Here is a 47392-nt window from a genome sequence, read left to right on the forward strand (position 1 = left end):
AGCTGCTTAGCCATTATCTCAAATTTTAACGAACTATTGTATAATGATTTCAGATGCAAATATACGATATTTATTTGATATTCTTGTCTTTTTCTGTGAAATATTTCACAAGTATTTCCGCTTTATGTGGTCCGAGTACTTCTGTCAGGGTTTCTATACTTGCTTCCTTGACCTTTTTTACGCTTTTAAACTTGCTCAGAAGCGCTTCTTTAGCCTTTGGACCAATGCCTTTGATGTCGTCCAATTCTGAGTGTAAAGCGTGCTTAGAACGCTTATCTCTATGGAAGGAAATGGCATATCGATGTACTTCGTCCTGTATCTGAGTCAAAACCTTGAAAAGCTCACTTTCAGGTGGAAGAGCTATGGTTTTGGGCGGGAAACCGTAGAGCAATTCATTGGTGCGGTGGCGGTCGTCTTTGGCAAGACCTGCAATAGGGATGTCCAAGTGTAATTCGTCTGCTATAACTGCATGAACTACGTCCATCTGACCTTTACCTCCATCCGTAATAATGAGGTCGGGTAAGGGTGTTCCTTCGTCCATCATACGGCTATATCGACGTCTCACGACCTCTTGCATGGAGGCATAATCGTCGGGTCCTACAACCGTTTTTATATTGTATTTCCTGTAGTCTTTTCTGGAAGGTTTCATACCTTTATATACGATGCAGCCAGCCACCGCGTCTGTACCGGAAATGTTGGAGTTATCAAAGCATTCTATCTGATATGGCAACTTCGGAAGCTTTAATTTCGCCTGTAACTCCTTCATCAAACGGGTTTGTTTCTGTTCAGGATTAAGCTTTTCTGCCTGCTTTAGACGGTCGAACTTATACTGCTTGCAGTTCATCTCAGAGAGTTCCAGAAGGTGCTTCTTGTCGCCTCTCTGTGGTACGAAAAATGAAGCATCTTTTAGCTTCCATTCCATCTCGAAAGGAACGATAATCTCTTTTGCGGTGGAATGAAAACGCTCCCTGATTTCTGGAATAGCTGTAATCAAGAGTTCCTCGTCGCTTTCTTCCAGTTTGCGTTTATATTCATAGGTAAAGCTCTGGTTGATAGTTCCATTCTTTACATGAATATAGTTGATAAAGGCATTCTTGTTGGAGTCATCATTCACGATGGTGAAGACATCTACGTCTGTAATTGTGTGGCTCACGACCTCGCTTTTGGCCTCAAATTCATCCAAGAGTTGATACTTTTTCTTGTATTCTTCAGCTATTTCAAACTTCAGAAGTTCTGCGTTTTTCATCATCATATCATATAGATATTTGCTCACTTCTCTTGTATTTCCTTTAAGAATTTCGCGAGCTTGGCGCATATTCTCCTGGTATTCTTCGTAGCTTTGTTTGTTGATACATGGCGCACCGCAATTGTGAATATGGTACTCCAGACATGGCTTATATTTACCGACAGCTACGCCTTCTTTAGTAATAGGAAAGCGGCAAGTTCTTGGCTTGTAAAGCTTCTTGATGACCTCCAGAACGGCGTACATGCTGCCAATATGGGGGTATGGCCCAAAGAAAGTCCCCACCTTTTTATTGATATGGCGAGTCTTGAAAATGCGAGGAAAATACTCGTTTGTCACACATATAGAAGGATATGTTTTGCCGTCTTTCAGCAAAACATTATATCTGGGATTATACTTTTTTATAAGGCTATTTTCAAGCAAAAGTGCATCTTCTTCCGTATTGACAACCGTATATGAAATGTCGAAAATCTTAGAAACGAGTACTTTTGTTTTGTATCTATCTACTTCTTTGTGGAAGTATGAAGATACGCGTCTTTTCAGATTCTTGGCCTTTCCTACGTATATAATCGTATGGTTTTCATCATAATATTGATAGCTGCCAGGCTTCTCAGGCATGCTCAATACAATATTCTTAAGTCTTGTGAGTCTTTCCTCATTTTCCTGCTTGGTCATATTCCAATACCTTTATTTATAGGAGTTTAATTGAGTCCTGTTTCACGTGAAACGAATGAGCGCGTCAAACGTACAGTGAAGTGTTCTATAAAACATACTATTAAATATGATGCCAAACCTATATAATGAAACTATGATAAAGGGCGTTTTTTTGTGTTTCAAAACAGTATTTATGCGTACTGAAACATTAAAAAAGCATTCTTCGCTTCTTTATATAGGCTTGGCATAAGGAGACTATAATTGAAGAAGAGTTGAAACTTCAACGTCTTCATCAAAGATCTTGCGGCCGATGAAATTCTCGTTTACCAACTCGATAATGAAGTTTGCGTAAACCTTTTTAGGATGGAATTTCTTAACCAGATCGCATGCAGCTTTCATGGTTCCGCCAGTGGCAAGTAAGTCGTCATGGAGTAGGACAACATCGTTTTCATTGATCGCATCTTCATGGATTTCGATGGTGTCCATACCATATTCTTTAGCATAGCTTTCCTGTACGGTTTTGCAAGGGAGTTTTCCAGGTTTGCGGCAAAGAACAACACCTGCGCCAAGTCTGATAGCTAATGCGGAAGACATAACGAATCCACGTGATTCTATGCCAACAATCTTGGTTATACCTTTATCTTTATACAATTCATACATCTCATCGCTAATTTCTTTTAGCGAAGCAGGGTTCTTGAAAAGGGTAGTAACATCACGGAAATTAACACCCTTAATTGGCCAATCTGGTATGCAACGCAGATTGTCTAATAATAGCTGATTGTTCATAGTTCTGTACTTCTTAATTATATGTTTTATTCTTTTGATTATATGTTTTTTTTTACGTACTTATTTTAATGCTTTTTCTTTCGGATCATATCATTATTTTTAATGCTCTTTTGCTCTCTTTGCTTGAAGGCGAACTTGAGATATTATCGAAAAGCCATAGCGTTTTATGTCTCTTTTTCGGTGTATCTTTAAGTAGTGTTTCACGTGAGATTAAAGTTTTTCTTTAACCATAAAACACTTGATGAAAGCAATCTTAATTGACTGAAAATCAAAAGCTTTACTTTGTTTGTGTTCCACGTGAAACATTTTAAAAAGATAGAGAGCGTAGAGTTGCGTGAAACTATCTTCCGAGTAAAATGAGCAGGACGTTGATGTCGCTTGGAGACACACCTGGAATTCTACTTGCCTGAGCAAGAGTTTCAGGATTGATATGCTCCAATTTCTGTCGGCCCTCTGTGGATATTTCGTTAAGCTCTGCATAGTTGAATCGGCCTTTGATTTTGATATTCTCCAGTCGGTGCATTTTGTCTGCAATGAGACGTTCTCTTTCGATGTAGCCCTTGTACTTCATTTTGATTTCTGCAGCCTCCGAAATTTCTTTCTGTCGGTTGGCTGGAGATTCCATTACTTCTTTTAATTCAGGAATAATTTCTGAAAGGTTTTGAAGATTGAGATGTGGACGTGCCACGAGATCGATCAGTTTGCATCCTGCGCGAAGTGGAGTGGTGCCCAGTGCTTCCAGTTTTGGATTGATCTTATCCTTTTTGATTGGGTAGCTCTCACAGAAGTTGATGATTCTTTCGATATTCTCTTTCTTCTCTTGCCACCAGTCATAACGGTCTCGTTTTGCAATTCCCAGTTCGTAAGCTCTCTCTGTCAGTCGGGCGTCTGCATCATCCTGTCGGAGGAGAATTCTGTATTCAGCTCTGGAGGTGAACATTCTGTATGGCTCATCCACGCCTTTTGTTGTGAGGTCATCGATAAGAACGCCGATATAACTTTCGTCTCTTTGCATTTCAAATGTCTTGTCTCCCACACAATGGAGCGCAGCATTGATTCCAGCAACAGTACCTTGACCGCCGGCTTCTTCGTATCCTGTCGTTCCATTTACCTGGCCTGCGAAGAAAAGACCTTTTATGATTTTTGATTCCAACGAATGCTTGAGTTGTGTTGGGTCGAAGTAATCGTACTCAATAGCATAACCCGGTCTGTAAATCTTGGCATCTCTTAAAGCTGGAATTTCATGAAGGGCTTTTAACTGTATGTCCATTGGCATACTGGATGAAAAACCGTTCAGGTACATTTCATTGGTATCTTCACCCTCTGGTTCCAAAAATAGCGGATGCTGTTCCTTGTCTGGGAAAGTGACGAGCTTTGTTTCAATGCTCGGACAGTATCTTGGACCAGTACTTTGAATCTGACCATTATATAAAGGAGAATCAGAAAGTCCGCTTTTCAGGATTTCATGCACGTTCTTGTTGGTGTAGCAGGTCCAGCACGGAAGCTGTTTGAGTACCCGATGCTCGCCCATATACGAAAACTGGTGGAAATCATTATCACCAGGTTGTTCTTCCATATCCTCGAAGTGAACGCTTCTCTTGTCGATACGAACAGGAGTTCCTGTTTTCATTCTTGCGGCTGTGATTCCCCATCGGGTGATGCTTTCCGTAAAATGGTGTACTGCAGGTTCTGCACATCTGCCACCTTCTACCATTTTTCTTCCTACATGCATCAGGCCGTTCAGGAAAGTGCCTGCAGTAATGATGATGCTCTTGGCATGGAACTCAGCACCCCAGATGGTACGTACACCTATTGCTTCTCCGTTTTCGACTAAGAGTTCGTCAGCCTGATCTTGCCAAATTTCAAGATTGTCGGTGCGGTCGAGGATGCTTCTCCATTCCCAGATGAACTTTCCTCGGTCGCATTGAGCACGGGGACTCCATACGGCAGGTCCTTTACCTATATTTAACATACGGAACTGGATGGCGGTCTTGTCGGTTACGATTCCCATTTGTCCACCTAAGGCATCAATCTCCCTTACAATCTGTCCTTTTGCAATACCACCGATGGCAGGGTTGCAACTCATCTGTCCAATCTTGTTCATGTCCATTGTTATCAGGCAGGTCTTAGCCCCCATGTTGGCAGAGGCTGCAGCAGCCTCACATCCGGCATGTCCGCCGCCGATAACAAGTACGTCATAATTGAATGTCATAATCTATACTTTTTCTAATTTTCGGCAAAAGTAAGAATTTAAATTGAAATTTTAGCAAAAATACTTTGATAAATCACGAATTTATAGTAATTTTGCAGCAAATTTATGCAATTATACTTAGAAATGAGGATTGTGATTCCCCATGATCTATGTTTTGCAGGTGATAGATAGATGTAGAATAATAATTTAGTTTCAAACAGTTAAATATTTTAAAATCAATCATTTATGTGGTTAATCAATTCATCTATTGGTAGAAAGGTAGTGATGTCAGTAACTGGTATTGCACTTATTCTATTCTTGACATTCCACGGTTGCATGAATGTGGTTGCGCTTTTCTCCGGAGAGGCTTACAACACAATCTGCGAGTTGTTGGGTGCTAACTGGTACGCCGTAGTTGCAACCTTGGGTTTGGCAGCTTTGGCAGTTTGTCACATCGTTTACGCTTTCATCCTGACAGCACAGAACCGTCGTGCTCGTGGTAACCAGCGTTACGAGGTAACAGCAAAGCCAGAGAAGGTAGAGTGGGCAAGTCAGAACATGTTGGTTCTCGGTATCATCATCGTTCTCGGTCTTTTGCTTCACTTGTTCAACTTCTGGTACAACATGATGTTTGCAGAGCTTTTGGGTACAAGCTTCGGTCACAGCCCAGCAGACGGCTTCGCTTTCATTCAGGACACCTTCGCTAACCCTGTGTTCGTAGTTCTCTACATCATCTGGTTGGTAGCTCTTTGGTTCCACCTCACTCACGGTTTCTGGAGTGCTATTCAGACTCTCGGTTGGAACGGTAAGACTTGGTTCTGCCGTTGGAAGACTATTGGTATGATTTACTCTACCATCCTGCTTCTCCTCTTCATCGTTGTCGTTTTGGCATTCGCTTTCGGTTGTGCTCCATCTTTGTGCTGTGCAGCTTAATTCATGTAATCATTTAAGTATTAAAAAAGATTATGGCAAAAACATTAAATTCTAGAATACCTGAAGGACCAGTTGCTGAGAAATGGACCAACTATAAGGCTCACCAGCGTTTGGTTAATCCAAAGAATAAGTTAAAGCTCGACATTATCGTTGTAGGTACAGGTTTGGCAGGTGCTTCTGCAGCTGCTTCTCTCGGCGAGATGGGCTTCAATATCTTGAACTTCTGCATCCAGGACTCTCCACGTCGTGCTCACTCTATTGCAGCACAGGGTGGTATCAATGCAGCTAAGAATTATCAGAATGATGGTGACTCTGTTTACCGTTTGTTCTACGATACAGTAAAGGGTGGTGACTACCGTGCTCGTGAGGCTAACGTTTACCGTTTGGCTGAGGTGAGCAACGACATCATCGACCAGTGTGTAGCTCAGGGTGTTCCTTTCGCTCGTGAGTATGGTGGTATGTTGGCTAACCGTTCTTTCGGTGGTGCTCAGGTATCTCGTACATTCTATGCTAAGGGTCAGACTGGTCAGCAGCTCCTCCTCGGTGCTTACTCTTCTTTGAGCCGCATGGTTGAGGCAGGTAAGGTAAAGCTCTTCACTCGTTACGAGATGGAGGATGTAGTTATCATTGATGGTCACGCTCGTGGTATCATCGCCAAGAATTTGATTACAGGTGAGTTGGAGCGTTTCTCTGCCAACGCCGTAGTTATCGCTACTGGTGGTTATGGTAACGCTTACTTCCTCTCTACAAACGCTATGGGTTGTAACTGTACAGCAGCTATCCAGTGCTACCGCAAGGGTGCTGACTTCGCTAACCCATCTTACGTTCAGATTCACCCAACATGTATCCCTGTTCACGGTACAAACCAGAGTAAGTTGACTTTGATGTCAGAGTCACTCCGTAACGATGGTCGTATCTGGGTTCCTAAGAAGATTGAGGATGCTAAGGCATTGCAGGCAGGTACAAAGAAGGGTTCTGATATTCCTGAGGAAGACCGCGACTACTACTTGGAGCGCCGTTACCCTGCATTCGGTAACCTGGTTCCTCGTGACGTGGCTTCTCGTGCAGCTAAGGAGCGTTGCGACAAGGGCTTCGGTGTAAACAACACAGGTCTTGCCGTATTCCTCGACTTCTCTGAGTCTATCAACCGTCTCGGTATCGACGTTATCCTGCAGCGTTATGGCAACCTCTTCGATATGTATGAGGAGATTACCGACGTTAACCCAGGTGAGTTGGCTAACGAAATCAACGGCGTGAAGTACTATAACCCAATGATGATCTTCCCTGCTATCCACTATACAATGGGTGGTATCTGGGTTGACTACGAGTTGATGACCACTATCCCAGGTCTCTTCGCTATTGGTGAGTGTAACTTCTCTGACCACGGTGCTAACCGTCTTGGTGCTTCTGCTTTGATGCAGGGTTTGGCTGATGGTTACTTCGTATTGCCATACACTATCCAGAATTACTTGGCAGACCAGGCATTGTGGCCAAAGCTCTCTACCGATCTCCCAGAGTTCGCAGAGGCAGAGGCTGGTGTTCAGAAGGAAATCGACCGTTTGATGGGTATTCAGGGCAAGCGCTCTGTAGATTCTATCCACAAGGAGTTGGGGCACATCCTTTGGGAGCACGTAGGTATGGGTCGTACCAAGGAAGGTCTTGAGGAAGGCTTGAAGAAGATGAAGGCTCTCCGTGAGGAATTCAACAAGAACCTCTTCATTCCAGGTAAGAAGGAAGGCTTGAACGTAGAGTTGGATAAGGCTATCCACTTGCGTGACTTCATCTTGATGGGCGAGTTGATCGCTTACGACGCATTGCACCGTAACGAGAGCTGTGGTGGTCACTTCCGTGAGGAGTACCAGACAGAGGAAGGCGAGGCTAAGCGTGATGATGAGAACTTCTTCTACGTAGGTTGCTGGGAGTATCAGGGCAATGATACAACTGCTCCAGTGCTCAACAAGGAACCTCTCGAGTATGAGGCAATTAAGGTACAGACAAGAAATTACAAGAATTAAAAAGCGAACAAGACAATGGCAAGAAATATAAGTTTCACAGTTAAGTATTGGAAGCAGGACGGTCCTAATGCACAGGGTCACTTCGATACACATGAGATGAAGAACATCCCAGATGACACCTCATTCCTTGAGATGCTCGACATCTTGAACGAGGAGCTCATCGAGTCAGGTCAGGAGCCTTTCGTCTTCGACCATGACTGCCGCGAGGGTATCTGCGGTATGTGCTCTCTTTATATTAATGGTACACCACATGGTAAGACAGAGCGTGGTGCTACAACATGTCAGCTCTACATGCGTCGTTTCAACGATGGTGACGTAATCACCGTTGAGCCTTGGCGTTCTGCAGGTTTCCCTATCATCAAGGACTGTATGGTTGACCGTTCAGCATTCGACAAGATCATCCAGGCAGGTGGTTACACCAGCATTCGTACAGGTCAGGCTCAGGATGCTAATGCTATCCTGATTCCTAAGGAGAATGCAGACGAGGCAATGGATTGCGCTACATGTATCGGTTGCGGTGCTTGTGTTGCTGCATGTAAGAATGGTTCTGCTATGCTCTTCGTCAGCTCAAAGGTTAGCCAGTTGGCACTTCTCCCACAGGGTCGTGTAGAGGCTGCTGCCCGTGCTAAGAAGATGATTGCACGTATGGACGAGCTCGGATTCGGTAACTGTACAAACACTCGTGCTTGCGAGGCAGTTTGTCCTAAGAACGAGTCTATCGCTAACATCGCCCGCTTGAACCGTGAGTTCTTGAAGGCAAAGTTGGCTGACTAATATCGTAATCAAGGATTTCTCTGCATCTTTTTCGGAGGCAGGAAGTCTTCTCTATACTTTTATTCTTTGTTTTGAAAGGGTAATTGGCTGAGAACCAAAGATTTAGGTGAGTAAAAGGATGTTTTACCTTTTACTCACCTTTATTTTTGATAGGTTTGGAATATGCTTTTTAAGAGGATAAAAACAGACAGATATTCTCTTAAAAATTTTGTAGAGTCATCAGAATATCGTATTTTTGCGCTTCAAAGCAAAGAATAAGTAACGAAATGACAAATCATTCAACAGAAATAATGAATCAAGCCACTCAAGATTTTATTCGCCAGCATCAGGATGAAGATGTCCGCCAGTTGGCTTTTCTTGGAAGCAAGTATCCGGAAGTAAATATGCCTTTCGCACTCGACCAGATTCGTGGGCGAAAGATGGCGCATGTCAAGTTGCCACGTTGGGCAAGTATTGAGGGCATTATCTATCCTCCTCATATCTCAATGGAGCAATGTTCGTCAGAGCAGACAGCTCTTTATAAGGCAGAATTGGCGGCAAGATTGCTCGGTTTGTCAGTTTCTTCTTCTGAAAACGAAAAAGAGTGCGACAAAGCCTCTAATTCTCATTTTTCCAAAATTTGCGAATTTGCGAGCGAAGGGGCAGTTGATTCAGAATTCGCCAAAAATGAAGATACTTGCAAAAAGCAACAGATATTAACGGAATGTGATGCGAATGTTAATGAGATTAAACAAGAACCGAATGAGGAAGATTTTTCTGAAGAAATCGGGTTTGTAGATCTGACCGGTGGCTTTGGAGTAGACTTCTCTTACATCGCTTCCCGATTGGGCATGAAGTCGATGTATGTGGAGCGTCAGGCTCATCTTTGTGAGGCTGCGAAGGAAAACTTCGAGCGATTGGGTTTGAAGAATGTCAGCGTGAAGAATGGAGACGGAATAGAGGTGCTGCATTCTTTTCACTCTAAGAAGAATGCTGCATCAGATTCTTTAGGCATAACTGAAGAGCAGTCTCAGTCATTACTTAAGACCAACCTTGGTCTTAAGCTGATCTTCATCGATCCTGCCCGTAGAGACGATGCTGGCAATAAGGTTGTATCTTTGAAAGACTGCACGCCTGATGTTACCGTTTTGCAGGAAGAGATGCTTTCGAAGGCAGATTACGTCATTATCAAACTCTCCCCGATGCTCGACTGGCACCGTGCAGTGAGCGAATTGAGCCACGTAAGAGAGGTTCATATTGTTTCTGTGAACAATGAGTGCAAGGAGTTGCTTTTGGTGCTTTCTGCGCGAAATATGGGCATGAATATGGTTTCAGGAACAGATTTAGGGGCAAAATATGACGAAAATCTCCGAATCTTTTGCATCAACGACTCCCAATCCTTTGTTTGTGACGAGACAGAAATGGTTTCTTCTGCCGTGAAAATAGCTTCTCCTGATAGAATAACCTCTCCAGCCCTTGATGAGATGCCGTATCTCTACGAACCGAATGCCTCGCTGATGAAAGCCGGTTGTTTTGGTGTTCTTTCCGAGCGATATGATGCAAAGATGCTTTCCAAGAACAGTCATCTCTTCGTAAGTGAGGATCCTGTCGAGGCTTTTCCAGGCAGGGCGTTCCGCATTGTCGCCGTTTCCTCCTTTAATAAAAAGGAATTGAAACGCCAACTCTCCGGCATTACGAAAGCGAACATCGCCACCCGCAATTTCCCCCTTTCCGTGGCAGAATTGCGCAAGCGCCTGAAACTGAAAGATGGTGGAGAAACCTATATCTTTGCCACCACTTTGAGCGATGAGAGCCATGTGCTGGTGATTTGTGAAAGGGGGATTTAGTAAGTGCTAATCCCTAAAAAACTGCAAAAAAAATAGCAATATTTGGTCGTTTGGCGAAATATTGCTATTTTTGCATGTTTAAAATAACAAACTAGTTTGAATTATCATGTCATTAATAGAAATTAAGAGGGTCGAGAGTAAGAAGGACTTGAAGACGTTCATCGACTTCCATTACGACCTATACGAGGGCAATCCGTATGATGCGCCCAATCTTTTCAGCGACGACATGAACACACTTAGCAAAGATCGCAATGCCGCTTTCGAGTTTTGCGAGGCAGAGTATTTCCTTGCTTATAAAGAGGGCAAGGTAGTGGGACGTGTCGCTGCTATTATCAACCATAAGGCCAATAAGCGTTGGGACCGTAAGTCCGTGCGCTTCGGGTGGATTGATTTCATCGACGACCGTGAGGTTTCCAAGGCTCTCTTCGATGCTGTAGAGAAATATGGCAAGGAGAAGGGAATGGAAGATATTGTAGGTCCGCTTGGTTTTACGGATATGGATCCAGAAGGTATGCTTACCTGGGGCTTTGACCAGCTCGGCACCATGCCTACCATCTACAATTATTCATATTATCCGGAGCACGTAGAGGCTTTGGAGGGTTTTACCGTAGATAATAAGTACGTAGAGTATAAGCTGATAGTGCCAGATACCATCCCGGAGAAATATGCCAAGATAGCGGCGATGATAGAGAAAAGATACAATCTCCATGCCCGTAAGATTACCCGAAAGGATATTTATCAGGGCGGATACGGACAGAAGATTTTCGACCTCATCAATGATACTTACAAGCATCTCTATGGCTATTCTGAACTCTCGCAGAAGCAGATAGACCAGTACATCAAGATGTATCTGGCTTTGCTCGATCTGAACTTTGTGACTGCCATCGAGGATTGGACTACAGAGGATCATAAGATGATAGGAATCGGTATTACGATGCCTTCTCTTACCAAAGCCTTGCAGAAATGCCATAGGGGCAGACTGTTTCCTTTCGGTTGGTGGCATCTGCTGCGTGCCATCAAGTTCCATAAGACCAAGATCGTTGACCTCCTGCTCATCGGTATCCAGCCGGAATACCGTGCCAAGGGTGCCAATGCGCTGCTTTTTGCCGACCTGATTCCTATCTATCAGAAATATGGAATCGAGTGGGGAGAAACACAGGTGGAAATGGAAGACAATGTTGCTGTGCAGGGACAATGGGGCGTCTTAGACCCAATCCTTCACAAGCGCCGCAACTGCTATATTAAGAAAATCAAGTAAATAGCAACTGTTCGTATAAAATAAAATCAGAATTACAAGGAGGAATTTATGCCTGAAGATAAAAACTTGAATGAAAAGGGTGCTGCTGAAGAACTGGCAAATACCCCTCAGGAGCAACCTGTAGAATATACAGATGACAATATCCGCCATTTGAGCGATATGGAGCATGTGCGTACCCGTCCGGGTATGTACATCGGTCGTCTGGGCGATGGTAACTTGCCTGAGGATGGTATTTATGTGCTCTTGAAGGAGGTGGTCGATAACTCCATCGATGAGTTTAAGATGGGGGCTGGAGCACGTCTGGAAATCGATATAGAGGACAATCTGCGTGTCAGCGTCCGCGACTATGGCCGTGGTATTCCGCAGGGAAAGCTCGTTGAGGCTGTCAGCGTGCTGAATACCGGTGGTAAGTACGATAGCAAGGCGTTCAAGAAGAGTGTCGGTCTGAACGGTGTCGGTGTGAAAGCGGTCAATGCCCTCAGTTCCCATTTCGAGGTGAAGTCATTCCGCGACGGCAAGGTGCGCCATCTTATTTTCGAACGTGGTAATCTCCTGAAAGACAAGACTTCCAAGACGGAGGATGAAAATGGTACTTTCATCTTTTTTGAACCAGACAATACGCTCTTCAAGAACTACAGTTTCCATGATGACATCGTGGAGACGATGCTCCGCAACTATACTTATCTGAATACAGGTCTCACCATCATGCACAATGGTCGCCGTATCCTCAGCCGTCATGGTCTGCAGGACCTTTTGAGCGACAATATGACCAATGAGGGTCTCTATGATATTGTCCACATGAAGGGTGAGGATATTGAGATAGCCTTTACCCATACCAATCAGTATGGCGAGGAATACTATTCCTTCGTCAATGGTCAGCATACTACCCAGGGAGGTACTCATCAGAGTGCTTTCAAGGAGCATATTGCCAAGACCATCAAGGAGTTCTACGGCAAGTATGAGTATGGCGACATCCGCAACGGACTGGTGGCGGCTATTGCCATCAATGTAGAGGAACCTGTCTTTGAAAGTCAGACGAAAATCAAGCTCGGAAGTACGACGATGACTCCGAATGGTGGGGAAACCATCAATAAATATGTGGGTGATTTCCTGAAGAAGGAAGTGGACAACTATCTTCATATCCATAAGGATGTGGCTGAAATCCTGGAAAACAAGATCAAGGAGAGCGAGCGTGAGCGCAAGGCGATGGCTGGTGTGACCAAGTTGGCACGTGAGCGCGCCAAGAAGGCCAACCTTCACAACCGTAAACTCCGTGACTGCCGCATCCACTTCAGCGATGCGAAGAACGACCGTAAGGAGGAGAGTTCCATCTTCATTACTGAGGGAGATTCTGCGAGCGGAAGCATCACCAAGAGTCGTGATGTAAATACCCAGGCGGTTTTCTCTCTGCGTGGTAAGCCACTGAATTGCTTCGGACTGACCAAGAAGGTGGTGTATGAGAATGAGGAATTCAACCTCCTGCAGGCTGCGCTTGATATAGAGGATGGTTTGGATTCATTGCGCTACAACAAGGTGATTGTGGCCACGGATGCCGATGTCGATGGAATGCACATCCGCCTGCTCATCATCACGTTTTTCCTACAGTTTTTCCCAGACCTCATCAAGAAGGGCCATGTTTATGTATTGCAGACCCCATTATTCCGTGTGCGCAACAAGCGTACCAAGATCAAGAATAAGCAGGCAGTGGCTGATGCCGATGCCAAGTTGGGACCCAAGGAGAAGAAGGGCGATTTCATTACCCACTATTGTTATAGTGACGAAGAGCGCCAGCAGGCTATCCGTGAACTCGGACCAGACCCGGAAATCACCCGATTCAAGGGTCTCGGCGAGATTTCTCCAGAGGAGTTTGCTCATTTCATAGGTTCTGATATGCGTTTGGAGCAGGTTACGCTGCATAAGAACGACCAGGTTCAGAAGCTTCTGGAATACTATATGGGAAAGAATACCATGGAGCGCCAGAACTTCATCATCGACAATCTGGTGATTGAGGAGGATATTCCAGAGGAAGATTCTGAACCGATGGATTGAGTTAAGTGAAGAGTGAATGAAGTGAAGAGAGAATGAAGTGAAGAGTGAAGAATTCAAGTGCTTTCGTGGGAAACTATTGAAATAGGAAACCATAGAAAATGGGAAACATTGAAATGGGGAACTATAGAAAATAGAACTGTTAACTGTTGACTGTTGACTCTTGAAGGATTTCTCTCTTTCATAAAGCTTAAGATTTAGAAATGAAGAAATATCTGTTTATTGCATTAGCGGCATTCTTGGCAGTAACTTCTGTCAGTGCCCAGTTGCGCGTGAAAATGGGCAAGAATAGCCCGATAGAGAAGTTGGGGAGGGCTGAAATTGCCATTGCCAATCTCTATGTGGATAGTGTGGATGAGAATAAACTGGTAGAGGACGCCATCCGGGGAATGCTCGAAAAGCTGGATCCTCATTCTTCCTATACCACTGCCAAGGAAACCCAGTCAATGCACGAGTCTCTGAATGGCTCTTTTGATGGTATCGGCGTGCAGTTTAATATGGTAGATGATACGCTCCTGGTCATCCAGCCGGTTACCAATGGTCCTTCCGAGAAGGTGGGCATTATCGCCGGCGACCGTATTGTGGCGGTAAATGATACTGCCATTGCGGGCGTCAAGATGAGTAAGGAGGAAATCATGAAACGGCTCCGTGGTCCTAAGGGTACGATTGTAAACCTTACCATTGTGCGTCGCGGCATCAAGGATAAGCTTACCTTCAAGGTGAAACGTGATAAGATTCCTGTTACCACGATGGATGCAGCCTATATGATTCGTCCGGGCATCGGTTATATTCGTCTGGGAAGTTTCGGAATGACGAGTCACAAGGAGGTTTCCGAGGCGATGGATTCCCTGAAGAAGAAGGGCATGAAAGACCTTATCTTCGACCTGGAGGATAATGGGGGAGGTTATCTGCAGACTGCGGCAAAGATAGCTAATGAGTTCCTGGAGAAGGGTGATCTGATTGTCTATACCAATGGTCGCAGGGCTCCCCGTCAGGAGTTCCGTGCTGAGGCCAATGGTCGCTGGCGCAAGGGCAAGATTGTTGTCCTCACTAATGAGTTTACGGCTTCTGCGGCAGAAATCGTTTCCGGTGCTATACAGGATCAGGACCGAGGTGTAGTGGTGGGTCGCCGAACCTTTGGCAAGGGACTGGTGCAGCGTCCGCTTACCTTCGAAGATGGCAGTGAAATCCGTCTCACCATTGCCCATTACTATACGCCAAGCGGCAGATGCATTCAGAAACCTTATAAGAAGGGCGACCGCGAGGATTATGCGATGGATCTTGACAAGCGATACAAGCATGGTGAGTTTACCAATCAGGACAGCATTCATCTGTCCGACTCTCTGAAGTATTATACCCTGCGCAAGCATCGTGTGGTTTATGGCGGCGGTGGCATTATGCCTGATTATTTCGTGCCGCTTGACACGACCAAATACACCAAATTGCATCGTCAGTTGTCGGCTAAGAGCATTGTCATCAATCACAGTCTGAAGTTCATCGATGCTCATCGCAAGGAGTTGAAAGCCCAGTTCAAGGACTTTAATAAGTTTATGAAGACCTATCAGGTTCCTCAGTCGCTTGTGGATGAGATCATCGAGGATGGCAAGAAAGAGAAAATAGAGGCGAAGGACGAGGCTGAATTGGCTCAGACGAAGAAATACTTAGCTATTCAGTTGAAAGCCCTTGTAGCGCGCGATATTTGGGATATGAGTCAATATTTCCAGGTATGGAATGAGACGAACGAGATTGTTCTGCGTGCAGTTCAATTGCTGCAAACCGGAAAATAAATCAAATCAGCTCATGTGAAATTGTTTTAGTTTCACATGAGCTGTTCTTGTTTAAACTCAAGAAAGAAGTATTATGAGCGTTATAAAGAGTGTTTTTATATTTCTTGTTTATGACTTCTTGTCATCAGCAGGAAATGTCTCAATTGTCAAAAGTGGACGAACTTTTGAATAAAGGACAGTTTGAACATGCTGACATGTTACTTAGGAAAGCAGAGAAAGAGTCCCTAAATTCAGAAGCTCTGAGAGCATATTTTTCTTTTTTGTTTTATTTAGTTTTCTGGAATGATTTAATCTCTGAAGAAGCCTCCAGCAAAGAATGATCTGATCTTTATAGAAAACTCCAGTAAAGATTCAGGAGAAGCCTCCAGTAAAGGATGAATTAATCTTTATGGAAGCCTCCAGTAAGGAATCTTTGGAAGAAAGCTCCAGCAGAGGATAATGAATCTCTATGAGAATGGAATGGGAAAGGAATTAGTCCTTCCCATGCATGTGATCCCATTTCAGATAGATTCCTGCGAGAATCGTGCCGGAAATACTGTGCCAGGCACAACTGATGGCGCAAGGCAATACGGCCAAAGGCTGGGCGGCAAAGAAATTGCCGGCAAGCACCGTGGCAAGACCAGCGTTTTGCATTCCCACCTCAATACTGATGGTACGCTTCTTGGCTGTATTGAATCCGGCACATTTGCCTGCCAGCCAACCCAGAAGATAACCCAAGGTATTGTGGCAGAAAACCACCGCAAAAGTCCAGAGGAAAAGCATCAAGCCACGGGCTACGAGATCATCGTGAACCGTAGAAATCACACCGCCTACGATAATGGCCAGACAGGTTACACTGATACCCGGCATGAGGCTCTGGATGGTAGGGAAGTATTCTTTCTTGCCATATACGTAATTGAGGGCGCAGCCGATGGCTACAGGAATAATCGTGACGATGAGGATGTTGATGAACATTCCCACTGCATCTACATGGATAATCTCGCCAGCCGTAATCTTCATCAGCAGCGGAGTCATTACTGGAGCCAGAATGGTAGAGGCGCAGGTCATTCCTACGGAGAAGGCCACGTCGCCATGACAGAGATAACTCATGATGTTGCTCGATACGCCGCCCGGACAACAACCTACCAGCAGAATGCCGAGCGCCAGCGCAGGGTCAAGATGCCATACATGAACCAGCGTGTAGGCCACACCAGGCATGATGATAAATTGGGCACAGGCACCGATGAAAACATCGAGCGGACGCTGAGCCAGAATCTTGAAATCATTGGTGGTCAGGGTGAGACCCATCGTGAGCATGATAATGCCGAGAATGACGGTTTGGGTTGTTCCGCGCACCCAGTCGAAGGTATGTGGGAAGAAGAATGTAAATACAGCTACACCTATTACAAAAATAGATGTATAATTGGCCAGCCAGCGGCTGAGTCCTTGAAATAACTTAAGCATAATTCTATTTCTTTTAAAATCCTATATTTCTCTCTCGTTTATGATCTCTCATTGCTTCCTCTCTTTCAAATTCGGGTGCAAAATTACAGATTTCTTCTAATATGACAAAATATTATTGGAAATAATTGCGATTTATAAGCATTTAATGTGTCTATCCTTTCGTTTTCGCACAAAAGGCTTGCAAGTGAGCAATGAAAAAAGTATTCCTCCTATTCTCACTTTTTGGTTTATTTATTTTGTCTTTCCCCTAAATACTTGTATCTTTGCACCATAATTATCGATAATTACAAAGAATGAACGAAGATTTTGACATAAGAAATGAGTCGGTTACGCCTGCCGAGAAGGAATTCGAGAAGGCACTGCGACCACTGAAGTTCTCTGACTTCAGCGGACAGAGCGGTGTGGTGGACAATCTCGAAATCTTTGTTGAGGCTGCCAAATACCGTGGCGAACCGCTCGATCATACGCTCCTGCACGGTCCTCCAGGACTGGGTAAGACTACTTTGAGCAACATCATCGCCAATGAACTGGGTGTGGGATTCAAGATTACCTCAGGTCCTGTGCTCGACAAGCCGGGCGATTTGGCCGGCATCCTGACTTCCCTGGAGCCGAATGATGTGCTTTTCATCGATGAAATCCACCGTCTCTCGCCAGTTGTAGAGGAGTATCTCTATTCGGCGATGGAGGATTACCGCATCGACATCATGATAGACAAGGGACCTTCGGCAAGAAGCATCCAGATAGATCTGAACCCTTTCACGCTGGTGGGCGCTACTACCAGAAGCGGACTGCTCACAGCCCCTCTCCGTGCCCGTTTCGGCATCAATCTCCATCTGGAGTATTATGATCCGGAGACGCTGCAGAAGATTATCCGGAGAAGTGCAATGCTCCTGAAAGTGCCTATCGAGGATGCGGCTGCGGTGGAAATCTCCCGCCGTTCGCGCGGAACGCCTCGTATTGCCAATTCGCTCTTGCGCCGCGTGAGAGATTTCGCCCAGGTGAAGGGTAACGGAACCATCACTTACGACATTGCGCAAATGGCGCTCAAGGCGCTGAACATCGACCAGTACGGTCTGGACGAGATAGACAACAAGATTCTCACCACCATCATCGACAAGTTCCGTGGCGGACCAGTGGGCGTGGGCACCATAGCCACAGCCATCGGCGAGGATGCGGGCACGGTAGAGGAAGTGTATGAGCCTTTCCTCATCATGGAGGGTTTTATCAAGCGCACTTCGCGTGGTAGAATGGCTACGAAACTTGCCTACGACCATCTGGGCAGAAACCCTTATGCAGGGAATGTGATGCAGGGAGACTTATTTGAGTAATATGAGAATAGGAATATTTACGGGTACATTCGACCCATTTACGATAGGACATCAGAACATTGCGGAGCGTGCTCTGCCGATGTTTGATAAGCTTGTGATTGCCGTGGCGATGAGCAAGCTGAAGCATGCTAACGAGGAGATAGAGAAGCGTGTGGAGGACATCAAGGCTGTTTTCCCGAAGGAATGTGCAGAACTGGTGGATGCTGGTGATGCTTCTAAGGGATTCCGGTTGGAGGTGGTTTCCTACGATGACCTTACCATCGACCTGGCGCATCGTCTGGGAGCCAAGTTCTTAGTGAGAGGCGTAAGAAGCGCCAAGGATTTCGAGTATGAGCGTGAGCAGGCTGACATCAACAAGCAGTTGGGCGGTGTAGAGACCATCCTGCTATTCTCTGATCCTCGCTACAGCAGCATCAGTTCTACGCTCGTCAGGGAGTTGAGATTCTTCGGAAGAGAAGTGGATGAATTCCTGCCTAAGGCGAAAGTGTGACAGGAATGAAGCACCTACTAACTTCATCGTATGAATCGAGAAGTGACGTGCAATCCTTGGAGAAATAAAGAATGAAGGAATAACAAAACAATTAAGAAATAACAGATAAAAATAGGAGGAAAAAGTATGATTACATACAATGTAGATGGCGTGAAAATGCCAAAGATCAAGAAGCGCGACACCAGTGCCTGGATTCGCAAGGTAGCTGCATCTCATGGCCGCAAGGTAGGAGAGATAGGCTATATGTTTGTAGATGACGAGAAGATTCTCGAAGTGAATAATGAGTATCTGGGGCATGATTACTATACCGATGTCATTACCTTCGATTATGATGAGGATGATGTGATTAACGGTGACATCGTGATTTCGCTGGATACCGTCCGCACCAATGCCGAGCAGTTTGGCAAGACCTATGATGATGAGCTTCACCGTGTCATCATCCATGGCATTCTGCACCTCTGTGGCATTAATGACAAGGGCCCTGGAGAGCGTGAAATCATGGAGGAGAATGAGAATAAGGCGCTCGCCCTGCTCGAGGGTGCTTCGATATTGAAGAAGTAAAGCCCTTCTATCATTTGAGGAAGTTAGGTTTCTTCATTTTCCCAGTAGAAGTATAGAAAAAACAACTGTTAACTGTTGACTGTTGACAGTGAACTAATAAAAAAAAAGGGAGATTCCAAAGCTGATGGTTGGAATCTCCCTTTATTTATTTTATGGTTCGGCGGATTTGCAATCTGCCGTAAACAAGTCTATATTTGTATTGCCTTGATTCTCTCCCGGCATTCCTTCAGGATTTCCTTCAGTTCATCCTCCTTGTTGGCCCTAAGCATGGCGATGCGGGTCTGCTTGAAGTCAGGGATTCCCTTGAAGATAGGGGAGGCGGCCAGATGGCGACGGGTGTGGAGAATGCCTCGGTACTCGTCGATGCGCTCGATATTGATGCGGAGCTGCTCTTCCAGAAGGTCGATTTTTTCATCCACGGTCAGTGGGGCGGCACCGGTATTGTCGAGATAATCACGGATTTCCTTGAAAATCCAAGGCCTTCCGAAGGTGGCGCGACCAATCATCACAGCATCTACACCATAGCGGTCGAAGGCAAGCTTAGCTTCTTCCGGGGTCGTAATATCGCCGTTGCCGATGATTGGGATATGAATGTGGGGATTGTTCTTCACCTCTCCGATGAGGCTCCAGTCGGCTTCTCCCGTGTACATCTGGCTACGGGTTCTGCCGTGGATGGTGAGTGCCTGGATTCCGCAGTCCTGCAGCTGCTCAGCCAGGTCGGTAATGATGAGGTTGTCATTATCCCAACCCAGTCGGGTTTTTACGGTTACAGGCACATTGACTGCTTTCACCACTTCTCTTGTAATATCCAGCATCAGAGGAATATTGCGGAGCATACCAGCTCCAGCGCCCTTTCCAGCCACTTTCTTGACAGGGCAACCGAAGTTGATGTCAATCACGTCCGGATGAGCCTGTTCTACTATCTTTGCAGCTTCCACCATATCCTCGGTGGTGCGGCCGTAAATCTGAATACCCACAGGGCGTTCCTCATCGCTTATCGTAAGCTTGCTGACGGTGCTCTTGATGCTTCTCACCAAAGCTTCTGCCGATACGAACTCAGTATAAACCATGGCTGCTCCGAATCGCTTGCAGAGCATGCGAAAGCCAATATCCGTTACGTCTTCCATCGGAGCGAGGAAGAGGGGCTGCGAGCCAAATTCTATATTTCCTATTTTCATCTTATTCTTTTTTGCGGCTGCAAAGTTACATCTTTTTTCTGATATTACCAAAATTCACTTCAGCAGATGATACATTCCTCCTGCCAATGTCCTGATGAGTCCTTTCATCTCCAATGTGAAGAGGAGGGCGGCGAGGCGGCTGATGTCAATGCCGCTCTGCACGGAAATCATGTTGATTTGGAGGTCGTTGTTTCTTGACAGAACATCCACGATGGATTGTTCTTCCGGCGAAAGGTCGGGAAAGAGACTGCGCTCAATGCCCTGCTGCTTGGCTCGCATCAGCTTGGCGTCATCCTGCCAACCCATATCCTTCACGAAGTCGGAGGCACTCGTAATCAGCATGGCACCATTCGAGCGGATGAGGTTGTTGCAGCCCTCGCTGTAAGCATCGCCTATCCTGCCAGGGAAGGCGAAGACATCTCGGTTGTAGGCTTGTGAGATTTCGCACGTGATGAGACCTCCTCCATGGGCGGCACTCTCTACCAGTATGCAGGCATCCGACATTCCTGCCACGATGCGGTTGCGGCGCACGAAGTTGATCTTGTCGGCGTTCGTCTGGGTCAGAAATTCCGTGAGCAGTCCGCCCTGTTCTATCATCCTTAGCGCCGTTTCTTTGTGGCGGTTGGGGTAGAGGTCGTCCAGTCCGTGAGCCAGTACGCCTACCGTCTCATACCCCTTGTCGAGCGCCTGTCGGTGGGCATTGATGTCCACTCCGTAGGCTAAGCCACTCACGATGAGAACCTGTGGACAGAGCTGCTTCAGTTCGGTGATGAATCGGCGGATGAGATCCTCGCCGTAAGGAGTGCAATGGCGGGTTCCCACGATATTGATGACGCGCTGCTGGTTCAGGTTGGCGTTGCCCTTGTAGAAGAGCATGAGCGGCGCATCGTCGCATTCCTTGAGTCGGCTGGGATAGCGTTCGTCGTTCATCGTGAGGGGTTCTATGCCGTAGCGCAGGTCATATTCCAGTTCCACTTCAGCCCTTTTTCTTGCCTCATCGCTATTCTGGATGGCGTTCACGAGTTTATCTGAAGCATCGGGCAGGATGTCACGGAGATTGTTTTTGTGCTCCATGATGAGCGTGGCGGAGCCCACCTTTCTATATAGTTCCAGCATTCCCGCAAGACTGAAGTAGTTGAGCCTTGTGAGGAGAATCGTATTTAAAATTTCTTGTTGATCCACGGTGTTGTTTTTGATTTATTGTTTGTAATTTAATAGTTAGGTTTGCACCTTTGAGAGCTAAGGGTTTTCACTACATGCTGTAGAATTCTTCATTCTTCGTTCTTCACTCTTCACTTTCTCTTCAGGTACTCATATCCTATCCTGCACCTCAGACATTCCTTCTTGTCGCAATATTCCTTTTTCAGTTGGATGAGGGCTTGCGAGTCTCCGGCGTTTTCCACCTCCAATCCGCATTGCTGCCACATTCTCACGATATGGTTGTTTTCAGCCTTCAGTTCCTCCAGGAATTCGAAAGCCCGGTCGCAGTACTTTTCCTCACCTCTGTGCCGTCCGTAGGCAAAGAGGATGGGAATGACGGTGTTGATGATGAGCAGGTTGAGCGAGAAAGGGGATATGTGCTTCTCGTTGCGTATGCTCTCGCTTCCGAAGGTGTAATGCGTCTCCCAGTAGGGTGTAACCGATGTTTTCAACACTCCGATGACCTCCTTCACGGTGGTGGCTTCGAGCAGATGGCTGAGACTTGCCTGGCGCCGGAAATAGAGGTTGGCCAGTTGGGAGATGCGGATGTGGGGGAAGTTCTGCGGGCGCAGTCTCAGAAAGCGCCAGAGCTTGTAGTCTATGGGCGCGAGCGAGAATTTATGTTGCAGATAGAGGTATTCATTCCTGAGTTTGGAGAAATATCCGTCGTTCAGTGCGTCTTTCTGATAGCGTTCGGGGATGGTTGACAGTTCGAGCAGTCCAGCCTGTCCTAAGAAGATGGCTTCTATCTGGAAGAGGTCGTCGCGGTGATGATCTACCGAGTGCAGGGGGATGGAGAGAGCCCATTGCTCGAAGGCTTCCCCGTTGATGCCGAATCCGTAGTTGCGGGCCAGGGTCACGAAGTATGCGTTTTCCCAGTCTCCGTTGCATTTCTTCACTCTCTCGGCAATAGCTTCTGTTTTCTGTGAGAGTCGCTCGGTTTGCAGGGCGCTCATCCAGGAGTGTACGGAGAGGCGGGTGAGGGCAGGGATAATCTGATAGCAGGGTGGATACTGGTCGATGGAGAGCAGTTCCTGATAGTGTCGGAGCACGTTTTCGGGGATGCTGAGCTGCATCTGCGTGAGGGGTTCTCCCTTGGAGTTGCGGGCTTCCAGGTCGATGATTCCGCAAACGTGGAGCACCACGTTGTCGTATCGCTCGTCCTTCTCGTGTCCGTGCAGATACCAGTCGCTCGCCTTGTCGTGTATTTCGATATTGCCCACCCAGAGCATTCCATCTATCTTGATTTTAGCATTGAAGAAATCGGGTCCCGCATTGCGGTTGTGCAGCCCTGGGTCGATGACTTCCACCTGCCGATGGTCGGTAGTATGGAGAGGAGAAAGTGGAAACAGCTTGTGTTTCCATACATAGTGAAGTAATTGCTCCATGATAGTTTTCTTTATTTGGTTTCAAAAGATTTGGTTTCAAAAGATTTGGTTTTTAAAGCCAGCGCTCGAAAGCCTTGTCGTAGTCTTCGCTATTACCCAATCTGCCATTGATGAGGCACACCAGTTCTACGGTAGCCTTGAGGCAGAGTTTCTCATCGTTAGCACGGAAGATGTCCTGATGGAAGATGTATCTTACGCCCTGCTTTTCCAGCCACAGGCGGGAGAGGAATTCATCGTCGCACTGCAGCGGCACCTTGTATTGCAGGTTCATGCGAGCCACTACTGCGTCCACGCCCTTATTGTGCATTTCTGCAAAGCTGAGTCCGCATTCCTTCAAGAAGAGATGGCGCGTATGTTCCATGTAGTGCAGATAGTTGGCATTGTTTACGATTCCCTCTATGTCGCACTCATAGTCGCGCACCTCCATTTTTGTTTCAAATATGTATTTGCTCATATCTTTTATTTTTTTTAAATTCTTTCAGAAGTAGGCTAAAATGTTTAGAATCATACGATTTTGCCCCAAATCACTGCAAAAATAAGCAAAATTTTCTATTTATTACTATAATAATGCGCTTTTTTCTACAAATAAATCGGTTTTTCCAAGATTTTTGATTATTTTTGCCGAAAGGAATAAACAAAAAAACAAGATAACAATGAAAATAGCTTTGATAGGCTACGGCAAGATGGGACACATGATCGAAGAGATCGCCTTGCAGCGTGGCCATGAAATCGTATGTAAGATTGACGTAAATAACCCTGAAGATATCGACAGCCCGGAGTTCTGCTCTGCGGATGTGGCTATCGAGTTTACCAACCCTACTGCCGCTTACGGCAACTATCTCAAGGCTTTCTCCCACAATGTAAAGGTGGTTTCGGGTTCTACCGGATGGATGAAAGACCATAAGGAAGACGTGGAGAAACTTTGCGCCGACGGTAAGCAGACCCTCTTCTGGGCCTCTAATTTCAGTATCGGTGTGGCTATCTTCTCTGCCGTCAACCGTTATCTGGCTAAGATCATGAACGGGTTCCCACAGTACTCTGTATGTATGCAGGAAACCCACCACGTACATAAGCTCGATGCTCCTTCTGGCACTGCCATCACCCTGGCAGAGGAAATCATCGACAATATCGACCGCAAGAAAGACTGGAAGCGCGGCGTGACTTACTGGACTGAGGACGGTCATCACGACGAGGGCGATCAGAACATCACTGATGAGGATTTGGTGATCAACTGCGTGCGCGATGGCGAGGTTCCTGGAATCCATGCCGTGATGTACGATTCTGATGCCGATATGATTACCATTGAGCACAGTGCTCATTCACGCAAGGGCTTCGCGCTCGGAGCTGTGCTTGCAGCTGAGTTCACAGCCAACCATTCCGGTCTGCTCACCACATCAGATCTCTTTAAGTTCTAAATGATAAACAGGTTCAGATTGGTTCTAAGGATGAAATTCTGATGGAATCTTTAAGCAGTTCCTAATAAAAACGTTCTGATCTGATAAGCAGAAAAAAGAGAAAAAAATGATAGATAAAGAGAAACAAAAACTGAATATGAAGGTGCAGTGGACGAAGTTTGCCATTGTGATAGTACTGTACCTTGCATTCCTCATCTGGTTGAAGAGTTGGCTGGGACTGATCGTCGTGCCATTCATCTTTGATGTGTATATTACCAAGAAGATACGCTGGCAGTGGTGGAAGGACTCCGAGGGTCCTGTACGCTTCATCATGAGCTGGGTAGATGCTCTGGTATTCGCCCTCGTGGCAGTGTATTTCATCAACCTGTTCTTCTTCCAGAACTATGTGATTCCGTCTTCATCTCTCGAGAAGAGCCTTCTCACGGGCGATTATCTCTTCGTGAGCAAGGTGAGCTACGGTCCACGTATTCCTCAGACTCCACTCACCATGCCTCTCACCCAGCACACCATGCCGCTGGTCAACGTGAAGAGCTACTGTGAATGGCCTCATTGGGATTATCGCCGCGTGAAGGGATTGGGCGATGTGAAGCTCAACGACATCGTGGTGTTCAATTATCCTGCGGGCGATACCTTGGTGAATGAAGAGCGCTATCAGGCACAGGATTACTACCAGATGGTGTATGGATTCGGCGAGCAGATTTTGGAGCAGAACGGACTTTCCAAGGACGTGAGACAGATGAATCCGCTGCAGCAGCGCCAGTATTTCGAGCAGGTTTACCAGGTGGGCAGAAGCTACATCGTGAGCAATCCGGGCGAATATGGCGACATCATCAGCCGACCTACCGACCGCCGCGAGAACTACGTGAAGCGCTGCGTTGGTTTGCCAGGACAGACCCTGCAGATCAAGAATCGCATCGTATATCTGGACGGCAAGGCCAACAAGGAGCCTGACAATGTGCAATATACCTACAAGATGAAGCTCAAGGGCGAGTTCCCGATGGATTTGGCAGACGAGTTGGGCATTACCAATGAAGACTTGCTGACCTACAACCAGTCGGGCGCTATTCCGCTTACCCGCAAGGCTTATCTCGCTCTGAAGGCCAATAAAAATCTGGTGGAGAGCATCTCCATCAATACCGATGCTACTTATGGCGACCTCTATCCGCTGAATGCCTATACGGGTTGGACGCGCGATAATTACGGTCCGGTATGGATTCCGAAGAAGGGCCAGTCTATCGCCCTCACGCTGAAGAATCTGCCTGTATATGAGCGTTGCATCAAGGTGTATGAGGGCAACGACCTGAAGGTGGACCGCCAGGGCCGCATCTTCATCAACGGCAAGCAGGCGAAGAGTTACACCTTCAAGCTCGACTATTACTGGATGATGGGCGATAACCGCCACAATTCAGCCGACTCCCGCTATTGGGGCTTTGTGCCTGAGGATCATGTGGTGGGCAAACCTATCTTCATCTGGTGGAGCCACAGTCCAGACCATCCGGGCTTCTCGGGTATTCGCTGGAACCGACTCTTCAAGTTTGTCGATAACATCAAGTAAGGTCGATAACAAAAGTAAGATTCAGACGGTTTGAAAATAGCATTCAAATTCCTCCTCTCATTGGTGCTGGCATTGCTCTTAGCATGGGGCATCCGCACCTATGTATTCACTGTCTTTTCTGTGCCCGAAGGTGGGCTTCCTCCCCAGCTGAAGGAGGGTAACAGAGTGATAGTGAACAGGATTGACTGCGATATTTTTCACCGTGGCGAGACAATAGTTTTTGCCGATTCCGTAGAGTGCCTCGTTACTCCGAAGTCGAAATATATGGGTAGGGAGAAGAAAGGCTCTTATGTGCGGGGCTGGATGGAAGCCAATTTCATCGGAGTCATCGAGCAGATGCCTGGCGATACGATTCGCATGGGCAGGGAGCGATACGTCATTCCTACCATCTGCTGCAAGCGCTGCGGCTGCAAGGATTGCCGCTTCTATCTCGTGCGCACGGCGAAGGGAAAAACCATTGTCCACAAGCATCAGATTATCGGAAAAGCATATAAGTTGTTTTAGACAAGTATAGAAAAATAAACTGTTAACTGTTGACTGTTGACAGTTTATTTTTATTTTGAACCAGTTTTCATCAGTTGGTTTATCCCAATCAAGTTGTTCAATTTCATTTTATAGATAAGAGACAGAAATTTCAAGAACCCCAAACTATTAAAAGAAAAAGATTTTGAAAGCAATATTATCTTCCACGTATTTCGGTCCTGTGCAGTGGTATCAGAAGCTGAACCGCTATGAGGAGTGCCTGATAGAGCGCCATGAGAGCTTTATCAAGCAGACTTACCGCAACCGAATGATTATCCCTACCACCAATGGTCCTCTTTCTCTCACCATTCCTACCAATCACGGCACTTCGCTGGCGATGAAGGATATTCGCATTTCCGACCATGCCAACTGGCGCCACGTGCATTGGAATGCGCTTCTCTCGGCTTATGGTGAGAGTCCTTTCTTCGAGTATTATCAGGACGACATCCGCCCTTTCTACGAGAAGAAATACGAATTCCTCTTTGATTTCAATATGGAAATCATGGAGAAGATGATAGAACTGCTCGACATCCGTCCGAAAGTCTCGGTTACAGACCGATACGTTTTAAGTGAAGAACGAAGAATGAAGAGCTTTTTAAGTGAAGAAGGAAGAGTGAAGAGTGAAGAATTCAATAGCCCAGAAGCGCAAGCCCAATTCAACACTCAACACTCAACATTCAACGCTCAAATACGGGATTTCCGTGATGCGATTCGTCCGAAAAAGCCTCTTCCTGATGCAGATTTCATTCCTCAGCGCTATTATCAGGTGTATGAGCAGAAACATGGTTTCTTGCCCAACATGAGCATTCTCGACCTGCTTTTCAATGAGGGCAATGAGGCGATATTCTATTTGTAAGACAAAAATGATACGGCGAAGGCATTTTTCTTTTCGGTCTTCACCAGGTTGAGGTCGGCCTCGTCTGGATTCTTACCCTCTTTCCTTGTCTGGTTGATACGTGACTTTGCTTGCCCCCCGTTTCTTGCCCTTATTTTGGTCATCATTGATGACTGAGGTTAGTCGTCTATTAAGCCTGACTTCCAGTACAAGAGAAACTTTCTTTCGATTGCTGGTGCAAAGGTACAACTTTTGGGAATTGAAAACAAATTATTTCGCTATAGATTTCGGTGGCATTTTCGTAAGTGCTTGATTGATAACGTTTTATCGCGATATTTTGGCAATCGTTTTGTGCATTTTGATTGATTTGGAAGAAAAATGAAGGTTAGCGGCCCTGGATTTTGATGAAGCGGTCATTTGGTCATGGTCATCTTCGGTCAAAATCATTTCGGGGGCGCTCTTTTATCCTATAATATATTATAGACTACTTTGACCAATTCCATTTTCATTTTGACCGAAAATGACCATGACCGATTTTGAACGGATTTGCCATTTCTTAGAAAGCAAATCTATGTTAGATGTGTTTGCTAAAAAGTGTTTGACTCTCAAGTATTTGTGTGTATATCGAAGGGCGAATATCAGCGTGTTTCAGGCGCTGGTATTCGTCCTTTTTATGTTTTTATCCTTTTGCATTTGCTGTGGCAAAAATGCTGGAAAAAGCCCCAATATCGCTAAAAAATGGTTATCAAATGATTGTTTTTAGTACGAAAAGGGCATTTATTGAGTATAAAATAGATACGATATCACCTTAATTATAATATAAATAGACTGAACTTGCGAAACTTGAATTATCACTCTGCAGGATATTCTGGTGGTTTATCAGACCCATGGCATGACTGGCTGGCTTCCATGCAGGTACTATTTACCCCGGTTTCTTGACTTAAATCAAAAAAACAGAGTGTATGGAAACTTTTCTCTTAAATTGTTTGTGTGCGCACACAAAAAGTTATACCTTTGCACCAGAAATAAGATACAAGGTTACAAAAGATTGTTAGGATAAGGAAAAAAAAGATTGTTAGGATAAGCATAGAACGAGCTTGGAAGGCATGAAGAGATTGCTAAGAAGAACATGAAAAGATTGCTGGAAAAGTTAAGATAAAGGCAAAAGATTGCAGATAGGATAACAAATGAAAGTTGACAGGCTCTTCGGAGTCTTCAATATAGAGGTAGGTAAAGATTATTAGGATAACTTGAGGTTGTCTTTCTTCGGGAAGCAATCTCTTAAAAAAAGAAAGGTAAAAATTATGTTAGTTTTAGGTATGGTTTTCGCAGTATTGGTAGCTGTTGCAGCTGAGGTTAGTGCAATCAAGAACGACCTCGCTTAGGCTTAGCCAAGAAGGTTTCCTAAGAGGGAATCATGCGAACGGAACCGTAGTCATGGGTTTCGAAAAAATGGTTAGATTGGGGTGTGAATCCCTGCGTTTAGTTAGAGTTTTAGGGGTGAAAGTCCCTGTGTTTAAAGTTTGAATTGGAGATGAAAATCTCCGCGTTTGAAAGTAGTTTTTGAACGAAGAGGAAGCCAAATGGGCTTCCGCTATGAGGGGCGAAAAGCTCCTTTTTTTGTTTCATGGCGGTTGGGTTTCAGAAAAAACTGTTTGCTGGCCGAACCGGATGAAATCAGTTTTTGAAAAGGCAGTTATTAATTCAATAGGTAATATAAAGGCAATTGCAGGGGGTGTAGTTTTCCCTTCGCAGTTGCCTTTCTCATTTGTAATTTCTCATTTAATTGTCTTTCTCATTTGAAGATCAGGGTGATGAGTCTGTCTTTGTCGAAAAGTTCCCTTGCCACGTCTTGAATCTGTTGGCTGGTAATGGCTTCCACCTGTTCGTAGAGGCAATCAACGTTTTTCTCCCAACCATGGTGGAGGAAGCTCTTACCGAAATCGAGGGCGAAGTTCTCACGGTTGTCGCAGGCAACGCCAATCTGACCCTTAATCTGCTTTTTGGCAGCTTTCAGTTGAGAGTCGGAGAGCGGTTTCTCCATCATCCGGTCCAGTTCTTTGCGCACCAGTCGCAGGCAGCGCTTGATGTCGTGTTCATCGCAACCGAAGTAGATGCTCCAGGTGCCCGTATCTCCGTAGGCCACCATCGTGCTTTCCACGGTATAGACCAGTCCATTGTGCTCTCTCAGTGCGAGATTGAGTTTAGCGTTCATGCCCGGTCCGCCGAGGATATTGTTGAGCAGATAGAGCGGCATTCGTCGGTCGTCGTTCACATCGTAGGCTCTTGTTCCTATCATCACATGCGCCTGATGGGTATTCTTTTGCATCACAATCGTCTGCCCGGCAATCTCTTCCCCCACAGATGGATAATTTTTAGGTCCCACAGATTTCACAGATGACACAGATTTTTCTGTAGTAATAGAATTCTCATCCCCCGCGAATCCCGTGTCTCCCGAGAAATCTGCGTCATCTGCGAAATCTGCGTGACAATCCTCTTCAGCAAGCTTGCCCGAATCATCATCTGCGAGTGCCCTCCTGACAAGCTTCACCAGCTTCTTGAAATCAATATCCCCATAAGCGAAGAATATCGCATTGTCGGGGCGATAGAGTTTGCGGGTGAATCGTAGTGCATCCTCAGTAGTGAAGGAGCGAACCTGCTCGGCAGTGCCCAGAATATTATGTCCTAAGGGCGAACCCTTGAAGAGAATATTCTCAAACTCATCATAGATCAGTTCGGCAGGCGAATCGTTGTAACTCTCAATCTCATCGCAGATCACCTCCACCTCCTTGTCGATTTCCGCTTGCGGATAGACGGAGTGGAACACGATGTCGGAAAGCAGATCCACTGCCCTGGCGATGTGCTCCTTCAGAATGGCAGAATAATATACGGTGCCCTCCTTGTTGGTGTAGGCATTGAGGTCGCCGCCCACGCTCTCCAGACAGTTGAGAATGTGCCACGCCTTGCGCCGCTCAGTGCCCTTGAAGGTGACGTGCTCGCAGAAATGGGCGAGTCCTTCTTCGCCAGGTTCCTCATTGCGGGTGCCGGCGTTTATCTGATAACCGCAATATACTACCTTGCTATCGGAAGGCAGATGGATGATGCGGAGTCCGTTGTCGAGTGTATGTGTATTGTATTTCATTTCTATGCAAAATCAATGTACAAAATCAATGTGCAAAATTCATTGTGCAAATTTCTAATGTGCAAAGTTACATCTAAAATGTAATTTATCCAAAAATATCAGCTATTTATTTTGCATTATCGCCAAAAACATTTATCTTTGCCTGCAATTAATTCTGCCGGGGAAATCCGGACGGGGAATGATTCCAATTCTTCTTCAGATAGGAAACTGTTTCCCGGTCAGGCAAGAATCGTTTCCGGTTGAACAAGAATATAGTTTTTTGACAAGAATATAGTTTTTAACAAGATACAGAAATATACAATGCGCAAGGTTATAGGAATAGGAGAGACCGTTCTGGACATTATCTTCAAGAATGGCAAGCCGATAGAAGCAGTGCCGGGCGGCTCATCGTTTAATGCCGTCATTTCTTTGGGGCGTGCGGGGGTGAATACTTCGTTTATCAGCGAGGCAGGCAACGACCGTATCGGCGAGTATGTCATCGAGTTTTTGAGGGAGAATGGGGTGAATGCCGACAATGTGAGCATCTTCCCTGATTCGAAATCGCCTCTCTCATTAGCTTTCCTCGATGAGAACAACAATGCTGACTACATCTTCTACAAGGATCATCCGCACGACCAGCTGGAGTTTGCTACTCCCGAAATCAATGCAGGCGACATCGTACTCTTCGGTTCGTTCTTCGCCCTGAATCCTGTGGTTCGTCCTCAGGTGGCTGGCTTCCTGGAATACGCCAAGAGTAGTGGAGCCATCCTCTATTACGACGTGAATTTCCGTGCTTCTCATCAGAACGAAATCATGAAGATTACGCCTAATCTGATAGAGAATTTAGAGATGGCGGATTTCGTGCGCGGCAGTCATGAGGACTTCGGAATTCTCTATAAAAAACCGGAGGCTGACAAGGTGTATAATGCCGAAATCAGTTTCTACTGCAAGAAGTTCATCTGCACCCAGGGTGCCGACCCGGTGGAGGTGCGTGCTGAGAACGGATTTGCCAAGAGTTATCCTTCCGAGAAGATGAAGACGGTGAGCACCATCGGAGCTGGCGACAACTTCAATGCCGGTTTCGTATTCGGATTGATCAAGGATGGAATCACCCGCGAAGACATCGATCACGGTTTGACCGAGGCGCAATGGGACAGTTTGCTGAAGAGTGCCCAGGAGTTCTCTGCCGAATGCTGCAAGGACATCTACAACTATGTTTCCAAGGAATTCGGAGAGCGGTGTAAAAAGGTAAAAAAGTAAAAAGGTAAAAAAGTAAAAAAATATTATGACTGAGATTACAAACAAAATTTATTATGTAGGCGTTAACGACCGCAACAAGCATCGTTTTGAGGGCCTCTGGCCTTTGCCTAACGGAGTGAGCTACAACTCTTATATCATTGACGATGAGAAGGTAGCGCTGGTAGATACTGTAGAGGTGGATTTCTTCACCCAGTTCCTCGAGAATATCCACGAGGTGATTGGCGACCGCGAAATCGATTACCTCATCATCAACCACATGGAACCTGACCACAGCGGCTCCATCGCCCTCATCAAGAAATATTACCCTAACATCAAGATTGTGGGCAACAAGAAGACTCTCGGTATGCTGGAAGGCTTCTATGGCGTTACCGACGATGTGGTGGAGGTGAAGAATGGCGAAACCCTCTCGCTCGGCAATCATGAACTGAGCTTCGTTCTCATCCCTATGGTTCACTGGCCAGAGACCATGGTTACCCTGGATGCGAAGAACAAGGTGCTCTTCTCGGGCGATGCCTTCGGCTGCTTCGGTGCGCTGAACGGCGGAATCATCGATACGGAAATCAACTGCGAGACTTTCTGGCTGGAGATGGTTCGCTACTACTCAAACATTGTGGGTAAGTATGGAATCCCTGTTCAGAATGCCTTGAAGAAGTTGGCTGGCGTGGAGCTGGATTACATCTGCTCAACCCATGGTCCTGTTTGGCACGAGCATATTGAGAAGGTAATCGGCATGTATGATAAGATGTCGAAGTACGAGACGGAGCCGGGCCTCGTTATCTGCTACGGCACCATGTACGGCAACACCGAGCGCATGGCCGAAATCATCGCCCGTGCAGCAAGCAAGGCTGGCGTGAAGAACATCGTAATGTACAACATCTCGAAGACTCACCACAGCTACATCCTGCGCGACATCTTCCGCTACAAGGGTCTCATCGTGGGTGCTCCAACCTACAATGCCGGTCTTTATCACGAGATGGAGGTTCTCCTCTCCGAGCTTGCCAATAAGGACGTCAAGAACCACCTCCTTGGCTGGTACGGTTCTCATTGCTGGGCAAGCAAGGCAGTGGCTAAGATTCAGGAGTGGAACGAAACCAAGCTCCACTACGAGCCAGTGGGCGAGCCGGTGGATATGAAGCAGGCGATTACTCCAGAGGTAAAGGCGCAGTGCGAGGCGCTGGGTAAGGCGATGGCCGAGAAGCTGCTGGCGGAATAAAATAAGAATCTATTCATTCTGAATGAAAGGTTTTAAATGAAAGTATTCATTCAGAATGAAAGATTTCATCTATTGGGCACGAGCAATCGTGCCCTTTTTTATGTTTCTAAAGAGTTAAATCGATGAAAAAGTTTGGCGTTATCGAGTAAAAAGCGTATATTTGTGACCGAAAACCGTGTCTTGACACAAAAAAACGTCATAAACTATGTATTTTGAACGTAAAGCATACTTGAAAGAACTCATCTCGGCAGAAGGCAATGGGATGATAAAGATTATCACCGGCATTCGCCGTTGTGGTAAATCCTTCCTTTTGTTCAACATCTTCCGCAAGCATTTGCTTGAAAGAGGTGTTGCGGAAGATCATATCATACAAGTAAATCTTGAAGACCGTAGAAACAAGAAACTCCGTGACCCTGATGCTTTGCTGGAGCATATCGATGCTTTGATGAAAGATAAGGATAGGTATTATATTCTCTTGGATGAGGTTCAGATGGTGAAGGAGTTTGAGGATGTGCTCAACTCTTATCTCCATGTGGAAAATGCCGAAGTGTATGTTACTGGTTCCAATGCCCGATTCTTATCGAAGGATGTGATAACTGAATTTCGTGGTAGAGGTTGGGAAATCCGAATCCATCCGTTGAGTTTTTCTGAATATTATGAAGTGGTAGGAGGAGAGGAGCGTCAAGCCCTGGAAACCTATTATCTTTATGGTGGATTGCCTGCTGTGGCGCAGATAGAAACTCCTGAAGCGAAACAGAATTATCTTCGTGAGATTTACGAGACGGTTTATCTGAAGGATGTTTTGGAGCGTAATCGGCTGAAGAATTCTGATGGGATGCGCGAGTTGGTGCGCCTTCTGGCTTCTACGATTGGTTCCTGTACGAATGTGCAGAGAATTTCTAATACGTTCAAATCTGTTGGAGGAGTGGAAATCGGTACTAAAACTATTGGCAGGTATCTGGAGAACCTGCAGGATTCCTTCATCATTAGCGAGGCTTTGCGCTATGATGTGAAAGGACGCAAATATATTGGTACTGGTACCAAGTATTACTTCGAGGACATCGGTATCAGAAATGCCGTGGTAGATTTCCGGCAGATAGAATTCACCCATATCATGGAAAACGTGGTTTATAACGAATTGCGGAAGCAGGGTTATACTGTGGATGTGGGGTCAGTAGAGAGCTTCAAGCGGGATGAGAATGGTAAGCTGCAGCGTAGGAATCTTGAGATAGATTTCGTGGTGAACCGTCATGATGAACGCCTCTATATCCAGTCTGCTTATGCCTTGCCTGATAAGGAGAAGGTAGATCAGGAGCAGGCTTCTCTTTTGAATGTAAACGATGGCTTCCGCAAACTGATAATCGTAGGGGATAGGTATCGTTCGGGTTATAATGAAGAAGGCATTCTGATGATGAGTCTCTCCGATTTTCTCTTGGGGAAAGAAAATAAGGGATAGATGGTCTTGAAGAAAATATCAAAGGCGGAAGAACAACTGGGGTTAACAGAGTTAACAGTTGTTTTTCCGCTCTTACTTTAGAGTTCTATATTGTTGCAAATTAAGCATATTGAAACATGCTTAATTTACAAACCTTGTTTTTGTTACTGATATTCAATAAGTTATAAGCGTAAATTAATATAAGAAATGAGTGAAACTGAGTCCCTTTTTCCTTAAAATGCACGCTTTTGCCTGAAAAATCGCCTTGAAATGCAAATTAAGCCTAAAAATATAGGCTTATTTTTACCAAAACTTGCAGAACAAGAAATTTATCCGTATATTTGTGCCAAAAAATAGTTGGAATTATGGAATATACGGCACTTTTAGAGAAACAGATATTAGGTAGGTTGAAGATAGACAACCCCTGGTGGACGGAAGGCAGGATACCTTCTTACTATCAGGAAATGAGTCCTCGCCTCTATCTCGACATCTTCTATCCACTGGTAAGGGATGTCAGCATTCAGCGTGCCCTCATCTTGATGGGACCTCGCCGAGTGGGTAAGACGGTGATGCTCTATCATTCCATCCAGCGGTTGATAGACGAGGGGGTATCGCCTCAGAATATCATCTATGTTTCGGTGGAAACTCCTATCTATAACAATATCCTCTTGGAACAGTTGTTTTCTTTGGCAAAACAGATATTGGATAAGGAAGACAGCCAGGAAGAATTTTATGTTTTCTTCGATGAGATACAGTATCTCAAAGACTGGGAAATCAATCTGAAATCCCTGGTAGATACCTATCACAACGTGAAGTTTGTGGCTTCCGGTTCTGCTGCTGCGGCATTGAAAAAGAGCAGCAACGAAAGCGGAGCGGGCAGGTTTACCGATTTCAATCTGCCGCCGTTGCTTTTCTTCGAGTATATACATCTTAAGAAATATGAGCATCTGATGCGCCAATCCAAGGTGGAATGGGATGGGATAGAGAGCGATATCTATAGTACGATAGATATTGATAAGCTGAACAGTCTCTTCCTCGACTATATCAATTATGGCGGTTATCCTGAGGTGGCTTTTTCTTCCCGAATGCAGGAAGACCCGGGGCAGTTTGTTCGCCACGATATTGTAGATAAGGTATTGTTGAGAGATTTGCCGAGTCTTTATGGCATTTCGGATGTGCAGGAACTGAATTCGTTGTTTACGATGATAGCTTATCATAGCGGTATGGAGTTTTCGTATGAAAGTATGTCGAAGGAATCGGGTGTCAAGAAGGAAACCATTCGCAGGTACGTCCAGTATCTGGAGGCTGCTTTCCTGATAAAGGTTGTGACAAGAACGGATGATACGGCAAAGCGATTCCAGCGCCAAACTACTTTCAAGATTTATCTGACTAATCCTTCGCTGAGATGTGCGCTTTTTGAGCCAATCAAGATCATGGATGGCAATATCGGAGACATGATAGAAACTGCCATCTATTCGCAGTGGATTCCGAGAAAGGGACACATTGCCTATGCCAACTGGAAGATGGGGCGTTCGCAGGGCGAGGTGGATTTGGTGGGCATCAATGATGCTTTGCAGAAGCCTTATTGGGCGGTGGAAATCAAATGGTCGGACAGGTTCTTCGACAGACCTTCTGAACTTTCGTCCTTACAGTTTTTTATGGAGAAGAATCATCTGCCTCAGGCATTGGTAACTTCCATCAGTAAGGGAGGAGTAAAGGAGATGGATTTTGGTACGCTTCATTTCATTCCTTCTGCCTGCTATGCTTATACGGTGGGAGAGAATACATTGAGGCAAGCCAGGAAGAGTTTTGGTTTGTAAGAACGTAAAAAGCGACCTTCTGCCGAATTGTGTTCTCGGTAGAAGGTCGCTTTACTTCATTTCTATAGATGATTTCTATAGAGGGTTCTATCCCTCGCAGAGCTTTGCCAATTCTTCCAGGTTATCCGCTACTTCTATCACATCTCGCCAATCGCCGCGAATCATGCTTTTCTCTGCCAAATCGTCCAGCAGGGCGATGGTGGAGTTCCAGAAGCCCTTCATGTTGTAGAGAATCACCATCTTGTGATGGTAGCCGATGGTGTGGGCGGCGGCGATGGTGAAGATTTCATCCAGGGTGCCGACGCCGCCAGGAAGGGCTACGAAGAGGTCGCTCTGGGCAAGCATCAGGTCCTTGCGGTCGCTGAGATTATCACACGGAATCTCGATGTCGAGGTCTGGGAAGGTTCTGCCTCCTCGCTCTACAAGCGTAGGAACCACACCGATGGTTCTGCCGCCATTCGCCTTTACTGCCTTGCCAATGCAATCCATCAGACCAGAGTTGCAGCCGCCGAAAACCAGGTCGTGCCCGTTCTCAGCCATCCACTTTCCCAACTCTTCCGTCATCGTGAAGAAATCCGGGTCGATATTCTTATTCGCTGAACAAAAAACTGCTATTTTCATGTCTTTATCTTCTATGATTATGATGTTTTATCTGTTGTTTATTGATATTTTATCTGTTGTTTATTGATGTTTAGGCAAAGATACGCAAAAATATCGAGATTATTCATCTGTTTTTGCGGATAATTTCTTAATTTTGCAAACAATAACTAATCTGATAAACAAAAATAGATTTCTTATAAAACAGGACAAAAGATTTCTTATAAACGATACAACAGAATGAAAAGGATTATCACATATAGCATCATTGCATTACTGCAGGCGTCTGTAGCGTTTGCACAGGTCTCTCAGAAGCCGAAGCTTCAGAAGCGGGAGAAGTATGAATGGGAGGGAGAAATTCCTACCTACGTGGAGCAACTGAAGAAAGAACTGACCTATCCGATGGCTTGGGGCAACAGTCCTGTCAGAAACTTCAAGAAGTGGAAGAAGGCGGCAAGGGCGAAGGTTCTTGAATGTATGATGACGCCTCCGAAGGCGGCTGTGGCTTGGGATATGGAAGTGCTCGGTGAGGAACAGAGAGACGGATATAAGGCGCAGAAAATCGCCTTCAATATTAATGCCTATTCCCGCATTACGGCTTATCTCCTGATTCCGGATTCTGAAGATGGGAAGAACCCTAAAGCAGAAGCTGGGTTGCTGTCTTCTGCTCAGAATAAGAAATCGGGGAAATTCCCAGCAGTGGTGGCGCTCCACGATCATGGCGCCCATCTCTTTATAGGAAAGGAGAAGATGATTCGCCCTTTCTTTATCGCTTCTGAAGAGCAGGATGCGGATGGGAAGATTTCTGAAAAGAAGAAGGCTGCCAACCAGGAGGTTCTGGACGATGCAGATGCGTGGGTAAACCAGCTTTATGATGGTCAGTATGTGGGCGATTACCTGGCGAAGCACGGTTATGTGGTGCTCTCGATTGATGCGCCGATGTGGGGAGAACGAGGCCGAAAGGAGGGCGTGGATAGAAATAAATACGATCTTATCGCCGGCAATATGATGATGCTGGGTCGTGACCTTTCTGCCTTCATGACTTACGATGATATTTCCAGTACCGAGTTCCTGGCTTCGCTGCCGATGGTGGATGCGAAGCGTATCGGATGCGTGGGGTGTTCGATGGGAGCCTATCGTTCGTGGATGCTCTCGGCTTTGTCGGATAGAATCAGGGTGGGTGCTTCCATCTGCTGGATGATTACCACGGATGCTCAACTTACCAGGCGTTTTGGCAGAAAGGAGAATGGTGGTTTTGCGAATTGCTTTCCTGGATTGCGCCAGTATCTCGACTATCCCCACATTGCTTCCCTCGCCTGTCCGAAACCGATGCTCTTCATCAACGGCACAAAAGATAAGCTTTTCCCAGTGCCCGGCGTAAAGGATGCTTTCGCCGAAATGCACAAGGCTTGGAAGAGTCAGGGAGTTGATAATCTGCTGGATACGGAGCTTTGGGACATTCCTCATTCCTGCGGACTGAAGGCGCAGGAGAAAATGCTGGAGTTTCTGGATAAGAATCTGAAATAGGGAAAATATCAAAAGTTTACTACGCTAACCCCTTAAAAAATGCCGTTAGCGTAGTGAACTTTTTGAATATACGAAATCAATCTTTACCACAATTCTTCAGGCGACAAGTCTTTGTCCTTTCTGCCCATCAGATAGTAATCGGCAAGGAACTGGATATTGGCCTGAGTAATCTTCAGACCCTCTTCCTTCACATATCGGCTGGTGAAGATGTTGGCATCAGGAAGCATTCCCTTTTCTATCAGCTTGCAAACAATCTCGTAAGGGAAAGGAAGACCGTTGCCGGAAATGATATTGAAACTGTCCTCTGCTGCACGCTCGGCATTGTAGTATGGGTTTTCAGGCGAAGCGATGCAATGGGCGGTTCCGAAGCTGATGTTGATGCCCGTATAAGGACTTCCGTACACGATGATTCCCTTTTCGTATTTCTGAGGGAAACTGATGTTGGATGGCAGTTCGAAACCGATATTCTTCAGGAATTCCTTCATCGTTTTGACATCCTCGATGAACACAAACTTGTCTCCATAGCCATTCTGCTTGAGCAGATTGTAGTCGTGGATGCTCTTCTTGTGTTTCTGAATATTTCTCTCAGCCTCTATCTGAGCCTTGTTGTCTTCATAAGTAGGATCGAGGAGAGCACCGGTTTGCCACCAGTCTCCACCAAATCGGAAGAGATTGCATACGAGCACATTCTCGCCGCTGAGGAAGGAAGAAGCATCCCCAATATTGGTAGATTCCTTGAGCACTCTGATGAGGCTCCCTTCTTCTGCCTTCTCCTGATTCTCCTTTGAGGTCTTCTCCGGATCATCTTCCTCCTCATACAAATCCTTCAGATAGAAGAATTTCTCATCCTCTTTCAGCATTCTGAAGGCTTTGGCTCCCTTGTAATCGATGTCCGTCCAGAGTTTGTGGGCAGGATGATGCTCGCTGATCTTGGCAAGCCATTCAGCAGAGGTGAGAGCCAAAAGATTGTGGCGGCTGTTCATCGTGTGCTCTATCTGGATGGAGTAGGCGATGATTTCATTGAAGCCCTGTGGAGAGCGGGCGAGCTTTTCGAGGTCGAACTGCAGGCGCTTGAGATTGTTGATGTTGAAGAAGCAGTTATAGTGAAACCATGCCAGCACGTCTCTGTATTCCAGGAACTTGTCTTCTGCTGTAGGCAACTCGCAGAGAATTTCACGCAGGCGCTCATTTTCCGGTGCAGTTTCATACTCCTTGTCGAGAAGATTATACACCAGTTTGGCAGCCAGTTCTATCGTACTGAAGAGGAAAGGTACGGCCTCCTGGATGTAGGCACTCTGCTGGTAATGGTGCCAGCACAGGAACTTGATGTCGGAGATGTTGATCTCGTCCGGATCGTATGGCGCATCATCTTCATTGAGAGAGTTCTTGACAAACTCCTTTTCGTTCTCATAGAACGGGATGTATGAACCATATCGCTTCTTGCATTCTGCGGTGAAAGTCTTCCAGATACAAGTACCGGAGAGCACGTCCTCAAAATATCCGGCGATGCAGAGGGCGAGCTGCTTGGCATCTTCCACGTCTTTGAACTGATGCGTGAAGCAGGCATCGTCGAGGGCGTGGTATATTTCATTGGATAACTCCGTATAATATTGATCCACTTCATTAGGTTTCTCGTATGGATGCATTGCCATCCATTCTTGAGTGAAAATTACTTTTTTCATATCATTCGATTGTTTGTTATTTCGTGCAAAGGTAATGAAATAATAGAGAAATCTGCAAGAAATTCAAAGTTTTTTCGTAACTTTGCACCCGAATTTAGGCAATCTTAATAAAACTATACGGTTGCCGCAAGCGTTTTAGAAGGATTTTGCACCCTAATTCATGGCTGGGAGGGTGAATTCGGCCTTCTATTTGATTATACATGAATTAAGGTTAAAAAGATTTGAAGACATTTGAAGAATTGGGCGTGAGCGAAGAGATTCGCCGTGCCATCGAAGAGCTTGGATTTGAGAATCCAATGCCAGTTCAGGAAGAAGTAATCCCATATTTGCTCGGTAATAAAAACGACGTGATTGCGTTGGCGCAGACGGGTACGGGTAAAACCGCATCCTACGGTATTCCGGTTATCCAGAAGACTGATGCTAATAGCAAGGAGACGCAGGCTGTCATCCTCAGTCCTACACGTGAGCTTTGTCTCCAGATAGCAGACGATTTGAACAGTTTTGCCAAGTACATCGACGGTTTGCATATTGCCGCAGTTTATGGCGGTACCGACATCGGAAGCCAGATACGCACCCTGAAGCATGGTGTGCAGATTATTGTGGCTACTCCTGGACGATTGCTCGATTTGATTAATCGTGGTGTGGCTCAGTTGGAGCACGTCAATAACGTGGTGCTTGATGAGGCTGACGAGATGCTCAACATGGGCTTCTCTGAGAGCATCAATGCCATCTTCGAGAATGTGCCGGAGGATAGAAACACCCTGCTCTTCTCGGCTACCATGAGCAAGGACATCGAGAAGATTGCCCTCAACTACCTGCACGATCACAAGGAAATCGTAGTGGGTTCACGCAATGAGGGTGCTGAGCACGTAAACCACATCTACTATCTCGTAAACGCCAAGGATAAGTATCTTGCCCTGAAGCGCATCGTGGACTTCTATCCACGCATCTTTGCGATTATCTTCTGCCGCACCAAATTGGAGACGCAGGATATCGCTGATAAACTTATCAAGGATGGATATAATGCCGAGGCCCTGCACGGCGACTTGAGCCAGCAGCAGCGTGACCTCACCATGCAGAAGTTCCGCAACCATACCGTTCAGTTCCTGGTGGCTACTGATGTGGCAGCACGTGGTCTGGATGTAGATGATCTGACTCACGTTATCAACTATGGTTTGCCTGACGATGTGGCAAGTTACACCCACCGAAGCGGTCGTACCGGTCGTGCAGGAAAGAAGGGAACTTCCATCTCTATTATCCATACTCGTGAGAAATTCAAGGTTCGCCAGATTGAGAAGCAGATTGGCAAGGACTTCGTGGATGGCGTTTTGCCAACCCCAGAGGAAATCTGCAAGAAGCAGCTCTTTAAGACCATGGACGATATCATGAAGACGGATGTGGATGAGGATCAGATTGCTCCATACATGGCTGAAATCAACCGCCAATTTGAGTACATCGACAAGGAGGATATCATCAAGAAGATGGTGACCATCACCTTCGGTAAGTTCCTGGATTACTACAAGAATGCTCCTGAGATTGTGAAGCCAGAGAGCGGTAAGGGTTCACGTAACGGCGAAGGCCGTGGAAATCGTGGCGAAGGCCGTGGCAAGGTTTCCAATGGTCGCAGAAAGCATGAGACAGAGGCTGGTTTCAAGAGACTGTTCATCAACCTGGGTAAGGCTGATGGTTTCTATCCGGGCGAAATCATGCAGTATCTGAACAAGCACGTGAAGGGTCGCCAGGAGGTGGGTCACATCGACCTGCTGAGTAAGTTTGCCTACATCGAGGTGCCTGAGGAGGATGCGAAGCGCGTGATGAAGGCTTTGAACGGAACTGAGTACAAGGGCAGAACCGTAAGATGTAATGATGCTGACGAGGAAGGTCATGGCAGAGGCAGTCGTGGTGGCCGTGATGCTGAGGGCAGAAGCGGTCGTGGCGGACGTTCTGCAGAGAAGGGTTCCCGTGGACGCAGAGGTTCTGATGATGCTCGTTTTGAGCGTGGAGGTCGTGGAAGCCGTGGCTCAGAGAAGGGCCGTGGTGGAAAGAAAGCACGCCGTGAGGAGGAAACTGGCGACTGGCGTCAGTTCTTCCAGAACAATGACAATGTGAAATTCAAGGGCGAGGAGCCAAACTTCGAGGAAGAAGGTTGGGCTCGCCGTCGTCCTAAGAAGAAGTAGTTTAGGCAGCGATTTATAATAAGATGAAAGTCTGCATCAAAGGGATGTTTTGATGCAATATCCATATTTGCGGTAAAAATACAGCAATTTCTTTGGTAAATTGCGGTGTTTTTACCGCAATTTTTGTATAATTGTAGCAGTAAACATCAAATAAGGCAAGAAATATGGAATTATTGAAGCAACTTTCTGACAATCTTATCAAGCCCAAAATGGAAATGCACACCAACTGGCAATGGTAGCGGAATCATAAGTTGGGTTTGGTGATGGAATGTGGAAGGTGGGAGCCGGAAAGCTCCTTGTCTGCATGAGCGATTTGAAGAAGGCTGCCAAATATCCAGAAGGCAAGGCTTTCTATTAGAGTGTAATTGATTACATGCGCTCTGCTTCTTTCAATCCATCTGCAGAAATAACGGTGGATGAATTGAAGAAGAAACTCGCCGAAAAACCTCGTCAGGTTTCTTTGAAGGAGCTGAATAATATCTCGCAGTATTAATTGGAATTCTGTAGGTTGCGAATCTGTAAGATAAAAATAAACTGAAAATCAGCAAGATAACAAGAATAGAAAGACTAAATAAAACAAGAGCGGAAAGCCAGGAGTTAACAGGTTAACAGTTAACAGCTGATTTTCCGCTCTTTTTATATCATCCTGAGACTATTCTTTATCCCAGGATAAACCTTTATATCATCTCTGTTGATTCAGAGATAGGATTTACTTCGCATTGATCTCCTTCAAGAGGCGGTCTGCGTGTCCCCACTTATCCATCAGGTAGAGCACATAACGAATATCTACGCCGATGCAGCGAGCCAGGCGCTTGTCGAAGTTGATGTCTGAGCTGAGGCTGTCCCAGTTGCCGTCGAATGCAAGACCTATCAACTCACCCTTGCCGTTGAACATAGGACTACCAGAGTTACCGCCGGTAATATCGTTGTTGGTGAGGAAGCAGAGCTGCATCTTGCCTGTAGTCTTGTCCTGATACTTGCCGAAGTCTTTCTCAGCGAGGAGTTCGTGCATGATAGGCTCAGCGAAATAATCGATGACCTTATCGCCCTGCTTCATCTTCTCTACGATGCTCTCAGCTGTAGTATAGTAGCCTGATGGCTTGCCGCCGAGATCGAAACCGCCCACCTGTCCGTAGCTCAATCGCATGGTGAAGTTGGCGTCGCTATAGTGAGGCATGTCTTCCTCCATGCGCAGTTTGGCAGCACAGAGATACTTCTCCTGCTCGGCGATAGAATCAGATACGGCTCCCATCTTCTCTACGAAGTCGGCGTAAATGTCATTCAGATCCATACTGTAATTTACACCTGGGTCTTTATCATATCCCTTCTTGTTGAAGTAGAGCTTGGCACCCTTCTTCATGAGGAGTGACTTCTCCCAGAGATAATCTACATACTTTGTATAATCGCCTCCAAACTGAGTGTCGATGATGTTGTAGAACTTAGGTAGCCATTTTGCATCAACGTGCTCCTTGTAGTTCTTCAGAAGGGTAGCGAGCACTTCTTTATCAAGTGCCATATCCCATTCATCTGAGTTGTCCTCAAACTCATGATATTGCTTCTTCTTATTCTTCTCGGAACCCTTTACCTCCATGCCATTCTGAAGCTTGAAAGCACGGGTGTTCAATTCCACGTTACTGCGGCGAGTGAAAGTCTCGGCAAAGTTGATCCAAGCGTAAGTTACGTCGGTGCTTTCCTTGTAGAGTTTCTGGAGTTTGTCGAAATCTACCTTGTGGGCGAGGTCGTTTGCAGCTTTGGCTGTATCTTGCCAAGCACGGAGACGAGTCTCGTACTCACGCTTCATGTTAACGATGCCGATGGAGTCGATGCACTTGTTCATACCGATGGAGTTCTTCCAGTAGTTGGAACTCTGGGCGTACTTGCTGTCATACTTGATGCGCACAGCCTCGTTGGCACGCATGTGCTTCTGCATTACTTCCTGCTTGATGCCGCGTACCTGGGCACGAGGAGCATTTTCTGCGTCACGCATCATCTGGATGCCATAGCTGGAGAGGTATCGCTCGGTACTACCAGGATAACCCATGGTCATCGCATAGTCGCCGTCCTTGTAGCCTTGTAGCGAAACTTGTGCCCAGCGTTTTGGGTGGTATGGCACGTTGTCCTTGCTGTAGGCTGCAGGACCATTGGTCTTAGGGTCGGCATAGATGCGGAATACAGAGAAGTCGCAGGTCTGGCGAGGCCACATCCAGTTATCTGTGTCACCACCGAACTTACCCATAGACTTTGGTACGGTGAAAACCAGACGCAGGTCGGTGAAGTCGCGGTAAGTAGTAGCGTACCACTTGTTGCCCTCGTAGAAAGGCTGAACGGTGATATGGAGGGTAGAATCGTTCTTCTTCACCTCTTTAGTCATCTCGTTCTCCAGAGAATCGATGAGTTCATCGCGTTTCTTGTTGTCGAGTTTCTCGTATCCGAGGCTCATCACCTTATCGGTTACATCCTTCTGGTCAACCATAAAGCTTACGAACATATTCTCGTTAGGCAATTCCTCTGCGTAAGATTTAGCAAAGAAACCGTTGAGCATATAGTCGTGCTCCACGGTAGAGTGGCTTCTGATAGCTTCGAAACCGCAATGGTGGTTGGTGAAGACCAATCCGTCTGGAGAAACGACTACGCCTGAGCAATAGCCAGAGAAATTAACTACGGCATTCTTCAAGGCGTTCTCGCCATTGTAGAGCTGGTCGTAAGTCATACTGAAGCCTTCGCGCTGCATCATCTCATACACAGCGTTAGGCAAGTTGTAAATTGTCCACATTCCCTCGTCAGCGTGAGCGGTATTGATTCCGCAGAACGCCATGATAGAGGCGATAAGGACCGTTGCTTTTTTCTTCATTACTTGTTTTTGTTTTCTATTTTTATTATGATATTATTTATTCTTTTTTCTCGTTCCATTCTTTCCAAGTCTTTGCCAGCTCTGTCATCCGATATTGCTGGCGTGGATGTCTTGGGGTATTTGGGTATTTCATCTCCAAGGCTCCTTCGGCTAAGGCTGGGGTAATGTAATCCTTTCTAAATCTTGTTCTGTTCTTTAATCCAAACAGGTTCATTATATCACCGATGGATAGATAATCTTTATTTATACGAATAATGAGTTCTTCCACTTGGGACGAACTTGGGACGAACTTGGGACAAGCTTGGGACGAACTTGGGACATTTTCTTCTCCTTCTTTATTTATGAAGTTGTTTTTCTGTCCACTTCTTGTTTGAGAATTTAAGTTCGGCTGCTCTTTCCAATCATCAGTAGGCCGGATATGCAAATACCTGTTTTTGAGAACCCATCCATCTTTTAGGAGTAAGTTTCTGAAGAAACGAACCAGGTAGATAGGAGAGTAATCAATGCCTTTCTGAATGTTGCGATAGTTGGCACGAACCAGGGCATTGCGGAAATACCAGGAATGCTTGGCAAACATCTCATTATTCACCTTATAGCCTAAAGAGCGAAGATACTGGATGGTGAAAATCGCCGTGGTTCGGGTGTTGCCCTCTCTGAAAGCGTGGATTTGCCAGATGCCTGAAATGAATTTGGCAATATGCTCAATCTTCTCATCATCCGTCAGACCTTTATATGAGAAGTTCTTTTCCTGCTCAATATCCCAATCCAAGGCTTTTCGCAAGTCTTCCCAATTCAGGTAGTTTACGGAATCTCCTTCGAGCACCCATTCTTTCTTAGAAATATCATACTGGCGGATTTCTCCTGCGTGCTTGAATACTCCCTCGAATATTCTTCGATGCAGGGAAACATATCCGTTGGTATTGAAGGCAAAGGTCTTGCTGGCGAGAATCTTTGCGATGTTGGCTGAAACCTTATCTGCCTCTTCCTCGTCTTCATCCTTAGGTGTACGGACCGTCTTGCTCTGATAGTAAGAGTCAATCAGTTTTCTGGTTTCATCCAGAGTGATTTCTCCTTCGATGTTTCGTTTAGCCACATCTATGAGATACGCCGATGGTTGCAGCCCATCCACAGCCTGCAATCCGATAGCCGTCTTCCAGTTCTCGGCACTTTCCTTCTGCGAAGGTTCTCCTTGTCGGAGATACTCGTCGAAGGATGCGAAGTCCTTGAAATTATCTTTATTCATAGATGTAATGCTTGATATTTAACTTTGCGATTGGGACTCCCTTGCAAGCCGTTGTTCCCGCAAGCGCTTGAATTGAGCTAAGCACTCCTCCAGCGAAAGCGGATGCTCTCGCCAATAAGCCATGCTCTTTTGCATCTGGGCATTGACTTTCTTGTGATAATCGTTCAGTTGTATCTCCATCCATTTATGTATTATATTGTTAGAATATTACGTTTGCAAAGTTACGACTATTTCCCGAATTTTCCAAGGCTTCGCTTGATTTTCTTCATAATCTGTCGCTTGGCAGATGCCAAGCCTGGCGATAGAACCTCTTGTTCCAGCATATCCAATGCAGTCTTTAGTTCAGAGAGAAGTTCGGGATAGTATTTCATCTGCTCGTAGGCAAGCTTCATGCAGAGGGCTCTGATGGCGTAAGGATAAGAGCATGCGGTAATCTTTGCCACGCAGAAGTCGATGAAGTCGGAGCGAAGATATTCCTCCTCGAAAGGTTGGCGAAGCAAGAGACTGAGCATCAAGCGCAGCTTCGTCATATTCTTCTCCATAAGCACACGGTCTATCAAGTCATCATGCTTGGAATAAAGCCATTCGTTATTCTGCAAGTCGAAATGGGTAAATACCCACAGGGCATTGGTGGCAACTCGCTCGTCCTCATCAAATGTTAGTTGATAAAGTTCAGCTTTCTTGCGGCTATTGCCATGGCAGAGAATGCAAATCTCATGGATGTCGTCCATGCATATTCTTTTATTCAGTTTCTTTCTCATGCTTCTATGGTTTATTTGCGTAATTCGGGTGTATATAAATCTTTTCATGTTCTTTACATTTTTATGAGGGAATAATGGATTGTTCTCAACATTTTTATGAGGGAATGCCGCTGTAAAGATACTGATTTCTTTTGGGAAAGAACAAAAAGTTGTCCTTAAAAATGTGTAAAACCAAAAAAAGTCAAACTGAAAAGTGTGATTGTAGGCTTAAACTTGCTATAACAATCTTATCAAAAATGAGGGTGTGTCATAAGTCTGTGACGCACCCTTTTTTTTT

36 protein-coding genes are annotated in these 47392 nt (G+C 45.9%); 20 read left to right on the forward strand and 16 right to left on the reverse strand.

Annotated elements, in window-relative coordinates:
* Positions 1-70 precede the first annotated feature (70 nt).
* From uvrC to mnmG, 3 genes are all read right to left on the reverse strand, one after another.
* Positions 71-1918 carry an excinuclease ABC subunit UvrC gene (uvrC, locus tag DW917_RS08700; protein WP_118117864.1) on the reverse strand — a complete coding sequence of 616 codons (1848 nt, stop codon included), beginning with the start codon at positions 1916-1918 and terminating at the stop codon, positions 71-73.
* A gap of 234 nt (positions 1919-2152) precedes the next feature.
* Positions 2153-2683, reverse strand: coding sequence for an adenine phosphoribosyltransferase (locus DW917_RS08705; protein WP_118117866.1), 531 nt, complete (start codon positions 2681-2683; stop codon positions 2153-2155).
* A 340-nt stretch (positions 2684-3023) separates the two neighbouring features.
* Positions 3024-4895, reverse strand: coding sequence for a tRNA uridine-5-carboxymethylaminomethyl(34) synthesis enzyme MnmG (gene mnmG / locus DW917_RS08710; RefSeq protein WP_118117868.1), 1872 nt, complete (start codon positions 4893-4895; stop codon positions 3024-3026).
* A 225-nt stretch (positions 4896-5120) separates the two neighbouring features.
* Here mnmG and DW917_RS08715 point away from each other — a divergent pair, with 225 nt between their 5' ends.
* The 7 genes from DW917_RS08715 to DW917_RS08745 all read left to right on the forward strand — a co-directional run bounded on the left by DW917_RS08715 (position 5121) and on the right by DW917_RS08745 (position 15513).
* Complete coding sequence (locus DW917_RS08715) at positions 5121-5807, forward strand: fumarate reductase transmemBrane cytochrome b subunit (protein WP_022109994.1); 687 nt, start codon at positions 5121-5123, stop codon at positions 5805-5807.
* Between the two features lie 32 nt (positions 5808-5839).
* Positions 5840-7822 (forward strand): fumarate reductase/succinate dehydrogenase flavoprotein subunit, encoded by a 1983-nt coding sequence (locus DW917_RS08720; RefSeq protein ID WP_118117870.1) that lies wholly within the window; start codon positions 5840-5842, stop codon positions 7820-7822.
* Positions 7823-7837: 15 nt separating this feature from the next.
* Positions 7838-8596 (forward strand): succinate dehydrogenase/fumarate reductase iron-sulfur subunit, encoded by a 759-nt coding sequence (locus DW917_RS08725; protein WP_118117872.1) that lies wholly within the window; start codon positions 7838-7840, stop codon positions 8594-8596.
* 266 nt (positions 8597-8862) lie between these two features.
* A complete protein-coding gene (locus tag DW917_RS08730) occupies positions 8863-10422 on the forward strand; it encodes a class I SAM-dependent methyltransferase (RefSeq protein WP_233524685.1) in 1560 nt (519 codons plus the stop codon).
* A 106-nt stretch (positions 10423-10528) separates the two neighbouring features.
* On the forward strand, positions 10529-11680 hold the full coding sequence (locus tag DW917_RS08735; RefSeq protein ID WP_118117873.1) for an N-acetyltransferase: 1152 nt from the start codon (positions 10529-10531) through the stop codon (positions 11678-11680).
* A gap of 159 nt (positions 11681-11839) precedes the next feature.
* On the forward strand, positions 11840-13729 hold the full coding sequence (locus tag DW917_RS08740) for a DNA topoisomerase IV subunit B (RefSeq protein ID WP_370453525.1): 1890 nt from the start codon (positions 11840-11842) through the stop codon (positions 13727-13729).
* A gap of 200 nt (positions 13730-13929) precedes the next feature.
* Positions 13930-15513: a S41 family peptidase gene (locus tag DW917_RS08745; protein WP_118117877.1), complete on the forward strand. Its 1584-nt coding sequence runs from the start codon at positions 13930-13932 to the stop codon at positions 15511-15513.
* A 471-nt stretch (positions 15514-15984) separates the two neighbouring features.
* Here DW917_RS08745 and DW917_RS08755 read toward each other — a convergent pair whose 3' ends face one another.
* A complete protein-coding gene (locus DW917_RS08755; RefSeq protein ID WP_022111301.1) occupies positions 15985-16956 on the reverse strand; it encodes a bile acid:sodium symporter family protein in 972 nt (323 codons plus the stop codon).
* A 293-nt stretch (positions 16957-17249) separates the two neighbouring features.
* On the opposite strand from DW917_RS08755, the gene ruvB reads away from it, so the two are divergent.
* The 3 genes from ruvB to ybeY all read left to right on the forward strand — a co-directional run bounded on the left by ruvB (position 17250) and on the right by ybeY (position 19335).
* Positions 17250-18284: a Holliday junction branch migration DNA helicase RuvB gene (gene ruvB, locus DW917_RS08760; RefSeq protein WP_022111302.1), complete on the forward strand. Its 1035-nt coding sequence runs from the start codon at positions 17250-17252 to the stop codon at positions 18282-18284.
* A 1-nt stretch (position 18285) separates the two neighbouring features.
* Positions 18286-18774: a pantetheine-phosphate adenylyltransferase gene (coaD, locus tag DW917_RS08765; RefSeq protein ID WP_118117881.1), complete on the forward strand. Its 489-nt coding sequence runs from the start codon at positions 18286-18288 to the stop codon at positions 18772-18774.
* Positions 18775-18900: 126 nt separating this feature from the next.
* The gene (gene ybeY, locus DW917_RS08770) at positions 18901-19335 is read left to right on the forward strand and encodes an rRNA maturation RNase YbeY (RefSeq protein WP_006848933.1); all 435 of its coding nucleotides are present in this window, start codon (positions 18901-18903) and stop codon (positions 19333-19335) included.
* A 188-nt stretch (positions 19336-19523) separates the two neighbouring features.
* Here the strand turns inward: ybeY and dusB are convergent, their stop codons facing one another.
* The 4 genes from dusB to DW917_RS08790 all read right to left on the reverse strand — a co-directional run bounded on the left by dusB (position 19524) and on the right by DW917_RS08790 (position 23555).
* Complete coding sequence (gene dusB, locus DW917_RS08775; protein WP_118117883.1) at positions 19524-20513, reverse strand: tRNA dihydrouridine synthase DusB; 990 nt, start codon at positions 20511-20513, stop codon at positions 19524-19526.
* A gap of 54 nt (positions 20514-20567) precedes the next feature.
* Positions 20568-21695, reverse strand: coding sequence for a DNA-processing protein DprA (gene dprA, locus DW917_RS08780; RefSeq protein ID WP_118117885.1), 1128 nt, complete (start codon positions 21693-21695; stop codon positions 20568-20570).
* A gap of 110 nt (positions 21696-21805) precedes the next feature.
* Complete coding sequence (locus DW917_RS08785) at positions 21806-23101, reverse strand: DUF2851 family protein (RefSeq protein WP_118117887.1); 1296 nt, start codon at positions 23099-23101, stop codon at positions 21806-21808.
* Between the two features lie 52 nt (positions 23102-23153).
* The gene (locus DW917_RS08790) at positions 23154-23555 is read right to left on the reverse strand and encodes a thioesterase family protein (protein WP_022111308.1); all 402 of its coding nucleotides are present in this window, start codon (positions 23553-23555) and stop codon (positions 23154-23156) included.
* Between the two features lie 199 nt (positions 23556-23754).
* On the opposite strand from DW917_RS08790, the gene dapB reads away from it, so the two are divergent.
* From dapB to DW917_RS08810, 4 genes are all read left to right on the forward strand, one after another.
* Positions 23755-24516, forward strand: a complete 762-nt coding sequence (gene dapB, locus DW917_RS08795; RefSeq protein WP_022111309.1) for a 4-hydroxy-tetrahydrodipicolinate reductase — start codon at positions 23755-23757, stop codon at positions 24514-24516.
* A 106-nt stretch (positions 24517-24622) separates the two neighbouring features.
* Positions 24623-26071, forward strand: a complete 1449-nt coding sequence (lepB, locus tag DW917_RS08800) for a signal peptidase I (protein WP_118117888.1) — start codon at positions 24623-24625, stop codon at positions 26069-26071.
* 30 nt (positions 26072-26101) lie between these two features.
* Positions 26102-26575 (forward strand): S26 family signal peptidase, encoded by a 474-nt coding sequence (locus DW917_RS08805; RefSeq protein ID WP_134842540.1) that lies wholly within the window; start codon positions 26102-26104, stop codon positions 26573-26575.
* A 160-nt stretch (positions 26576-26735) separates the two neighbouring features.
* Complete coding sequence (locus DW917_RS08810; protein WP_118117892.1) at positions 26736-27449, forward strand: WbqC family protein; 714 nt, start codon at positions 26736-26738, stop codon at positions 27447-27449.
* Here DW917_RS08810 and DW917_RS17215 read toward each other — a convergent pair.
* A complete protein-coding gene (locus tag DW917_RS17215) occupies positions 27440-27595 on the reverse strand; it encodes a hypothetical protein (RefSeq protein WP_158570091.1) in 156 nt (51 codons plus the stop codon). The two genes, DW917_RS08810 and DW917_RS17215, sit on opposite strands and share 10 nt — an antisense overlap.
* A gap of 1628 nt (positions 27596-29223) precedes the next feature.
* Positions 29224-30570: a pitrilysin family protein gene (locus tag DW917_RS08820; RefSeq protein ID WP_118117896.1), complete on the reverse strand. Its 1347-nt coding sequence runs from the start codon at positions 30568-30570 to the stop codon at positions 29224-29226.
* 300 nt (positions 30571-30870) lie between these two features.
* On the opposite strand from DW917_RS08820, the gene DW917_RS08825 reads away from it, so the two are divergent.
* From DW917_RS08825 to DW917_RS08840, 4 genes are all read left to right on the forward strand, one after another.
* A complete protein-coding gene (locus DW917_RS08825; protein WP_118117898.1) occupies positions 30871-31809 on the forward strand; it encodes a carbohydrate kinase in 939 nt (312 codons plus the stop codon).
* Between the two features lie 25 nt (positions 31810-31834).
* Positions 31835-33022 (forward strand): FprA family A-type flavoprotein, encoded by a 1188-nt coding sequence (locus tag DW917_RS08830; protein ID WP_040553662.1) that lies wholly within the window; start codon positions 31835-31837, stop codon positions 33020-33022.
* A gap of 205 nt (positions 33023-33227) precedes the next feature.
* Positions 33228-34478, forward strand: a complete 1251-nt coding sequence (locus DW917_RS08835) for an ATP-binding protein (protein WP_118117900.1) — start codon at positions 33228-33230, stop codon at positions 34476-34478.
* Positions 34479-34822: 344 nt separating this feature from the next.
* A complete protein-coding gene (locus DW917_RS08840) occupies positions 34823-36277 on the forward strand; it encodes an ATP-binding protein (protein WP_118117903.1) in 1455 nt (484 codons plus the stop codon).
* Between the two features lie 87 nt (positions 36278-36364).
* Here DW917_RS08840 and DW917_RS08845 read toward each other — a convergent pair whose 3' ends face one another.
* The gene (locus DW917_RS08845; protein ID WP_118117905.1) at positions 36365-36898 is read right to left on the reverse strand and encodes a TIGR00730 family Rossman fold protein; all 534 of its coding nucleotides are present in this window, start codon (positions 36896-36898) and stop codon (positions 36365-36367) included.
* 216 nt (positions 36899-37114) lie between these two features.
* Between DW917_RS08845 and DW917_RS08850 the strand changes: the two genes are divergently transcribed.
* The gene (locus DW917_RS08850; RefSeq protein WP_118117907.1) at positions 37115-38401 is read left to right on the forward strand and encodes a S9 family peptidase; all 1287 of its coding nucleotides are present in this window, start codon (positions 37115-37117) and stop codon (positions 38399-38401) included.
* 83 nt (positions 38402-38484) lie between these two features.
* Here DW917_RS08850 and DW917_RS08855 read toward each other — a convergent pair whose 3' ends face one another.
* The gene (locus DW917_RS08855; protein ID WP_118117909.1) at positions 38485-40083 is read right to left on the reverse strand and encodes a DUF3843 family protein; all 1599 of its coding nucleotides are present in this window, start codon (positions 40081-40083) and stop codon (positions 38485-38487) included.
* A gap of 221 nt (positions 40084-40304) precedes the next feature.
* On the opposite strand from DW917_RS08855, the gene DW917_RS08860 reads away from it, so the two are divergent.
* Positions 40305-42260: a DEAD/DEAH box helicase gene (locus DW917_RS08860; RefSeq protein ID WP_118117911.1), complete on the forward strand. Its 1956-nt coding sequence runs from the start codon at positions 40305-40307 to the stop codon at positions 42258-42260.
* A gap of 709 nt (positions 42261-42969) precedes the next feature.
* Here the strand turns inward: DW917_RS08860 and DW917_RS08865 are convergent.
* Genes DW917_RS08865 through DW917_RS08880 form a run of 4 tightly spaced genes read right to left on the reverse strand, consistent with a single transcriptional unit; the run spans position 42970 to position 47115 of the window.
* A complete protein-coding gene (locus tag DW917_RS08865) occupies positions 42970-45111 on the reverse strand; it encodes a S46 family peptidase (protein WP_118117913.1) in 2142 nt (713 codons plus the stop codon).
* 37 nt (positions 45112-45148) lie between these two features.
* Positions 45149-46354, reverse strand: a complete 1206-nt coding sequence (locus DW917_RS08870) for a Fic family protein (RefSeq protein ID WP_118117915.1) — start codon at positions 46352-46354, stop codon at positions 45149-45151.
* An 18-nt stretch (positions 46355-46372) separates the two neighbouring features.
* The gene (locus tag DW917_RS17725) at positions 46373-46534 is read right to left on the reverse strand and encodes a hypothetical protein (RefSeq protein WP_158570092.1); all 162 of its coding nucleotides are present in this window, start codon (positions 46532-46534) and stop codon (positions 46373-46375) included.
* A 47-nt stretch (positions 46535-46581) separates the two neighbouring features.
* Positions 46582-47115, reverse strand: a complete 534-nt coding sequence (locus tag DW917_RS08880; RefSeq protein WP_118117919.1) for a hypothetical protein — start codon at positions 47113-47115, stop codon at positions 46582-46584.
* Positions 47116-47392: the final 277 nt, after the last annotated feature.

This window comes from Prevotella sp. AM42-24, assembly GCF_003461825.1.
GTDB lineage: Bacteria > Bacteroidota > Bacteroidia > Bacteroidales > Bacteroidaceae > Prevotella > Prevotella hominis.

What these genes read in the sequence shown, in the direction of transcription:
- uvrC (WP_118117864.1), bottom strand. Translation starts at nt 1,918, where the DNA reads ATGACCAAGCAGGAAAATGAGGAAAGACTCACAAGACTTAAGAATATT.
- DW917_RS08705 (WP_118117866.1), bottom strand. Translation starts at nt 2,683, where the DNA reads ATGAACAATCAGCTATTATTAGACAATCTGCGTTGCATACCAGATTGG.
- mnmG (WP_118117868.1), bottom strand. Translation starts at nt 4,895, where the DNA reads ATGACATTCAATTATGACGTACTTGTTATCGGCGGCGGACATGCCGGA.
- DW917_RS08715 (WP_022109994.1), top strand. Translation starts at nt 5,121, where the DNA reads ATGTGGTTAATCAATTCATCTATTGGTAGAAAGGTAGTGATGTCAGTA.
- DW917_RS08720 (WP_118117870.1), top strand. Translation starts at nt 5,840, where the DNA reads ATGGCAAAAACATTAAATTCTAGAATACCTGAAGGACCAGTTGCTGAG.
- DW917_RS08725 (WP_118117872.1), top strand. Translation starts at nt 7,838, where the DNA reads ATGGCAAGAAATATAAGTTTCACAGTTAAGTATTGGAAGCAGGACGGT.
- DW917_RS08730 (WP_233524685.1), top strand. Translation starts at nt 8,863, where the DNA reads ATGACAAATCATTCAACAGAAATAATGAATCAAGCCACTCAAGATTTT.
- DW917_RS08735 (WP_118117873.1), top strand. Translation starts at nt 10,529, where the DNA reads ATGTCATTAATAGAAATTAAGAGGGTCGAGAGTAAGAAGGACTTGAAG.
- DW917_RS08740 (WP_370453525.1), top strand. Translation starts at nt 11,840, where the DNA reads ATGGAGCATGTGCGTACCCGTCCGGGTATGTACATCGGTCGTCTGGGC.
- DW917_RS08745 (WP_118117877.1), top strand. Translation starts at nt 13,930, where the DNA reads ATGAAGAAATATCTGTTTATTGCATTAGCGGCATTCTTGGCAGTAACT.
- DW917_RS08755 (WP_022111301.1), bottom strand. Translation starts at nt 16,956, where the DNA reads ATGCTTAAGTTATTTCAAGGACTCAGCCGCTGGCTGGCCAATTATACA.
- ruvB (WP_022111302.1), top strand. Translation starts at nt 17,250, where the DNA reads ATGAACGAAGATTTTGACATAAGAAATGAGTCGGTTACGCCTGCCGAG.
- coaD (WP_118117881.1), top strand. Translation starts at nt 18,286, where the DNA reads ATGAGAATAGGAATATTTACGGGTACATTCGACCCATTTACGATAGGA.
- ybeY (WP_006848933.1), top strand. Translation starts at nt 18,901, where the DNA reads ATGATTACATACAATGTAGATGGCGTGAAAATGCCAAAGATCAAGAAG.
- dusB (WP_118117883.1), bottom strand. Translation starts at nt 20,513, where the DNA reads ATGAAAATAGGAAATATAGAATTTGGCTCGCAGCCCCTCTTCCTCGCT.
- DW917_RS08785 (WP_118117887.1), bottom strand. Translation starts at nt 23,101, where the DNA reads ATGGAGCAATTACTTCACTATGTATGGAAACACAAGCTGTTTCCACTT.
- DW917_RS08790 (WP_022111308.1), bottom strand. Translation starts at nt 23,555, where the DNA reads ATGAGCAAATACATATTTGAAACAAAAATGGAGGTGCGCGACTATGAG.
- dapB (WP_022111309.1), top strand. Translation starts at nt 23,755, where the DNA reads ATGAAAATAGCTTTGATAGGCTACGGCAAGATGGGACACATGATCGAA.
- lepB (WP_118117888.1), top strand. Translation starts at nt 24,623, where the DNA reads ATGATAGATAAAGAGAAACAAAAACTGAATATGAAGGTGCAGTGGACG.
- DW917_RS17215 (WP_158570091.1), bottom strand. Translation starts at nt 27,595, where the DNA reads ATGATGACCAAAATAAGGGCAAGAAACGGGGGGCAAGCAAAGTCACGT.
- DW917_RS08820 (WP_118117896.1), bottom strand. Translation starts at nt 30,570, where the DNA reads ATGAAATACAATACACATACACTCGACAACGGACTCCGCATCATCCAT.
- DW917_RS08825 (WP_118117898.1), top strand. Translation starts at nt 30,871, where the DNA reads ATGCGCAAGGTTATAGGAATAGGAGAGACCGTTCTGGACATTATCTTC.
- DW917_RS08830 (WP_040553662.1), top strand. Translation starts at nt 31,835, where the DNA reads ATGACTGAGATTACAAACAAAATTTATTATGTAGGCGTTAACGACCGC.
- DW917_RS08835 (WP_118117900.1), top strand. Translation starts at nt 33,228, where the DNA reads ATGTATTTTGAACGTAAAGCATACTTGAAAGAACTCATCTCGGCAGAA.
- DW917_RS08840 (WP_118117903.1), top strand. Translation starts at nt 34,823, where the DNA reads ATGGAATATACGGCACTTTTAGAGAAACAGATATTAGGTAGGTTGAAG.
- DW917_RS08845 (WP_118117905.1), bottom strand. Translation starts at nt 36,898, where the DNA reads ATGAAAATAGCAGTTTTTTGTTCAGCGAATAAGAATATCGACCCGGAT.
- DW917_RS08850 (WP_118117907.1), top strand. Translation starts at nt 37,115, where the DNA reads ATGAAAAGGATTATCACATATAGCATCATTGCATTACTGCAGGCGTCT.
- DW917_RS08855 (WP_118117909.1), bottom strand. Translation starts at nt 40,083, where the DNA reads ATGAAAAAAGTAATTTTCACTCAAGAATGGATGGCAATGCATCCATAC.
- DW917_RS08865 (WP_118117913.1), bottom strand. Translation starts at nt 45,111, where the DNA reads ATGAAGAAAAAAGCAACGGTCCTTATCGCCTCTATCATGGCGTTCTGC.
- DW917_RS08870 (WP_118117915.1), bottom strand. Translation starts at nt 46,354, where the DNA reads ATGAATAAAGATAATTTCAAGGACTTCGCATCCTTCGACGAGTATCTC.
- DW917_RS17725 (WP_158570092.1), bottom strand. Translation starts at nt 46,534, where the DNA reads ATGGAGATACAACTGAACGATTATCACAAGAAAGTCAATGCCCAGATG.
- DW917_RS08880 (WP_118117919.1), bottom strand. Translation starts at nt 47,115, where the DNA reads ATGAGAAAGAAACTGAATAAAAGAATATGCATGGACGACATCCATGAG.